At 60.1% G+C, this 41,337-nt stretch carries 33 protein-coding genes; 21 read left to right on the top strand and 12 right to left on the bottom strand.

Annotation, left to right across the window (positions count from 1 at the left end):
- Positions 1-213: 213 nt before the first annotated feature.
- On the bottom strand, positions 214-1,314 hold the full coding sequence (gene gbcB / locus ACW9IR_RS15810; RefSeq protein ID WP_007911227.1) for a glycine-betaine demethylase subunit GbcB: 1,101 nt from the start codon (positions 1,312-1,314) through the stop codon (positions 214-216).
- A 297-nt stretch (positions 1,315-1,611) separates the two neighbouring features.
- Between gbcB and gbcA the strand changes: the two genes are divergently transcribed.
- A complete protein-coding gene (gene gbcA, locus ACW9IR_RS15805) occupies positions 1,612-2,907 on the top strand; it encodes a glycine-betaine demethylase subunit GbcA (RefSeq protein WP_110720768.1) in 1,296 nt (431 codons plus the stop codon).
- 746 nt (positions 2,908-3,653) lie between these two features.
- Here gbcA and ACW9IR_RS15800 read toward each other — a convergent pair.
- From ACW9IR_RS15800 to ACW9IR_RS15770, 7 genes are all read right to left on the bottom strand, one after another.
- Entirely contained in the window at positions 3,654-4,220 is a 567-nt protein-coding gene (locus ACW9IR_RS15800; protein ID WP_457464090.1) for an N-acetyltransferase family protein, read from the bottom strand.
- A 205-nt stretch (positions 4,221-4,425) separates the two neighbouring features.
- A complete protein-coding gene (etfB, locus tag ACW9IR_RS15795) occupies positions 4,426-5,196 on the bottom strand; it encodes an electron transfer flavoprotein subunit beta (protein WP_150708232.1) in 771 nt (256 codons plus the stop codon).
- Between the two features lie 9 nt (positions 5,197-5,205).
- The gene (gene etfA / locus ACW9IR_RS15790) at positions 5,206-6,426 is read right to left on the bottom strand and encodes an electron transfer flavoprotein subunit alpha (RefSeq protein ID WP_457464088.1); all 1,221 of its coding nucleotides are present in this window, start codon (positions 6,424-6,426) and stop codon (positions 5,206-5,208) included.
- Positions 6,426-8,375: a dimethylglycine demethylation protein DgcB gene (gene dgcB / locus ACW9IR_RS15785; RefSeq protein ID WP_457464086.1), complete on the bottom strand. Its 1,950-nt coding sequence runs from the start codon at positions 8,373-8,375 to the stop codon at positions 6,426-6,428. Before dgcB ends, etfA begins: the two co-directional genes overlap by 1 nt.
- 163 nt (positions 8,376-8,538) lie before the next feature.
- The gene (dgcA, locus tag ACW9IR_RS15780; protein WP_038363159.1) at positions 8,539-10,599 is read right to left on the bottom strand and encodes a dimethylglycine demethylation protein DgcA; all 2,061 of its coding nucleotides are present in this window, start codon (positions 10,597-10,599) and stop codon (positions 8,539-8,541) included.
- 15 nt (positions 10,600-10,614) lie between these two features.
- Positions 10,615-11,145, bottom strand: coding sequence for a DUF5943 domain-containing protein (locus ACW9IR_RS15775; RefSeq protein ID WP_005792152.1), 531 nt, complete (start codon positions 11,143-11,145; stop codon positions 10,615-10,617).
- A gap of 106 nt (positions 11,146-11,251) precedes the next feature.
- Positions 11,252-12,229 carry a dipeptidase gene (locus ACW9IR_RS15770; protein WP_007911246.1) on the bottom strand — a complete coding sequence of 326 codons (978 nt, stop codon included), beginning with the start codon at positions 12,227-12,229 and terminating at the stop codon, positions 11,252-11,254.
- Between the two features lie 234 nt (positions 12,230-12,463).
- On the opposite strand from ACW9IR_RS15770, the gene ACW9IR_RS15765 reads away from it, so the two are divergent.
- From ACW9IR_RS15765 to ACW9IR_RS15755, 3 genes are all read left to right on the top strand, one after another.
- Complete coding sequence (locus tag ACW9IR_RS15765) at positions 12,464-12,865, top strand: lysozyme inhibitor LprI family protein (protein ID WP_110721298.1); 402 nt, start codon at positions 12,464-12,466, stop codon at positions 12,863-12,865.
- A gap of 101 nt (positions 12,866-12,966) precedes the next feature.
- Positions 12,967-13,290, top strand: a complete 324-nt coding sequence (locus ACW9IR_RS15760) for a helix-turn-helix domain-containing protein (RefSeq protein WP_034153592.1) — start codon at positions 12,967-12,969, stop codon at positions 13,288-13,290.
- A 29-nt stretch (positions 13,291-13,319) separates the two neighbouring features.
- The gene (locus ACW9IR_RS15755; protein WP_095050256.1) at positions 13,320-13,736 is read left to right on the top strand and encodes a DUF3010 family protein; all 417 of its coding nucleotides are present in this window, start codon (positions 13,320-13,322) and stop codon (positions 13,734-13,736) included.
- A gap of 92 nt (positions 13,737-13,828) precedes the next feature.
- On the opposite strand, the gene ACW9IR_RS15750 is transcribed toward ACW9IR_RS15755, so the two are convergent.
- Positions 13,829-14,773: a GlxA family transcriptional regulator gene (locus tag ACW9IR_RS15750; RefSeq protein ID WP_457464082.1), complete on the bottom strand. Its 945-nt coding sequence runs from the start codon at positions 14,771-14,773 to the stop codon at positions 13,829-13,831.
- Between the two features lie 192 nt (positions 14,774-14,965).
- On the opposite strand from ACW9IR_RS15750, the gene ACW9IR_RS15745 reads away from it, so the two are divergent.
- The 6 genes from ACW9IR_RS15745 (at position 14,966) to ACW9IR_RS15720 (ending at position 20,530) form a co-directional block, all read left to right on the top strand.
- Positions 14,966-15,910, top strand: a complete 945-nt coding sequence (locus tag ACW9IR_RS15745; RefSeq protein ID WP_223027357.1) for a choline ABC transporter substrate-binding protein — start codon at positions 14,966-14,968, stop codon at positions 15,908-15,910.
- A gap of 108 nt (positions 15,911-16,018) precedes the next feature.
- Complete coding sequence (locus ACW9IR_RS15740; RefSeq protein WP_016983621.1) at positions 16,019-16,906, top strand: BKACE family enzyme; 888 nt, start codon at positions 16,019-16,021, stop codon at positions 16,904-16,906.
- A 158-nt stretch (positions 16,907-17,064) separates the two neighbouring features.
- Complete coding sequence (locus ACW9IR_RS15735) at positions 17,065-18,030, top strand: L-carnitine dehydrogenase (RefSeq protein WP_414870659.1); 966 nt, start codon at positions 17,065-17,067, stop codon at positions 18,028-18,030.
- 226 nt (positions 18,031-18,256) lie between these two features.
- Complete coding sequence (locus tag ACW9IR_RS15730) at positions 18,257-18,733, top strand: thioesterase family protein (protein WP_457464079.1); 477 nt, start codon at positions 18,257-18,259, stop codon at positions 18,731-18,733.
- A gap of 24 nt (positions 18,734-18,757) precedes the next feature.
- Positions 18,758-19,921, top strand: a complete 1,164-nt coding sequence (locus tag ACW9IR_RS15725; protein ID WP_110721294.1) for a gamma-butyrobetaine dioxygenase — start codon at positions 18,758-18,760, stop codon at positions 19,919-19,921.
- 345 nt (positions 19,922-20,266) lie between these two features.
- The gene (locus ACW9IR_RS15720) at positions 20,267-20,530 is read left to right on the top strand and encodes a hypothetical protein (protein ID WP_016983943.1); all 264 of its coding nucleotides are present in this window, start codon (positions 20,267-20,269) and stop codon (positions 20,528-20,530) included.
- An 88-nt stretch (positions 20,531-20,618) separates the two neighbouring features.
- Here ACW9IR_RS15720 and gbdR read toward each other — a convergent pair whose 3' ends face one another.
- Both gbdR and ACW9IR_RS15710 read right to left on the bottom strand, forming a co-directional pair.
- Positions 20,619-21,722: a choline metabolism transcriptional regulator GbdR gene (gene gbdR / locus ACW9IR_RS15715; protein ID WP_007949927.1), complete on the bottom strand. Its 1,104-nt coding sequence runs from the start codon at positions 21,720-21,722 to the stop codon at positions 20,619-20,621.
- Positions 21,723-22,260: 538 nt separating this feature from the next.
- Positions 22,261-23,637 carry an L-serine ammonia-lyase gene (locus ACW9IR_RS15710; RefSeq protein ID WP_457464076.1) on the bottom strand — a complete coding sequence of 459 codons (1,377 nt, stop codon included), beginning with the start codon at positions 23,635-23,637 and terminating at the stop codon, positions 22,261-22,263.
- Positions 23,638-24,074: 437 nt separating this feature from the next.
- On the opposite strand from ACW9IR_RS15710, the gene ACW9IR_RS15705 reads away from it, so the two are divergent.
- From ACW9IR_RS15705 to choV, 3 genes are all read left to right on the top strand, one after another.
- Complete coding sequence (locus tag ACW9IR_RS15705) at positions 24,075-25,019, top strand: choline ABC transporter substrate-binding protein (protein ID WP_064119194.1); 945 nt, start codon at positions 24,075-24,077, stop codon at positions 25,017-25,019.
- Between the two features lie 66 nt (positions 25,020-25,085).
- Complete coding sequence (choW, locus tag ACW9IR_RS15700; RefSeq protein ID WP_457464073.1) at positions 25,086-25,931, top strand: choline ABC transporter permease subunit; 846 nt, start codon at positions 25,086-25,088, stop codon at positions 25,929-25,931.
- Positions 25,928-27,106: a choline ABC transporter ATP-binding protein gene (choV, locus tag ACW9IR_RS15695; RefSeq protein ID WP_064119193.1), complete on the top strand. Its 1,179-nt coding sequence runs from the start codon at positions 25,928-25,930 to the stop codon at positions 27,104-27,106. Before choW ends, choV begins: the two co-directional genes overlap by 4 nt.
- Before the next feature lie 286 nt (positions 27,107-27,392).
- Here choV and betT read toward each other — a convergent pair whose 3' ends face one another.
- Positions 27,393-29,390: a choline BCCT transporter BetT gene (betT, locus tag ACW9IR_RS15690; RefSeq protein WP_008085768.1), complete on the bottom strand. Its 1,998-nt coding sequence runs from the start codon at positions 29,388-29,390 to the stop codon at positions 27,393-27,395.
- 429 nt (positions 29,391-29,819) lie between these two features.
- On the opposite strand from betT, the gene betI reads away from it, so the two are divergent.
- From betI to ACW9IR_RS15650, 8 genes are all read left to right on the top strand, one after another.
- Positions 29,820-30,413 carry a transcriptional regulator BetI gene (gene betI, locus ACW9IR_RS15685; protein WP_007918292.1) on the top strand — a complete coding sequence of 198 codons (594 nt, stop codon included), beginning with the start codon at positions 29,820-29,822 and terminating at the stop codon, positions 30,411-30,413.
- A gap of 89 nt (positions 30,414-30,502) precedes the next feature.
- Positions 30,503-31,975, top strand: coding sequence for a betaine-aldehyde dehydrogenase (gene betB / locus ACW9IR_RS15680; RefSeq protein WP_077574839.1), 1,473 nt, complete (start codon positions 30,503-30,505; stop codon positions 31,973-31,975).
- A gap of 153 nt (positions 31,976-32,128) precedes the next feature.
- A complete protein-coding gene (gene betA, locus ACW9IR_RS15675) occupies positions 32,129-33,832 on the top strand; it encodes a choline dehydrogenase (protein ID WP_038363117.1) in 1,704 nt (567 codons plus the stop codon).
- A gap of 281 nt (positions 33,833-34,113) precedes the next feature.
- Entirely contained in the window at positions 34,114-35,556 is a 1,443-nt protein-coding gene (locus ACW9IR_RS15670) for a TldD/PmbA family protein (RefSeq protein ID WP_457464070.1), read from the top strand.
- A complete protein-coding gene (locus tag ACW9IR_RS15665; protein ID WP_457464068.1) occupies positions 35,556-36,893 on the top strand; it encodes a TldD/PmbA family protein in 1,338 nt (445 codons plus the stop codon). Before ACW9IR_RS15670 ends, ACW9IR_RS15665 begins: the two co-directional genes overlap by 1 nt.
- 150 nt (positions 36,894-37,043) lie before the next feature.
- Positions 37,044-38,471: a multidrug transporter subunit MdtD gene (gene mdtD / locus ACW9IR_RS15660; protein ID WP_457464066.1), complete on the top strand. Its 1,428-nt coding sequence runs from the start codon at positions 37,044-37,046 to the stop codon at positions 38,469-38,471.
- 128 nt (positions 38,472-38,599) lie between these two features.
- Entirely contained in the window at positions 38,600-39,937 is a 1,338-nt protein-coding gene (gene dbpA / locus ACW9IR_RS15655) for an ATP-dependent RNA helicase DbpA (protein WP_238704423.1), read from the top strand.
- Between the two features lie 142 nt (positions 39,938-40,079).
- Positions 40,080-41,258, top strand: coding sequence for an NAD(P)/FAD-dependent oxidoreductase (locus ACW9IR_RS15650; RefSeq protein ID WP_457464064.1), 1,179 nt, complete (start codon positions 40,080-40,082; stop codon positions 41,256-41,258).
- Positions 41,259-41,337: the final 79 nt, after the last annotated feature.

Raw genomic sequence — 41,337 nt, 5'->3', positions numbered from 1 at the left:
CGTGAGAACAACTCGGTCAGTCCCTCTCCAAAAGAGAGAAGGGACTGATTGGGGGGATATTTGAGAGTACGCCGACGTGAAACTGCTTTGCCGAATCCATAGTCGACTCGATCTTTCAGGTCGATGGATCCCTCAAGACACCTCGGTCGGCCCCCTCTCCCTCTGGGAGAGGGCTGGGGTGAGGGGCAAGCCGTACGCAAAAATTCGCCCCACTCAAAAATCGATTCGCACATCCCCCTTCGGCACACTGCAGCACGACAAGATAAACCCTTCCGCCTCGTCGTCCTCGGTGATCCCGCCGTTGTGCTCCATCTCCACCTCGCCGCCCAGCTTGAGCACCTTGCACGTCCCGCAAATCCCCATCCCGCACGCCTTCGGAATCATCAAGCCAAGCTTGGCCGCCGCCGCGTGCACGGTCTCGCCCGGTGCCACACGAATGCTTTTGCCGGACGAAGTGAATTCGACCTGATGCAGATCCGCCGCATCGATTTCCGGCGCATCCGCAGCCTGCTCGGCCTGCTCCACCGCATCGGCACGCGCCTCCGGTGGCGTCGCACCAAACGACTCCTCGTGATAACGCGACATGTCGTAACCGGCCACTTCCAGCAGGCGCTTGACCGCGTTCATGTACGGCGTCGGGCCGCAGCAGAACACTTCGCGCTCAAGGAAGTCCGGCACCATCAGCTCAAGCATCTTGTGATTCAGGTAGCCGCGATACCCGGCCCACGGTTCACCCAAGCCATGCTTCTCGCAAATCAGGTGCAGGCTGAAGTTGTCGATCCGCGACGCCATGTGCTCCAGCTCGCGGTGGTAAATGATGTCTTTCGGCGAGCGCGCGCTGTGGATAAAGGTCATGTCGACGTTGGCGTTGGTGTCGTAGAACCAGCGCGCCATCGACATGCACGGCGTGATCCCCACGCCGCCGCTCAGATACAGCACTTTCGGGCTCGGAAAGTCGATGGCATTGAACAGCCCGACCGGCCCGTGCACCGCCAACTCCTGCCCTTCATGCAGCGTGTCGTGCAACCAGTTCGAGACCTTGCCCCCCGGTACGCGTTTGATCGTCACCGAAAAACTGTACGGCACCGACGGCGAGCTGGAGATCGTGTACGAACGCATGATCGGCTGGCCTTCGATTTCCAGCTCCAGGGTGACGAATTGCCCGGGCTTGAAGAAGAACAGGATCGGCTGGTCGGCCATAAAGCAGAAGGTGCGCACGTCCCAGGTTTCCTGGATGACTTTGACGCAACGGACGATGTGTCGGCCATTGGCCCAGGTCTGGGTGGTGACCGGATTCAGGAAGCTGTTGGACATGCTGTTCTCCACGGCCGACTGTCGGCCTCATGTCGGCGATTCTGCGTATAGCGCGAACCGCCCGTTTACCTATCCGCGACATCGGCATACTTATCGCGACCAGCCCCCAACCACCGGGGGTTGCGCGTCGGGAACAGATTGCACCATGTCGCCCATGGATAAGGTTCCGCCCTGCGCCGGCCCCACACTCGCCCCAACACCAAGACAGCTTCTTTACACCTTGCGTAGCAACCGTTAGCAGCACACCTGATCAGCCACTTTTCGCCGGCCACGCAGATGGCCATGAGGATCACATCGATGGACGTCACCGCAAAAATCAGCCTGGGCGATCCGCTGGAACCCGCACGCAAGGCCACCGCACAAATGCTCCAGGAGCGCGAGCGCACCTTTTCGCTACCGCAACCGTTCTATAGCGATGAGCGGCTGTTCGATATCGACATGCAGGAGATCTTCCAGAAAGAGTGGTTGATCGCTGGCATGACCTGCGAGATCCCGGCCAAGGGCAACTACCTGACCCTGCAGATCGGCAAGAACCCGATCATCGTCATCCGTGGCGCCGAGGGCGTAGTGCATGCGTTCCACAACGTCTGCCGCCATCGTGGCTCGCGTCTGTGCACCAGCGAAAAAGGCAAGGTTGCCAAACTGGTCTGCCATTACCACCAGTGGACGTACGAGCTGGACGGGCGTCTGCTGTTCGCCGGCACCGAAATGGGCGCCGACTTCGACATGAAGCAGTACGGCCTGAAACCGGTGAACGTGAAGACCGCCGGCGGCTACATCTTCATCAGCCTGGCCGAGAACCCGCCGGCCATTGATGACTTCCTGGCGACGCTGAACCATTACATGGAACCGTACGACATGGAGAACACCAAGGTGGCGATTACCACCACCTTGATGGAAAAGGCCAACTGGAAACTGGTGCTGGAAAACAACCGCGAGTGCTACCACTGCAACGCGTCGCACCCGGAACTGCTGAAAACCCTGCTGGAATGGGACGACGTGACCGATCCGCGCGCCGATCAGGCGTTCAAGGATCACGTCGCCGCCTCCGCCGCTGCCTGGGAAGCCGAAAAGATCCCCTACGCCCACGCCAGTTTCGGCCTGCGTAACCGCATCGTGCGCATGCCGCTGCTCAAGGGCACCGTGTCGATGACCCTCGACGGCAAACAGGGCTGCGCGAAACTGATGGGCCGGATCAAGAACCCGGACCTCGGCTCGATGCGTATCCTGCACCTGCCGCACTCGTGGAACCACTGCATGGGCGACCACATCATCGTCTTCACCGTGTGGCCGATCAGCGCCCAGGAAACCATGGTCACCACCAAGTGGATCGTGCACAAGGATGCGGTTGAGGGCATCGATTACGATGTTGATCGCATGCGTCAGGTGTGGGATGCGACCAATGATCAGGATCGCCGACTGGCGGAAGAGAATCAGCGCGGGATCAACTCGACGGCATATCAGCCTGGTCCTTACTCGAAGACTTATGAGTTTGGCGTGGTCAACTTTGTCGATTGGTACAGCGAGCGCTTGCTGAACAATCTCGGCGCAGAGCCTGCGCCTTACCTTAAAGGTGTGCCTGTCCAAGGATAAAAAGCATCGCGAGCAGGCTCACTCCTACATTTGGAATGCGTTCCCCTGTAGGAGTGAGCCTGCTCGCGATAGCTATTTCACATTCACCACATCCCTGAACCTTGATTGCACAAATTCTGACCAATCCCCCCACACCCCATACCCACCAAGCCTCCCAGCCTTCCGCAAACAAGTTATCCACACACCCACCCACAGCTAATGGGGACAACTGTGGATGACTCAAAAAATATCTCACTGATTTGCAAAGAAAAACCGTGACTTATCCAGAAGCACGGTTTTCGAAAGGCAATGATCATTTTTTGATCAACAGGCTGAAAGGTACTTAGATCGTGGCCTTCAGCGGATGGCAAACACCTTATCCACAGAAGCGCCAACAGAGATCGGGGGTAACTTTGCATCTGCTGTGGAAAAGTGCTGAAGACTGCGAAAAATCGGGGGTTTCGGAAGATTCATCCGGTTAAAAGTGCAAATTGATCAGTTATTGATCAAACCTTTGAAAGCCACGTTTTGCATGGCTATCAGCGGACAGCGAACATCTTATCCACAGAAGCGCCAACAGAGATCGGGGGTAACTCAGGAAGTTATCCCGCGGGAAAATCCCGTAAAAACCGCAACTTAGGCTGGCTGTTTTTTGATCTGCGGCCTGCAAGCCACGGCTGACGTGACTTGCAGTGAAGGGCAAACACGTTATCCACAGATTGACCAACAGGGATTGTGTGTAACCCCTCGTCAGTGGATAACCGGCTTCATGCTCGGTGCATGAGATAGGCCTCACCCGTCACCCGAATCATCGGATGCGGTACCACCTGACAGGTTTTGACGATGCCAAAGCCATGTCGCTCATAAAATCGCCGTGCACCGGTATTGGCGGCGTAGTCGATCAGGCTCAGCCCTTTGAGTGTGAGTTGATCGGCGCGCGCCTGGGCATGTTGGAGGAACTGCACGCCCAATCCTTGATTGCGCCAGCCTTCGTGCAGCGCCAGGCTGGAGATGTACAGCGTATCCGCCACCTCCATATCGGCGTAAGGCGCCAGCACAGGATCGGTGGGCGGTGCCGGGTCTGGATCTTCGCGCATGACGTAGCTGTGCATCATGCCGACCACGCAGCCTTCGGCCTCAGCGATCAGGCAGTTCTGCCAGGAAAAGTCCACATCATCGCGGGCATATCGCCGCTCACCGACATCAAGCAATGCCTCGCCCGGCTCCGCCAACTGGCTCCAGATGTAATCCGAGGCGCCCTCTGAGGAGATCTGAAACAAACGCGCAATAGCGCGCGCATCCGTGCGCCGGGCAGGTCGAAATTTAACGGTCATTCACTTGACTCCCTGTGTGGTGAGTGGCTTTTCTAACCTGTGCTTGAAAACAGCTGCAAACAGAAGCGCAATGTTTTTCATGTCAACAAATGACAGTTGTCGACCAAATACTTGCTCGCGAAAGCGCCGTATCCGCCAACATCATTGCTGACTGATCCGATGCATTCGCGAGCAAACCCGCTCCCACAGGGGGATTGGTTGGGTGTCAGCGGACCACGCCTTCTTCAATCAGCAACTTGAGGATGGCTTCGGCGCCAGCCTGCGGGGTAACGCCTTTGAGCACTTGTCCACCGCCACCACTGGCTTTGGCGGTAGCCGCTTTCATCCGGTCGGCACCGCTTTTGGCCTTGATCACTTTCAGGCGTTTGGGCCTTGGTTTGGCCGGCTGCAGGGTGGCGACAGCGAGGAGTTCATCGTCGACAACCTCTACGTCATCGGCCTCCAACACCCCGCGTCGCGCCGGGCCATAGGCACTCTGCCGAGGCTTCGGCGCAGCGTTATCCACAGTCGCCAGAAACGGCAGTTTCACCTTCAAGCGCCGACGCTGCCCACGCGGCAAAGCCTGCAGCACCAACGCCGAACCGTCATTGATCGACTCGACCTGCGCCAGCCCGACCACCAACGGCCAACCCAGACCTTCCGCCAACAAGAACGGCAGCATCCCCGAACCTTCGCCGGTTTCTGCCTGGCTGCCAGTCAGCACCACTTGCGCACCGGCATCGCGCAGATACGCGGTCAGCGCTGGTAGCGCATCGGCACCAGCAGGTTGTTCCAGCACGTGCATCTGCTCAAGACCCATACCCAGATAGGCGCGCAACGCCGGTTCCGCAATGTCGCCGGCATGCAGCACTTGCAGGTTATCCCCAGCCAGTTGCAGGCCCAGTTCAACGGCGCGCGCGTCCTGATCAGCACGGCGTGGCCGCCCGGAAGTCGGGTGGGCGCCGATGGAAACCAGACTGATAACTTTCGTGTTCATAGCGTTTCCTTAAGCCGCATCGCGCTTGGCTTCGTTGCGGTAAGCCGCGACCGCCGCGATCAAGGCTTGAAGAATCTCTGCGCTTTCTCCGATCACCGAGAGGTCGGCGCGTTTGATCATGTCGCAACCTGGATCAAGGTTGATCGCCACGACCTTGTCGCAGGCGCCAATGCCTTGCAGATGCTGGATCGCGCCTGAGATACCCACAGCCACATAGACCCGTGCGGTGACCCAGGTACCGGACGCACCAACCTGCCGATCACGGGCCATGAAGCCATCGTCCACCGCCACCCGCGACGCACCTTCAGTAGCACCGAGCGCCGCCGCCGTTTCGTGGAACAGCGCCCAGTCCTTGACGCCATTACCGCCGGAGAAAATGAACTCCGCTTCGGCCATCGGAATCGCTGCCGGGTCGACCGCCACAGCACCGAGATCTTCGATCCGCGACAGGCTGCGCGCGACACTTGTGGATAACTCCACATGCAAGGCTTCATGTCGGGTTTCGCTGACCGGCTCGGCGCATTCGGCCGCAGCCAGAATCAACCGTGCGACGGGACGGGCAAGGTCTTGCAGCCCGGCGCCCGCACGGCCAATGCACTCCTGATCCTTGACCTGCCAGACCCGAGTCGCCGGGCGCTCGCCCAGTGCAGCGGCAAAGCGCCGACCGAGCTCACCACCACCGCTGCGGCTGTCCGGTAGCAGCCAGTGACGCGGGTTGAACTGGTTATCCACAGCGCGCAAACCTTGCACCCGTTGCTCCGGTGCATAACCACTGAATGCTTCACCTTCGAGCACCAGCAAGCGATCGACGCCAGCGGTCGCGAAAGCGTTTTCCTTGTGTTCGCCAAAGACCACCGCCAACACCGCACCGTCCTGACCGGCGAGTTGATGGGCGAGGCCAAGCAAATCACGGTCGTGACTGCTCAAGCGGCCGCCGACCATGTCGGGCACCACTGTGATGTAGAACGCCGGAGCCGGCACTTGATGCAGCGGCAATTGCACTTCCACAGCAGCCGAACGTTTGACCGCGCCGCCCTGTTGCGCGCCGCTGCGGTCGATACGCTTGATGCCGTTCGGGCCGATAAAACCGATGCCGTGCAGATTCTTGCGGATGATGCCGTTGGGGCCCATCCAGCTGTGTTGCGCCGGTTGCATGGCCGCGTGCAGCGGATGCAGGCGGTTACGCGCAATCCATTCGGCGCGTGGGTCGCGGCGGATAATGTCGCTCATCAGTGGGCCTCCGCAGGTTCACGTTTGGCCGGGGTGGCAGGCTTGTTCGGCGCGGCGTCTTCGAGCAGCGCGTCGGCCACCAGTTCGGCGATGTCCTTGATCAGCGGCCGCGGTTCGACCACGCCTTCGAGCATTGCTGTGCACTGTGGACAACCCACCGCCACCAGTTCGGCGCCGGTTTCGCGGATGTCGTCCATGCGCATATCAGGAATCCGCTGCTTACCCGGAATGTCGGTGATCGGCGCCCCGCCACCACCGCCGCAGCAGCGCGAGCGGAAGCCGGAACGTTGCATTTCTTTGACTTCGATGCCGAGCGCACGCAGCACTTCACGCGGCGCTTCATACTCGCCGTTGTAGCGGCCGAGGTAGCACGGATCGTGATAGGTCACGCTGTTGCCTTTGTGCTGGCCGAGATTCAGCGCACCGGCCTGGATGATTTCTGCCATGTAGGTGCTGTGGTGCTGCACCAGATAGTTGCCGTCGAACGCGCCGTACTCGTTTTTCAGCACATGGAAGCTGTGCGGATCGCAGGTGACGATGCGGTTGAAGCTGTATTTGGCCAGGGTCTGGATGTTGCGCTTGGCGAGCAACTGGAAAGTCGCTTCATCGCCGAGACGCCGGGCGACGTCGCCGCTGTCACGCTCTTCGAGGCCGAGCACGGCAAAGTCGATTTTCGCCGCTTTCAGCACTTTGACGAAGGCGCGCAAGGTGCGCTGGTTGCGCATGTCGAAGGCGCCGTCGCCGACCCAGAACAGCACGTCGGTGGATTTCTTTTCGCTGAGCAGATTGAGGTTCAGATCCGCCGCCCAGTTCATCCGCCCGCCCGGGGCGAAACCGCCAGGGTTGTCGGTGGCAATCAGATTTTCGAGGACTTCGGCGCCCTTGTTCGGCGTCGCGCCTTTTTCCAGGGTCAGGTGACGGCGCATGTCGACGATGGCGTCGACGTGCTCGATCATCATCGGGCATTCCTCGACGCAGGCGCGGCAAGTGGTGCACGACCACAGGGTTTCGGCGTCGACCAAGCCGTTGACGATCGGTTGATGTGGATTACCGCTATGTTCGCCTACAGGTTTGCCCGGATACGGGCTGCCGGCGAACTTGGCATCGGTACCGCCAGCGAGGCCGACGACCATGTCCTGAATCAGTTTTTTCGGGTTCAGCGGCTGGCCGGCGGCGAAGGCCGGGCAGGCGGCTTCGCACTTGCCGCACTGCACGCAGGCGTCGAAACCGAGCAACTGGTTCCAAGTGAAATCCTTGGGTTTTTCCACACCTAACGGCGCTGAGGGATCATTGAGATCCAGCGGTTTAAGGCCGGTGGAACGACCGCCGCCAAAACGTTCAGCGCGACGATGCCAAGCCAAGTGCAACGCACCGGCGAAGGCGTGTTTCATCGGCCCGCCCCAGGTCATGCCGAAGAACAGTTCCGACACGCCCCACAGCACACCAATTCCGAGGATGACCGCGAGCACCCAGCCGCCGAAGTTCTCCGGGAGGATTCCGGCCACCGGCAAGGTCAGCAGGAAGAACGACGCCGAGAACGCCAGCAGGCTTTTCGGCAGGCGCATCCACGGGCCTTTCGACAGCCGCGCCGGCGGGTTGCGCCGACGCAGGTAAACGAAGATCGCGCCGACGAACATCACTGCCGTCATCAGCAGCAAGGCGTAACCGAGGATGCGGTTATGCAGGCCGAAACCGTGCACCAGCAGCGCCAGCACAATCGACGCCACTGCACCGCCGGCCGTGGCCACGTGGGTGTTGGCGATGTATTTGTCCCGCGCCACCACATGGTGCAAATCGACCATGTAGCGCTTGGGCATGGCCAACAGGCCGCCGATCAGATCGACCTTCGAGGCCCGGCCCCGACGCCACATCGCTACCCGCCGCAACGCGCCGAGGACACCAAGGCCGATAGCTGCGAACAACAGGATTGGAAGAAGGGTGTTCAACATGGTGAAGCTCCCAAAGACCGCAGGGTCTTGCAGGTCGAGTTGCCTTACTCGGTCACTGTGGGAGCGAACTTGCTCGCGAAGGCGGACTGACATTCAACATCGATGTCGACTGATCCACCGCTTTCGCGAGCAAGCTCGCTCCCACAGGGTTGTGTGCAAACCTTTAAAAGTCTTTACACAGTCTGAGCGCGTCGTAGATGGCGGCGTGGGTGTTGCGCTGCGCCACGCAGTCGCCGATGCGGAACAGCAAGTAGCCGTCGCCCGCCTCGCTCAGCGAAGGTTGCGGCTGGATCGCGAACAACGCTTCGACGTCGATCTGGCCCTTGTTGCGCGAACCCTCTTTGAGCGCGTAGTAGATTTCCTCATCCGGACGCACGCCGTTTTCCACCACCACCTGATCGACCACCCGCTCCTCTTTCGCGCCGGTGTATTCGTTCTCCAGTACCGCGACCAGTTTGTCGCCTTCGCGGTAGACCTTTTCCAGCATCATGTCGCCGGTCATGATCACTTCTTTCGGGTACATGCTGCGGTAGTAGGTCGGGAACGACGTACCGCCGATGGCCACGCCCGGTTTGATGTCGTCGGTGACGATCTCGACCTGGCTGCCCTTGTCGGCGAGGAAGTCGGCGACCGACATCCCGGTGAACTCGCAAATGGTGTCGTAGACCAGCACGTTCTTGCCCGGCGCAACCTTGCCGTCGAGCACGTCCCAACTGCTGACCACCAGCCCTTCGGCAGCGCCCCAGTGCTCGTTCTGCTCCAGATACGGATGCCCGCCGACCGCCAGTACCACCACGTCCGGACGCAAGTCCATGATGGTCTCGGCATCAGCTGCCGTGCCCAGGCGCAAATCGACTTTCAGCCGCGCCAGTTCCAGTTGGAACCAACGGGTAATACCGGCGATCTGGTCACGCTGCGGCGCTTTCGATGCGGTGGTGATCTGGCCGCCGATGAATTCCTTCTTCTCGAACAGGGTCACGTCGTGGCCACGCTCGGCAGCAACCCGTGCCGCTTCCATCCCGGCAGGGCCGGCACCGACGATGACCACCTTGCGTTTCGGCCCGGTGGATTTCTCGATGATGTGCGGCACGCCCATGTATTCACGGGACGTTGCAGCATTCTGGATGCACAACACGTCGAGGCCTTGATACTGGCGGTCGATGCAATAGTTGGCGCCGACGCACTGTTTAATCTGGTCGATCTGGCCCATCTTGATCTTGGCGATCAGGTGCGGGTCGGCAATGTGCGCGCGGGTCATGCCGACCATGTCGACGTAACCGCCTTCAAGGATGCGCGTGGCCTGGTTCGGATCCTTGATGTTCTGTGCGTGCAGCACCGGCACCTTGACCACTTCCTTGATCCCGGCGGCCAGATGCAGGAACGGCTCCGGTGGATAACTCATGTTCGGAATCACGTTGGCCAGGGTGTTGTGGGTGTCACAGCCCGAGCCGACGACGCCGATGAAGTCGAGCATGCCGGTGTCGTCGTAATACTTGGCGATCTGCTTCATGTCTTCGTGGGACAAACCGTCCGGGTGGAACTCGTCACCGCACAGACGCATGCCCACGCAGAAGTCATCACCGACCTCGGCGCGCACGGCTTTCAAGACTTCCAGACCGAACTTCATCCGGCCTTCGAAGCTGCCACCCCATTCGTCGGTACGCTTGTTGACGCGCGGGCTCCAGAACTGGTCGATCATGTGCTGGTGCACCGCCGACAGCTCAACGCCGTCGAGACCACCGGCCTTGGCCCGGCGCGCGGCCTGGGCGTAGTTGCCGATCACCCGCCAGATTTCTTCCGGCTCGATGGTTTTGCAAGTGGCGCGGTGTACCGGTTCACGAATGCCCGACGGCGACATCAGCGTCGGCCAGTTGAAGCCGTCCCAGCGCGAGCGGCGGCCCATGTGGGTAATCTGAATCATGATCTTGGCGCCATGCTTGTGCATGGCGTCGGCCAGATTCTGGAAATGCGGAATGATCCGGTCGGTCGACAGGTTGACCGAGCTCCACCATTCCTGCGGGCTGTCGATGGCGACCACGGAGGAGCCGCCACAGATCGCCAGGCCGATGCCGCCCTTGGCTTTCTCTTCGTAATACTTGACGTAGCGGTCGGTGGTCATGCCACCGTCCGTCGCGTAGACCTCAGCGTGCGCGGTGCTGAGCACGCGGTTGCGGATGGTCAGTTTGCCGATCTGGATCGGCTGGAACATTGCTTCGAAAGCCATGGCGGGTTCCTCGACTTACAACGGCTTGACGGTGAACAGGCCGTCGTCGTGGCCTTCTTCGGAGCCACCGTAGACTTGCTCGGCGACGGTGCGAATCTTGCTGCCGCGTGCTTCAAGAATCTGATCCATGGCCCCGGCAAACCAACCGGTGAACATGTAGTCGACCTTGCGCCCGACCTTGCCGTAGACGTAGACGAATGCCGAGTGTTCGAGCTTGACGCTGGCGGTGCCTTTGTCGAGGTCGATGTCCTGGATCTTGAACAGGCCCCAGCCGCGTTGCGACAGACGCTTCATGTAGTGCTCGAACACCGCGACGCCTTCCAGGCCGTGGCATTCAGCTTCTTTCTCGCACCAGTGCCAAGCAGATTTGTAGCCGGCCTTGTAGAGGATTTCGGCGTAGGCATCAGCGCCCAAAACTTCCTCGATGCCCATGTGGTTGTTGACGAAGAAATGCCGTGGCACGTAGAGCATCGGCAGGGCGTCGGAGGTCCAGACACCGGTCTCGCTGTCGACTTCGATTGGCAATTGCGGGGCGATCTTGGCCATGGAAACTTAACTCCAGAAAAATAGTGGATTCAGTGGTGACCGCTGCCCTCACCCCAGCCCTCTCCCACAGGAGAGGGGGCAGATCGGCGGCGGTCTTGAGTCAGCGTTACTCGCCCCAGACGTCTTTCAGGACGTTGACCCAGTTTTCGCCCATGATCTTGCGCACAACGCGCTCGGAGTGGCCGCGCTTGAGCAGGGTTTCAGTCAGGTTCGGGAACTCGCCGACGGTGCGGATGCCCAGCGGATTGATGATCTTGCCGAAGCTGGTCAGACGGCGGGCGTAGCCCTTGTCGTGGGTCAGGTATTCGAAGAAGTCCTGGCCGTGACCCTGGGTGAAGTCGGTGCCGATGCCGATGGCGTCTTCGCCGACAATGTTCATCACGTATTCGATCGCTTCGGCGTAGTCGTCGATGGTCGAATCGATGCCCTTGGCGAGGAACGGCGCAAACATGGTCACGCCGACAAAACCGCCGTGGTCGGCAATGAACTTCAGCTCTTCATCGGACTTGTTGCGCGGGTGCTCTTTGAGACCCGACGGCAGGCAGTGGGAATAGCAGACCGGTTTTTTCGATTCGAGGATGACTTCTTCCGAGGTCTTGGAACCGACGTGGGACAGGTCGCACATGACGCCGACGCGGTTCATCTCGGCAACGATTTCGCGACCGAAACCCGACAGGCCGCCATCACGCTCGTAGCAACCGGTACCGACCAGATTCTGGGTGTTGTAGCACATCTGCACGATGCCGACGCCGAGCTGCTTGAACACCTCGACATAGCCGATCTGGTCTTCAAACGCGTGAGCATTCTGGAAGCCGAAGAGGATGCCGGTCTTGCCTTGTTCCTTGGCGCGACGGATGTCGGCAGTGGTGCGCACTGGCATCACCAGGTCGCTGTTTTCGCGGATCAGCTTCTGGCTGGCAGCGATGTTGTTCACGGTCGCCTGAAAGCCTTCCCACACCGACACAGTGCAGTTGGCTGCCGTCAGACCGCCCTTGCGCATGTCTTCGAACAGCTCGCGGTTCCATTTGGCAATGATCAGACCGTCGATAACGATGCTGTCGGCGTGTAATTCGGCTGGGCTCATCAGGCGTCCCCTTATTGGCGATTCATGCGCCGAATCGTCTGCCGGCGCTTTGGGGCCAGCATATGCCTCGGTGCAGGGGCGACCGGGTGCAAAAACGACAGGGGAATTGCCGAAAGCGTCAATCCGCGACAAAGGGTCGCCAGACGCCCCGATCAGCTACCTGTTCAAGCCCGCAAGCTTGAGCCAGAATCTCCGGCATCTTGGAAACACCACTGGATTAGAGCGGCGACAACAATGAAATCGATCTTCCTGGCTTTGGCACTGCTTGCGACCGGCGTACACGCCGCCGAAGAGTCCGACAACAACCCGTGCGACGCGGTGGAAAACGACGTCCAGACCCTGGAATGCTCGACCTACAGCCGCACCACCGCCGAAGACCTGCTCAAGGACAACTACGCCAGCCTGACCGAACGCATGCAGACCGCGTACGGCAAAAACGCGACGCAACTGGCGGATATCACCGCCAAACTCAAAACCGCCCAGCAGCAGTGGCTGAAGACGCGGGATGCCGATTGCGCGGTGGAAGCGTTCCCGGCGACGGCGGGGAGCAAGGCGTTCACAATTGCGCAGAATGACTGCATAGCGCGGATGAGTGATGAACGGTCGGAGTTTTTGGAGTCGATTGGGCAGGAGTGATCCTGACCACTCGTAACATGCCGTCAATTCTTGTTGATTGGCCTTGGGAGAAATATAAGCAAAGATTCTGAAATCTTATAAAAGACTTATATTTTTCCAATATGAAGTTACCCACAGATATCCAAATCATCAACGACGCCGAGGGCAACCCCGCCTTCGTCGTCATTCCCTACGCGCAGTACGTTGCGCAAAAAATGCAGCCCGATCTGATTCCCCATGAGGTGGTCAGCCGGATGGTCGATGGGGCAACACCGATCCGTGCCTGGCGCGAACACCTCAACCTGACTCAGGAAGAAGTCGCCAAACGCATGGGTATTTCGCAACCGGCGTTTGCTCAACAGGAAACGGTGTCCAAGCCACGTAAAGCGACACGCGAGAAAATTGCGTCGGCGTTCGGGATCACCGCCAATCAGCTTGAGCTGTAAGCTGCCCTCTTCACTTCAAGGAATTCCCCATGAACATCTGCGGCATCGAAATCAAAGGCAGCGAAGCGATCATCGCCGTGGCCGCTCTCGACGGTTCGACCCTGAGCCACATTCCCCTCGCCACCAAGAAGATCGCCCTCGAAGACGATGACGAAGCGGCCAACGTGAAATTGTTCGCGGCGCAGGTGGCGTCGTTTGTGCGGGAGAATTCGGTTGACCGGATTGCGATCAAGAAGCGCAGCAAGAAGGGTGAGTTTGCCGGTGGGCCGACGACATTCAAGATTGAAGGGATTTTGCAGTTGCTCGATGGGTGTGAGGTGACGTTGTTGTCGCCGCAGACGATCAATGCGCAGGCGAAGAAGCATAATTTCGAGCTGCCGGGGACGCTGAACAAGTATCAGCATGAGGCTTATAAGGCGGCGTGTTCGGCGTTGGTGAAGAAGTAACCAACAGCAAGATCAAAAGATCAGCCTTCGGCAGCTCCTACATTGGAATGCATTTCCCTGTAGGAGCTGCCGAAGGCTGCGATCTTTTGATTTCAGGCCTGCGCGGTACGGCGGTCTTCGCGGGGGCAGCGGGCGAATTTTGCGCGGTAGCTGCGGGTGAAGTACGACGGTGATTCAAACCCGCAGGCGATGCTCACTTCGAGCACGCTCATGTCGGTTTGGCGCAGCAGTTGCCGGGCCTTTTCCAGGCGCAGACGCAGGTAGAAGTTGCTCGGTGTATCGTTCAAGTGCAGCCGAAACAAGCGCTCCAGTTGCCGTCGCGTCACTTTGATCGATTCCGCCAGTTGCAGCGTGGTCAGCGGCGGTTCGCTGTGCTGCTCCATCTCGCCAATCACCTGCACCAGTTTCTTGTTATTGATGCCGTAACGCGTGGCGACTTCCATGCGCTGGTGATCTTTGCGCGGACGAATACGCCCCAGCACAAACTGCTCGCTGACCTGAATCGCCAGTTGCGGTCCATGGGCCTGGGCGATCAGATCGAGCATCAAATCGATGGACGCGGTGCCGCCCGCCGAGGTGATGCGCCGACGGTCGATCTCGAACAGCTCTTGGGTCACGCTGAGCTGTGGATAATATTCCTTGAATGCGTCGATGGCTTCCCAGTGCAGGGTCAGGCGATGGCCATCGAGCAGGCCCGCTTCAGCGAGGACAAAGCTGCCGGTGTCGATGGCACCGAGGGTCACGCCTTCGTTATCCAGCCGCCGCAACCAGTGTTCAAGGGTGGGCGTGGCGAACTTCAGCGGTTCAAACCCGGCCACCACCAGCAGCGTCGCGCCTTTCTTCAACGGCTCCAGTGCCGCGTCGGCGTTGACCGACATGCCGTTGCTCGCCAACACCGCCCCGCCATCAGCGCTCAACACATGCCAGCGGTACAGCTCGCCACGAAAGCGGTTGGCCACGCGTAGCGGTTCGATCGCGGAAATAAAGCCGATGGCGGAGAACCCCGGCATCAGCAAGAAGTAGAAATCCTGGGACATGTGCGCACTCGGTTGGCGGGTAGCGTGGGATGTTGATACGCCAGTTGTCTTCAGCATTCAAGAGCGCAGGTCGCTACAGTGCAAATGCCAGTCGCCGCAGTGCGCTTTCATGGGCGTATAGCTGCGTAACTTGGCATCACCGGCGCGTCAGACGCCGGGAACCACAATAAACGACCTGCCGAGGAACCCGACATGAAACGACTGATCAGCAGCTGTGTTCTTGCACTCAGCGGTACCGCTTTCTTCAGCGCCAGCGTCATGGCGGCCGAACCCGCCTCATGCCAGAACGTGCGCATGGGCGTGGTCAACTGGACCGACGTGATCGCCACCAGTGCCATGACCCAGGTCCTGCTCGACGGCCTCGGCTACAACACCAAACAAACCAGCGCGTCCCAGCAGATTATCTTCGCCGGGATCCGCGATCAGCGCCTGGACCTGTTCCTCGGTTACTGGAACCCGCTGATGACCCAGACCATCACCCCGTTCGTCGACGCCAACCAAGTCAAAGTCCTCGAAGCGCCAAGCCTGAAAGACGCCCGCGCGACCCTCGCGGTGCCGACTTATCTGGCGGACAAGGGCCTGAAAACCTTCGCCGACATCGCCAAGTTTGAAAAAGAGCTGGGCGGCAAGATCTACGGCATCGAGCCAGGCTCGGGCGCCAACACGCAGATCAAGGCGATGATCGCCAAGAACCAGTTCGGCCTCGGCAAGTTCCAACTGGTCGAGTCGAGCGAGGCCGGCATGCTCGCCGCCGTCGACCGCGCTGTGCGCCGCAAAGAGGCCGTGGTGTTCTTCGGCTGGGCACCGCACCCGATGAACGTCAACGTCAAGATGACTTATCTAACCGGCAGCGACGATGCCCTTGGTCCGAACGAAGGCATGGCCACCGTGTGGACCGTCACCGCGCCGAAATACGCTGAGCAGTGCCCGAACATTGGTCGCCTGCTGACCAACCTGACGTTCACCGCCGAGGACGAGAGCCGGATGATGCAGCCGCTGCTCGACCACAAGGACGCCTTCGAATCGGCCAAGCAATGGCTCAAGGATCACCCCGAAGACAAGCAGCGCTGGCTTGAGGGTGTGACCACGTTCGATGGCAAACCGGCCGCTGAAAACCTCCAGCTGACCAGCAAATAACCCTCTATTGAAAAGCCCCTCTCCCGGATGGGAGAGGCGACTGTCCGAAGCTTCGCAGCCCCGAACAGGGCTGCGGACAGACCCATCACGCCTGAAGGAAACCGCACTATGAACCACGACGTCATCATCACCTGCGCACTCACCGGTGCTGGCGACACGACCGCCAAGAGCCCGCACGTGCCGGTCACCCCGAAGCAAATCGCTGCCGCCGCCGTTGAAGCAGCCAAGGCCGGCGCCACCGTTGTGCATTGCCATGTGCGCGATCCGCAGACCGGCAAGTTCAGCCGTGACGTGGCGCTGTACCGCGAAGTGATGGAGCGCATCCGCGAGGCCGACGTCGACATCATCGTCAACCTCACTGCCGGCATGGGCGGCGACCTGGAAATCGGCGCCGGCGAGAACCCGATGGAGTTCGGTCCGAACACCGATCTGGTCGGCCCGCTGACCCGTCTCGCCCACGTCGAAGAGTTGCTGCCAGAAATCTGCACTCTCGATTGCGGCACGCTGAACTTCGGTGATGGCGACACCATTTATGTCTCCACTCCGGCGCAACTGCGGGCCGGCGCTAAGCGCATCACCGAGCTGGGCGTGAAGGCTGAGCTGGAGATTTTCGACACCGGTCATCTGTGGTTTGCCAAGCAGATGATCAAGGAAGGTTTGCTCGACAACCCGTTGTTCCAGCTGTGTCTGGGCATCCCGTGGGGCGCCCCGGCGGATACCACCACCATGAAAGCCATGGTCGACAACCTGCCCGCCGATGCGGTGTGGGCCGGGTTTGGCATTGGCCGGATGCAGATGCCGATGGCGGCGCAAGCGGTGCTGCTCGGCGGCAACGTGCGGGTCGGGCTGGAGGACAACCTGTGGCTGGACAAGGGTGTGCTGGCGACCAACGGCCAATTGGTCGAACGCGCCACCGAAATCCTCAGCCGCCTCGGCGCCCGCGTACTGACCCCGGCCGAGGGCCGCAAGAAAATGGGCCTGACCCAGCGCGGCTAACCCTCAGCTCAAAAAACGGGGCTCTAACTGCCCCCCAAATTTCACCTGTAGGAGCTGCCGAAGGCTGCGATCTTTTGATTTTGTTTTTCAAGGTCAAGATCAAAAGATCGCAGCCTTCGGCAGCTCCTACAGGGATCACCTCACTCGGGAAAATCCCTATGAGCTTTATCACCGAAATCAAAACCTTCGCCGCGCTGGGCAGCGGTGTCATTGGCAGCGGTTGGGTCGCTCGCGCCCTCGCCCATGGCCTCGACGTGGTGGCTTGGGACCCGGCACCGGGCGCCGAAGCGGCGCTGCGCAAACGCGTGGCCAATGCCTGGGGTGCGCTGGAGAAAAACGGTCTGGCGCCGGGTGCTTCACAGGATCGTCTGCGCTTTGTCGCGACCATCGAGGAGTGCGTTCGCGATGCCGATTTCATTCAGGAAAGCGCCCCGGAACGTCTCGAATTGAAGCTCGATCTGCACAGCAAAATCAGCGCCGCGGCCAAGCCCGATGCGTTGATCGGTTCGAGTACATCGGGCTTGCTGCCGAGCGAGTTCTACGAGAGTTCGACGCACCCGGAACGCTGCGTGGTCGGCCACCCGTTCAACCCGGTTTATTTACTGCCGCTGGTGGAAGTTGTGGGTGGCAAGAACACCGCGCCCGAAGCCGTACAAGCAGCGATGAAAGTCTACGAATCCCTCGGCATGCGTCCGTTGCATGTGCGCAAGGAAGTGCCAGGGTTTATCGCCGACCGCTTGCTTGAAGCGCTGTGGCGTGAGGCGCTGCACCTGGTCAATGACGGCGTAGCGACCACTGGCGAGATCGATGATGCGATCCGTTTTGGCGCCGGGTTGCGCTGGTCGTTTATGGGTACGTTCCTGACTTACACCCTGGCCGGCGGTGATGCCGGCATGCGCCACTTCATGTCGCAATTCGGCCCGGCGTTGCAGTTGCCGTGGACGTATCTGCCGGCGCCGGAACTGACTGACAAGTTGATTGATGATGTGGTCGATGGCACCAGTGACCAGCTTGGCCGCCACAGCATTTCGGCGCTGGAGCGCTATCGTGATGATTGCTTGCTGGCGGTGCTGGAGGCGGTGAAGACTACCAAGGAGAAGCATGGGATGAGTTTCAGCGAGTGATGGGGTTGGCATGAAATCGCTGCCCTCACCCTAGCCCTCTCCCGGGGGGAGAGGGAACTGACCGTGGTGTTTTTGCGAGCTACGCCGACTTGCACCATCGAGCCGAACTCAGGACTTGAAACGCTTGAAGATCTGCTCCCTTTCCCCCTCTCCCCCTTGGGGGAGAGGGCTGGGGTGAGGGGTTAGCTCTTGATCTTAACGACCCGCCCACTGCCGGAACCCAATCATGCCCACTCTCACCACCTACCAAACCACAATCATCCCCGACTGGGTCGACTACAACGGCCACCTGCGCGACGCCTTCTACCTGCTGATTTTCAGCTACGCCACCGACGCCCTGATGGACCGCCTCGGCATGGACAGCAACAACCGCGAAGCCAGCGGCAACTCGCTGTTCACCCTCGAACTGCACCTCAATTATCTGCACGAAGTGAAACTCGATACCGAGGTGGAAGTACGCACGCAAATCATCGGTCACGACAGCAAACGCCTGCACCTCTATCACAGCCTGCACAAGGCCGGTGACCTGCAGGAACTGGCCGGCAACGAACAGATGCTGTTGCACGTTGACCTCGCCGGCCCGCGCTCGGCACCGTTCAGCGCGGACACCTTGAGCCGCCTGCAAAGCATCGTCGCCGAACAGAAAGACCTGCCCGCTCCCGCTTACACCGGCCGCGTTATCGCGCTGCCACCTGCAAGGTAAATCCATCGATCACAAGGAACCGCCATGAACACCGCTGCCGCTGTTGCCGACTTCCGTACTTATCCGTTGATCAGCGCGCTCGGTGGCGTGCAGACCTTGGCGGATCGCGTTGCCATTGAATGGGCTGACGGGCGCATCAGCCCGTTTCACCATGTCTGGTTGCGGGACAACTGCCCCTGTCCGCAGTGCGTCTACAACGTCACCCGCGAGCAGGTTTTCGAGAGCGTCGATGCCGCTGAGGACCTCAAGCCTGCCGCCGCCCATATCGATACCGACGGCTGCCTGCGCATTGACTGGCAGGACGGCCACCTCAGCCGATTCGATCCAGGCTGGTTGCGCGCCCATGCCTACGATGAGCAATCCCGCGCCGAACGCTTGGCCGCCAAACCCAAGCCTTATCTGTGGCGCAGCGATATGCAGTTGCCGGTGTTCGAATACGCGGCACTGATGAACGACAACGCCGCGCTGCTGCAATGGCTGATTGCGGTACGCGACATCGGCCTGACGCAAGTGCGCGGTGTGCCCACCGAGCCCGGTTCGCTGAAGCTCATCGCGCAACGCATTTCCTTTATCCGTGAGAGCAATTTCGGCGTGCTGTTCAACGTGCAATCCAAGGCCGACGCCGACAGCAATGCCTACACCGCTTTCAACCTGCCGTTGCACACCGATCTGCCGACCCGTGAGCTGCAACCGGGGCTGCAATTTCTGCATTGCCTGGTGAATGACGCCGAGGGCGGCGAAAGCATTTTTGTCGACGGTTTCGCGATTGCCGATGCGTTGCGCAGTGAAGACCCGGCGTCGTTTCAGGCGCTGTGTGAAATACCCGTGGAGTTTCGCAACAAGGATCGTCATAGCGACTATCGCTGTCTGGCGCCGATCATCGCTCTGGATGCTCTGGGACGCGTGGCGGAAATTCGCATGGCGAACTTTCTGCGCGGCGCGTTCGATACGTCAGTGGAGCAAATGCCACGGTTGTATCGGGCTTATCGACGCTTTATTGCGATGACCCGCGAGCCACGGTTTCGGCTGATGCAACGGCTCAACCCCGGTGAGTTGTGGTGCTTTGATAACCGCCGCACATTGCATGCGCGTAATGCGTTTGACCCGGCTACGGGAGGGCGGCATTTTCAGGGCTGCTATGTCGACCGGGATGAGTTGTTGTCGCGGATTCTCGTGTTGCAACGCTAGACCTTAAAAAGATCGCAGCCTTCGGCAGCTCCTACATTGGAATGCGTTCCCTGTAGGAGCTGCCGAAGGCTGCGATCTTTGCTTTTATAAGCAGGCAAAAAAAGCCCCGATGCAAGCCGTGACAGGATCGGGGCAGAGGCTACTGTTGAGGAGCTGCCGTGCGAGGGTGACCAAACCTTCGTGTTGCAAGCTGAGTTCAGTGTGCCCACTCCCTTGAGCGGCGAGTTAGCCGAAAACGACCTGTTCATAGCCGTCGCAGCCACTGCGACAAAACGCCCTTGCCGTGCCCCGGCGTGGCTACCAGAATCGAGCCACGACCTCCGTTACCGAAGAAGGATGCGCGTCATGATGTATGCCGATTTGATCGATCAGGAAGATTTGTTGGGCCAACTCAAGGCGTTGGGTATTCAAGTGCCCAGTGGCACGACCGCCGATCAGGCTTGCGAGTGCGCGGTGCGCGGTCTGGATAATGTTCGCGCGTTTGAACTGCGCAAGATGGTCAAGGACATGTACACCAGCGGCGCCAGTATCCAGCCGGCGGTGCGGCAGGCGATCGACAAACAATTACTGCCGGCATTGGCGGACTATCAGCAAAGCCATAGCGCCTGACAGCAGATCAAAAGATCGCAGCCTTCGGCAGCTCCTACATTGGAACGCATATCCCTGTAGGAGCTGCCGCAGGCTGCGATCTTTTGCCTTACAGCCTTACGCTGGCAAACGTCGACTCATTGCGCGCCTGACTCAACGCCGACATCGGCCCCGACAGCGGCGACATCACGATTGCCTGCGGCAGCGGCAGCATCGCCACTTGCTGGGTGGTGTTGGAGCCTACGCGCTCGTCACGCGGTGGAATGCCGAAGTACTCGCGGTAGCACTTGGAGAAGTGCGGCGTCGAGACGAAACCACACACCGACGCCACTTCGATGATCGACATCGGCGTTTGCTTGAGCAACTGCCGGGCGCGGATCAGGCGCAGCTTCAAGTAATAACGCGATGGCGAGCAATGCAGGTATTTCTGGAACAACCGCTCCAGCTGTCGACGCGACACAGCGACATACACCGCCAGTTCGTCCAGATCGATCGGCTCTTCCAGATTGGCTTCCATCAGCGCGACGATTTCCTGCAGTTTCGGCTGGTTGGTGCCAAGCATGTGCTTGAGTGGCACGCGCTGATGATCCTGCTCGTTGCGGATGCGTTCGTAGACAAACATCTCCGAGATCGCGGCAGACAGTTCACGACCGTGATCGCGGCTGATCAGGTGCAGCATCATGTCCAGCGGCGCGGTGCCGCCGGAGCTGGTGAAACGGTTACGGTCGAGGGTGAACAAGCGAGTGCTCATGGCCACGCGCGGGAAAGCTTCCTGCATCGCCGCCAGACATTCCCAGTGCACGCTGCAATCGAAACCGTCGAGCAGGCCGGCGCAGGCCAGCGCCCAACTGCCGGTGCACACGGCGCCGAGGCGCTTGGACTGACGCGCCTGGCTTTGCAGCCAGGAGACGTGTTCACGGGTAACGGTGCGTTGAATGCCGATACCGCCGCAGACAATCACGGTGTCCAGCGGTGGCGCTTTGTGCATGGAAGCGTCGGGAGTGATTTGCAGACCGTCACTGGCCCACACCTGGCCGCCATCGACGGTGAGGGTGCTCCAGCGATACAGCTCGCGACCGGACAATTGGTTGGCCATGCGTAGAGGTTCTACTGCGGAGGCCAGAGAAATCAGCGTGAAATTGTCCAGCAGCAGAAAGCCGATGGATTGAGGCGCACGGTTCTGGGGTTGGGCCCCGGAGTTGAACGACGTCATCGCGGTATCTCCTCACACAAAGCGGGTGATGGCCTCAGGCGGAGGCTCTTGTTATTGCCAGCGTTCTCGAGTGGGAGACGGGCTTTGTTATGACAGAGCAATTGCCATGCCTAAAATTGGATGGCCGTTCAATAACTCCTGAAAACGACGTCGCGACGTGTCTATACGAGACGTCCGACGAAAGGTATTTCGAAGTGCCATCAGCGACGGTGAAAGCCCTGCCCCGACGTCTGTGAGCAAATCGGTAGCACTTGTGGGAACTGGCCTGCGCGCAGTTTGTGGGGAGTGTCACCGCAGGCACGGGTGACGGACGGTAGCGGGTGCTGAATGCATGTAACAGGTGGGAAAGACTCTTATCTGTTTGCGACGCGCTAAAAGGTGGCGTGATTGATCGCGCGTGTTCACTTGATGAGCAATTTTGACTGGTCTGGTGTGGCGAGGGGGCTTGCCCCCGTTGAGGTGCGAAGCGGCCCTTAAATCTTACGACTGCTGCGCAGCCGAACGGGGGCAAGCCCCCTCGCCACAGGGCAACTCGGTATCAGCACTCCACCGCGCTGACCGCCAACCCACCGCGCGAAGTCTCTTTATATTTGTCATGCATGTCGGCACCCGTATCACGCATGGTGCGGATCACCCGGTCCAGCGAAATAAAGTGCTGACCATCGCCACGCAGCGCCATCTGCGCCGCGTTGATCGCCTTCACCGCCGCAATCGCGTTGCGCTCGATGCACGGCACTTGCACCAGGCCACCGACCGGATCGCAAGTCAGCCCAAGGTTATGCTCCAGGCCAATTTCCGCCGCGTTGCACAACTGCTCCGGCGTAGCGCCAAGAATCTCCGCCAGCCCCGCCGCTGCCATCGCGCAGGCCGAACCGACCTCGCCCTGACAGCCGACTTCGGCACCGGAGATGGAAGCATTCTTCTTGCACAGAATCCCCACCGCCGCCGCACCGAGGAAATAGTCGACCACGTTGGCGTCTGTCACCGCTTCACTGAACTTCATAAAGTAGTGCAACACCGCCGGGATGATCCCCGCCGCGCCATTGGTCGGCGCCGTGACCATGCGCCCGCCCGCCGCGTTCTCTTCATTAACCGCCAGGGCGAACAGGTTGACCCACTCCATCGCGCTGAGCGTCGAGCCAATCACATTGGGCTTGCCCAATTCCTGAAGACTGCGATGCAACTTCGCTGCACGCCGCCGTACATTCAAACCACCGGGCAGGATGCCTTCGTGTTTCAGCCCCTGTTCGACGCAATCCTGCATCGCCCGCCACAGTTTCATAAGGCCGGCGCGGATCTCTTCTTCACTGCGCCAGACCTTTTCGTTGGCCAGCATCAGTTCGGCGACGCGCAGGTTGTTCTTTTTACAAAGCTCCAGCAGCTCGACCGCGCTGGAAAAATCGTACGGCAGCTCAGTGCGATCCAGATCGACGACACCGCTGGACGCCTGCGCTTCATCCACGACAAAACCGCCACCCACCGAATAGTAGGTGTCGCGATGCAACTCGCCGTGCTCGCCCTCGGCAACAATCGTCATCGCATTGGGATGGAATGGCAGGTTTTCATCGATCAGACGCATGTCCCGTGCCCAGACAAACGGCACCGATAAACGACCGTCCAAAAGAAGGGTGTGCGTTTCGCGCAGCGCCTGAATGCGTGGGCCGATCTGCGCCGGGTCGATTGCGTCCGGCCATTCGCCCATCAGCCCCATGATCACCGCGTTGTCGCTGCCGTGACCAATGCCCGTGGCTGACAGCGAACCGAACAGCTGCACTTCGATTCGCCGCACCTGTTCCAGTTGATGCTGGCTCCTTAACGACTCGACGAACAACGCCGCCGCGCGCATCGGCCCGACGGTGTGGGAACTGGACGGGCCGATGCCGATTTTGAACAGGTCGAAAACGCTGATAGCCATTGCTGCAGAGCTCCTGAGGGTGCCGGTCCGGGACGCAAAAGCGCCCGCTGGCGGAGCTGCTACGCTCAAGCTGCGATCCGCCGGAATGCCCGCATCATCAGGCTTTTGTCGGAGCGCACGGCGTCTGACACCGACGCACTCATGTCCACCAGCGCCGCGCCGTTTTCGCCCCGGTTTTTCGCCGTTTTTATGCGGTTCAGATGGCCATCGGGGGCTGAAAAAAGCTGTAAACGACGTCACCGACACTAGATACGACCATCCCTGTACTGGATACGACCCCCCCTGTAGGCGTCAGATTTTCACTGGTACATGATCGTTGTGACTCGATTGCAAGGCGCCGTGGTAGAGCTGTCTCCAGAACGCCATCCAACCGCAACCTATAAGTGCGGTGGTCCACAGTCGGAACACTGCCAAAAAAAACACCAAGGAGTCCATCCATGAAAGGTTCCCCGTCGTTGTTGTTGGCCGCCATGCTGAGTCTGCCGTTACTGGCGCAAGCTGCAGAACCGGCGCAGTGCAGTACCGTTAACTTCTCCGATGTCGGCTGGACCGACATCACCGCCACCACCGCAACCACCTCCGTCGTCCTCAACGCCCTCGGTTACAAGACCAAGACCACCATGATCTCCGTGCCCGTGACCTACAAGTCGCTGGCCGACGGCAAGAACATGGACGTGTTCCTCGGCAACTGGATGCCGACCATGGAAAACGACATCAAGGCCTACCGCGACGCCGGCACCGTGGAAACCGTGCGCACCAACCTCAAGGGCGCCAAGTACACCCTCGCCGTGCCGCAAGCCCTGTATGACAAAGGTCTGCATGACTTCGCCGACATCGCCAAATTCAAGAAAGAGCTCGACGGCAAGATCTATGGCATCGAGCCTGGCAACGACGGTAACCGTCTGATCCAGAGCATGATCGACAAGGACGCCTTCGGCCTGAAGACCGCCGGTTTCAAAGTCGTCGAATCGTCGGAAGCGGGCATGCTCTCGCAGGTTGATCGCGCGCAAAAACGCGACACCGCGGTGGTCTTCCTCGGCTGGGCGCCGCACCCGATGAACAAGCGCTTCAAGATTCAATACCTGACCGGTGGCGACGATTTCTTCGGCCCCGATTTCGGTGCTGCAACCGTGGCGACCAACACCCGCAAGGGTTACGCCGCGGAGTGCAGCAACGTCGGTCAGTTGCTGAAGAACCTGGAGTTCACCGTCGACATGGAAAGCGAACTGATGGGCAACATCCTCGACGACAAGATGAAGCCTGACGCGGCCGCCAAGGCCTGGCTGAAAAAGAATCCACAAGTGCTCGATACCTGGCTCGCTGGCGTGACCACCATTGACGGTAAACCTGGCCTGGAGGCCGTGAAAGCCAAACTCCAGTAATCGCTTATGCCGAGGGAGCTTGCTCCCTCGGGCTGTTTATTTCCTTGCATGCGGACGTTCACTACCATGCTGATTGATCAGAAAATACCTTTAGGCCAGTACATCGCGGGCTTCGTTGAATGGTTGACGCAACACGGCGCCAACACCTTCGACGCAATCGCCGTGACCCTGGAAACGATGATCCACGGCGTGACGTTTGCGCTGACCTGGTTCAACCCACTGGTCTTGATTGGCCTGATTGCAATCATCGCCCATCTGATTCAACGCAAGTGGGGCCTGACCGCGTTTGTGGTCGCCTCCTTCCTGCTGATCCTCAATCTGGGGTACTGGCAGGAAACCATGGAAACCCTCGCCCAGGTCATGTTCGCGACCCTGGTCTGCGTGGTCATCGGCGTGCCGTTGGGCATCGTCGCCGCGCACAAACCGATGTTCTACACTTTAATGCGTCCGGTACTCGATCTGATGCAGACCGTACCGACCTTCGTTTACCTCATTCCTACCCTGACCCTCTTCGGGCTGGGTGTGGTGCCGGGCCTGATCTCCACGGTGGTGTTCGCCATCGCTGCGCCGATCCGCCTGACCTACCTGGGCATCCGCGATGTCCCGCAAGAACTGATGGACGCCGGCAAGGCCTTCGGCTGCTCGCGTCGCCAATTGCTCTCACGGATCGAACTGCCTCACGCCATGCCGAGCATCGCTGCCGGCATCACCCAGTGCATCATGCTGTCGTTGTCGATGGTGGTGATCGCGGCACTGGTAGGCGCCGACGGACTCGGCAAACCGGTGGTCAACGCACTGAACACTGCTGATATCGCCCTGGGCTTCGAAGCGGGCCTGGCGATCGTACTGCTGGCGATCATGCTCGACCGTATCTGCAAACAACCCGACGCCAAAGTAGGGGGTGACGCATGAGCATAATTCGCTTCGAAGACGTCGACGTAATCTTCTCCAAAGATCCGCGCGAGGCGCTCAAGCTGCTCGATCAGGGCATGACCCGCAACGAGATCCTGAAAAAGACCGGGCAGATTGTCGGCGTGGAAAAAGCCACGCTGGACATCAACAAAGGCGAGATCTGCGTGCTGATGGGCCTGTCCGGTTCCGGCAAGTCGAGCCTGCTGCGCTGTATCAATGGTCTCAACACCGTGAGCCGCGGCAAGCTGTTCGTCGAGCATGAAAACCGCCAGATCGACATCGCCTCCTGCACCCCCGCCGAGCTGAAAATGATGCGCACCAAACGCATCGCCATGGTGTTCCAGAAGTTCGCCCTGATGCCTTGGCTGACGGTGCGCGAGAACATCAGTTTCGGTCTGGAAATGCAGGGTCGCCCGGAGAAGGAACGCAAGAAGCTGGTCGACGAAAAACTCGAACTGGTTGGCCTGACCCAATGGCGCAACAAGAAGCCTGACGAACTCTCCGGCGGCATGCAGCAGCGTGTTGGCTTGGCCCGGGCGCTGGCGATGGACGCCGATATTCTGCTGATGGACGAACCGTTCTCGGCGCTCGACCCGCTGATTCGTCAGGGCTTGCAGGATGAACTGCTGGAACTGCAACGCAAGCTGAACAAGACCATTGTGTTCGTGAGTCACGACCTCGACGAGGCGCTCAAATTGGGTAGCCGCATCGCGATCATGAAGGATGGCCGGATCATCCAGTACAGCGTGCCGGAAGAAATCGTGCTGAACCCGGCGGACGACTATGTTCGTACCTTCGTCGCGCACACCAATCCGCTCAATGTGCTCTGCGGCCGCAGCCTGATGCGCACACTGGACAAATGCAAACGTATCAACGGTTCGGTGTGTCTCGATCCGGGCGGCGATTCGTGGCTGGACCTGGCCGAGGGCAACACCATCAAGGGTGCGCGGCAGAATGGTTCAGTGTTGAACCTGCAGAACTGGGCACCGGGGCAAGCGGTGGAGGGGCTGGAGCGCAAGCCGACGCTGGTGGATTCGAATATCGGCATGCGTGATGCGTTGCAGATTCGTTATCAGACCGGCAACAAGCTGGTGCTGCACGATGACAATCATGTGGTGGGGATCTTGGGTGACAGCGAGTTGTATCACGCGCTGTTGGGCAAGAACCTCGGTTAAGGCGGGATAAAAAAAGGGATCGCGGTGAGCGATCCCTTTTTTATTGGGTCAGGGAAAAAGCCCCTCACCCTAGCCCTCTCCCAGAGGGAGAGGGGACTGACCGAGTTGTATTTTCGAACTACGCCGACCTGAATGACCGAGTGGAACTCAGATTTGGAGAAGCTCGCAACCTGCTGCAGCCAATCCATAATCGACTCGATCTTTCAAGTCGGCGTATAGCGCAAGACACCTCGGTCAGCTCCCTCTCCCTCCGGGAGAGGGTTGGGGTGAGGGCAAGCTTTTGACTTTAGCTGTACACCCGGCCAAGGAGCTGCCGATGGCTTTCAAACTGATCGAGCACATCCCGAGTGATCTGATCCTGCGTGAAGCCCATCAGGTCGTAATCCTGGCTGCCGTTGTGCAGATACACTTCAGCGCGGTAGTAACGCTGGCGCGCTTCATCGGATTGAGCCGATTCGGTCGGAGTCGCCAGATAGCCGTCCAGGCTCACTTCGTAGACAAAAGGGTTGCCCTCTTCCATCTCGACGCGCACGCCCATGCAACGCTTGGATTTACCCAACAGCGTCTGCACTTCCAGCCCCTGCGCACGCATCTGCGCGGTGGCATCTTCCAGCGCCGGGCTGACTTGCTTGTCCATGAAACGCTGCACCACCGACTGGCTCGGTTGCAGATCCAGTTGCGTCAGACGCTCGCTGAAACCACGACGACCGCGCTCGGCCAGTTGCGCCTGCTCCTGTTCGATCTGCACGTCCTGGCGCATCGCCTTGTGCAAGCCGAACATGAAGAACACCAGCACCACCGAGAACGGCAGACCGGCCAGCACCACCATGGTTTGCATGGCTTCGAAGTTACCGGCGAACAGCAGACCGATGGTCACCAGGGTGATCACCACCGACCAGAAGATCCGCAGCCAGTGCGGCGCATCTTCATCGACGTTGCCGCCCTTGCAGGACAGATTCGCCATCATCACCGCGCCGGAGTCGGCCGGGGTCAGGAACAGCACGAAACCGACAAAGATCGACACACCGATAACGACTTTCGACGCCGGGTAATGTTCAAGCAATTGATAGATCGCCATCGACGGCTGTTCCAGCGCCGTTTTGCCGAGCTCCACCGCCCCATGGTTCATCACCAGGTCCAGCGCCGAGTTACCGAAGATCGACAGCCAGGCCAAGGTAAAGCCCAGTGGAATCAGCAGCACGCCAGCCACCAGTTCACGCACGGTACGACCACGGGAAATACGCGCGATGAACATGCCGACGAATGGCGCCCAGGAAATCCACCACGCCCAGTAGAACAGGGTCCAAAGGCCCATCCAGCGCTCGGACTTGGCGTTGTCGCCTTCGTACACATAAAGGTCGAAGGTTTTCAGCACGATGCCATTGAGGTAATCGCCGATGTTCTGCACGAAGCCGTTAAGCAAGTGCAGAGTCGGGCCAAACAGCAATACGAAAATCAGCAGACCGCTGAACAGCACGATGTTCAGGTTGGACAGACGGCGAATGCCGTTTTCCACGCCGGACACGGCAGCGATGGTCGCCACGGTGCTCATCACGATGATCACGATCAGCAGGTTGGTGTTGCTGTGTTCCATGCCGAACAGGTTTTCCAGGCCCGACGACACTTGCAGCGAACCGATCCCCAGGTTCGTCACCAGACCCAGCAGCGTTACGAACATGCCGAAGCCGTCCACCGCGTGACCGGCAGCGCCTTTGACCCAACGCTCGCCGACCAGCGGATACAGCGCCGAACGCAGTGCCAGTGGCTGGTTATGACGGTAAGCAAAGTACGCAACAGCCAAGCCGACCAGTGCGTAAATCGCCCAGCCGTGCAGGCCCCAGTGCAGGAAAGTCAGCTGTACTGCCTGACGCGCGGCCATGTTGCTGGCCGAGGCGCCTTCCGGCGGATTGAAGTAGTGATCCAGTGGCTCGGACGCGCCGAAGTACAGCAGCGAAATACCGATACCCGACGAGAACAGCATCCCCGCCCAGGCGCCGTAACTGAAATCCGGGGTGTCATCCTTGCTGCCCAGTTTGAGTTTGCCGTACGAGGAAAACGCCAGGCCCACCACAAACACCAGGTAGGCGGCGATCACCACCATGTAGTACCAGCCGAAGCTGCGCGACAACCAGGCCTGAGCGATACCCAACAGTCTGCCGGCCTCTTGCGGGGCGATAATCAGAATGGCGGTCAACAACAGAATCAGCGCGGTAGAGGTGTAAAACACCCAACCGTTGACCGTCACCTTCTCGGGCGGGGTCTTTATAAGCGAGGCAGAACTCATGGCACAAATGCTCCAGGCAGTGCGAGAGAAGAACACAAGGCAACACGGAACCCGACCAATCGGTTAGTTGGCAGCCGACCGGCGGGTGATATAAAGACACCCCGAAAAATGCCCGAACCTGCCGAAATGGCGCTGCGAATCGCTTTCGTGGCCGAAGGTGGACGGACGTTCATCCGAAACCTGGCCCTGAGCGTCTTGCCCTTTCAACACGTCCATCGAATCGCGAACCGCGCCATGCCCCACGCAGGTTTCGAGCTGTTTCGGATGTCGGTTTTATCGCCACTTACACGTAGGAAAAATCTGTAGGCAGCGACGATTTGTCGCAGATCTTATTCTTTGTTGATTGAACGTTCAATCAAAACAAAATAGACTGGCCGTCAATCCGATAGGCGTGATTCGCCGCTCGGAAGGCCTAAGGAGATGTGCAAGATGCCCAAGGTCGGTATGCAACCCATCCGCCGCCAACAACTGATCGAAGCCACTTTGCAGGCGGTCGATCAGGTCGGAATGGGGGACGCCAGCATTGCGCTGATCGCCCGTTTGGCCGGTGTCTCGAATGGCATCATCAGTCATTACTTTCAGGACAAGAACGGCCTGATTGCCGCCACGATGCGGTATCTGATGACAGCCCTCAGCGAGAGCGTCACCGCGCGCCGTCAGGCGCTGGCAGATGACAGCCCACGGGCGCATCTGCAGGTGATCATCGAAGGCAACTTCGACGCCAGCCAAGTCAATGGCCCGGCAATGAAAACCTGGCTGGCCTTCTGGGCCACCAGCATGCACCAGCCGTCTTTGCACAGGTTGCAGCGGATCAACGATCACCGTCTGTATTCCAACCTGTGCTGCCAGTTCCGCCGTGTGCTGTCGCTCGAAGATGCGCGCAGCGCAGCGCGGGGGCTGGCAGCGTTGATTGACGGCTTGTGGTTGCGCGGCGCGCTGTCGGGAGACGCTTTCGACACGGCGCAGGCGCAACAGATCGCTTACGAATACATGGATTTCCAATTGGCCAAGAAGGTGAGCTAGAGCACACAGAAAACGCTCGGCCCCTGAACCGCCACCGCAGCCTCACCGCGGTGGTCAACGCCAACCACCAATGCACTTGCGAGGACACTATGGCCCGTTTCGAACTGCAAAAACTTTACATCGATGGCGCGTACTCCGACGCCGGCAGCGATGCCACCTTCGAAGCCATCAACCCGGCTAACGGTGAAGTCCTCGCACTGGTGCAACGTGCGACCAAGGAAGACGTCGAGCGCGCCGTGGTCAGCGCCGAAAAGGGCCAGAAAATCTGGGCCGCGATGACCGCCATGGAGCGTTCGCGCATCCTGCGTCGCGCCGTCGACATCCTGCGCGAGCGCAACGATGAGCTGGCCGCGCTGGAAACCCTGGACACCGGCAAATCCTTCTCCGAAACCAAGTACGTCGACATCGTTACCGGCGCTGACGTGCTGGAATACTACGCAGGCCTGGTGCCGGCGATCGAAGGCGAGCAGATCCCGCTGCGTGACACTTCGTTCGTCTACACCCGTCGCGAGCCGCTGGGCGTTGTCGCCGGTATCGGCGCGTGGAACTACCCGATCCAGATCGCCCTGTGGAAATCCGCACCAGCCCTGGCGGCCGGTAACGCGATGATCTTCAAGCCCAGCGAAGTGACCTCGCTGACCACCCTGAAACTGGCCGAGATCTACACCGAAGCCGGCGTACCCAATGGCGTGTTCAACGTACTGACCGGCAGCGGCCGTGAAGTCGGCACCTGGCTGACCGAACACCCGCGTATCGAAAAAATCTCCTTCACCGGCGGCACCGACACCGGCAAGAAGGTGATGGCCAGCGCTTCGGCTTCGTCGCTGAAAGACGTGACCATGGAACTGGGCGGCAAGTCCCCGCTGATCATCTGCGACGACGCCGATCTCGATCGCGCTGCCGACACCGCGATGATGGCCAACTTCTACAGCTCCGGTCAGGTCTGCACCAACGGCACTCGCGTGTTTGTACCGGCGCACCTGAAAGCCGCTTTCGAAGCCAAGATCGTTGAACGCGTTGCGCGTATCCGCGTTGGCAACCCGGAAGACGAAAACACCAACTTCGGCCCACTGGTCAGCTTCGCGCACATGGAAAGCGTGCTGGGCTACATCGCCAAGGGTAAAGAGCAAGGCGCCCGCGTACTGTGCGGCGGCGATCGTTTGACCGACGGCGAATTCGCCAAAGGCGCATTCGTGGCGCCGACCGTGTTCACCGACTGCACTGACGACATGACCATCGTTCGTGAGGAAATCTTTGGCCCAGTGATGGCGATCCTCTCCTACGAGACCGAAGAAGAAGTGATCCGCCGCGCCAACGACACCGACTTCGGTCTGGCCGCCGGTATCGTCACCAAAGACCTGAACCGCGCACACCGCGTGATTCATCAACTGGAAGCCGGTATCTGCTGGATCAACGCCTGGGGCGAGTCCGACGCAAAAATGCCGGTTGGCGGTTACAAGCAGTCGGGTGTTGGTCGTGAAAACGGCATCAGCTCGCTGAACAACTTCACCCGCATCAAATCGGTACAGGTCGAGCTGGGCGATTACGTCTCGGTGTTCTAAGACCCGAGTCCTGTATTGCTCGTGAGGCCGTCTTCGCGAGCAGGCTCGCTCCCACAGGAGATCCCATTCCAATGTGGGGGCGAACCTCTTCGCGAATCGAGTGCAAAGCACTCGTCAGGCCCGACCTGACCACATCTAAAGAGGGTGCATTCAATGTCCCAAGAATTCGATTACATCATCATCGGTGCCGGCTCGGCCGGTAACACCTTGGCGACCCGTCTGACTGAAGACGCTGGCGTCACCGTTCTGCTGCTCGAAGCAGGCGGCCCTGACTACCGTTTCGACTTCCGCACGCAAATGCCGGCTGCCCTGGCATTCCCGCTGCAAGGTCGTCGCTACAACTGGGCGTACGAAACCGATCCAGAGCCACACATGGACGGTCGCCGGATGGAATGCGGTCGCGGCAAAGGCCTCGGCGGTTCTTCGCTGATCAACGGCATGTGCTACATCCGCGGCAACGCGATGGACTACGACGGCTGGGCGAAACTGCCGGGGCTGGAAAACTGGTCGTACCTCGACTGCCTGCCGTACTTCCGCAAAGCCGAAACCCGCGACATCGGCCCGAACGATTACCACGGTGGCGAAGGCCCGGTCAGCGTGACCACGCCGAAGGCGGGCAACAACCCGCTGTTCCACGCCATGGTTGAAGCCGGCGTGCAGGCCGGCTACCCGCGCACCGAAGACTTGAACGGTTACCAGCAGGAAGGCTTCGGCCCGATGGACCGCACCGTCACGCCGAACGGCCGTCGTGCATCCACCGCCCGTGGCTACCTCGACACCGCTAAAAAGCGTTCGACCCTGACCATCGTCACCCACGCCCTGACCGACAAGATTCTGTTCGAAGGCAAGCGTGCGGTTGGCGTGCGTTATCTGGTCGGCGACGCCGAAGAGCGCGTTGAAGCCAAAGCGCGCAAAGAAGTCCTGCTGTGCTCCGGCGCCATCGCTTCGCCGCAGATTCTGCAACGTTCCGGTGTCGGCCCTGCCGAACTGCTGAAGTCGCTCGACATCCCGGTCGTTCACGACCTGCCGGGCGTCGGTGAAAACCTGCAGGATCACCTTGAGCTGTACCTGCAATACGCGTGCACTCAGCCAGTTTCGCTGTACCCGTCGCTGCTCTGGTACAACCAGCCAGCCATCGGTGCGGAATGGCTGTTCAACGGCACCGGCATCGGCGCCAGCAACCAGTTCGAAGCCGGCGGTTTCATCCGTTCGCGTCCGGAATTCGAATGGCCGAACATTCAGTACCACTTCCTGCCGGTAGCGATTAACTACAACGGCAGCAACGGTGTGAAAGAGCACGGTTTCCAGGCGCACATGGGTTCCATGCGTTCGCCAAGCCGTGGTCGCATCCAGGCCAAGTCGAAAGACCCGCGCCAGCACCCGAGCATCCTGTTCAACTACATGGCCACCGAGCAAGACTGGCAGGAATTCCGCGACGGCATCCGCCTGACCCGTGAAATCATGCAGCAGCCTGCGCTGGACGCTTTCCGTGGCCGCGAAATCAGCCCGGGCATCGAAGTGCAAACCGATGAGCAGTTGGACAAGTTCATCCGTGAGCACGCCGAAACTGCGTTCCACCCGTCCTGCTCGTGCAAGATGGGCACCGACGAGATGGCTGTAGTAGATGGCGAAGGTCGCGTGCACGGCATGCAGAGCCTGCGTGTGGTCGATGCCTCGATCATGCCGATCATCACCACCGGCAACCTCAACGCGCCGACGATCATGATCGCCGAGAAAATCGCCGACAAGATCCGTGGCCGCCAGCCGCTGCCGCGTAGCACCGCTGCTTACTATGTAGCGGGCGATGCGCCGGTGAAGGGCAAGCCGATGCGTGATATCACCCCGGCTGCTCAGTAAGACTTGGTACCGCATCAAGGCTGATCGCGAGCAGGCTCACTCCTACAAGGATCTCCAGTGAACACAAACTCTGTGGACACTGGAGATTAACTGTAGGAGTGAGCCTGCTCGCGAAGGGGCCCTCACATTCAGCACAAATTCCCTCGCTGCACAGTAAATCCCCCTACACCCCCTCTTCACTTGATCCTACCCCCACGCAGGCCTACTCTAGACCTCGCGCAACCGTTTCACCCCCTCCCCGCCGCTGCTCTACCGCTTCCCCCTGACAAGGAGGTTCCCGAATGTTCGATTTCCACCCCCAGCTCAAGCAGCGCTTCGCTGCCTTGCGCACGGGCGCTGAGTTCTTTTCCCTGCGGTATGTACGCGAGTCCGGGCAGTACCTGTCGGTGCGTAAAAACGTCGCCGAACCGCCGAGCCTGAGCCGTGACGAAGGAGCGATGCTTACCGTGCGCGTCAATGGCGTTGAGGCCTACGCGGCGACCAATGACTTGTCGCAACAAGGTCTGCAAGCCGCCCTCGAACGCGCCGAGCGGCAAGCGCGCCGGCTCAAGCCGCACGCACTGCTAGACCTGCGCGATCAGCCAGTGTCCAGCGATCGCGCTGATTACTTTTCGCCCAATCTCGAACAACCCTTCCCGTCCCTGAGCGAATGCTTTGAGCTGCTCGGCGCGGAATCCGCCTCGGTGCCAAAGGATGAGCGCCTGGTGAATTGGCAGGTGAGCATTGGCATTACCCACGTCGAACAGATCTACCTGAGCAGCGCCGGGGCCGAATTGCGCCAGGCCCAGCGCTTCGTCTACCCGGGCCTCGACGTCACCGCTTACGACGGCAATGACAGCCAGACCCGCAGCCTCGGGCGCGAGAACTTCGGCCAACAGGGCGGCGCGGACGTGATCAGCCGCTGCGGTCTGATCGGCGCCGGCCCGCAAGTCGCCGATCAGGCCTTGCAACTGCTGCTCGCGCCGAACACCCCGCAAGGCCCGCGCGATCTGCTGTTGATGCCGGATCAAATGATGCTGCAGATCCACGAATCCATCGGCCACCCGCTGGAACTCGACCGCATCCTCGGCGACGAGCGCAATTACGCCGGCACCAGTTTCGTCAAGACCAGCGACTTCGGCAGCCTGCAATACGGCTCGAAACTACTCAACGTGACCTTCGATCCGGGCATTCCCGAAGAACTGGCCAGCTATGGCCACGATGACGACGGCAGCAAGGCCAGCAAACAATTCCTGATTCGCGATGGCCTGTTGTTGCGTCCGCTGGGCGGTGCGCTGTCGCAGTTCCGCGCCGGTCTCGACGGCGTTGCCAACAGTCGCGCCTGTGGCTGGAACCGGCCGCCGATCGACCGCATGGCCAACCTCAACATCGAGCCGGGCGATCAGCCGCTGAACAAGCTGATCGAAGGCATCGAGCACGGAATTCTGATGAGCACCAACCGCTCGTGGTCGATCGACGATGCGCGCAACAAATTCCAGTTCGGCTGTGAATGGGGCCAGTTGATCGAAAACGGTGAACTCAAAGGCGTGGTGAAAAACCCGAACTACCGGGCGATTTCCGCGCACTTCTGGAAAAGCCTGCGCGCCGTCGGCGACGCCAACACCGTCAAGGTGCTGGGCACGCCGAACTGCGGCAAGGGCGAACCGAACCAGGTGATCCGCGTCGGCCACGCTTCGCCGGCCTGCGTATTCAGCAACGTTGATGTGTTTGGGGGAGACGCCTGATGAGCATTTCGAAGAGTCAGTCCGACGCCTTCAAGGTCATGGTCGAGTGGCTGCGCGACAGCGTGCGCGAGCCGGAACAGTTCACCCTCAGCTTTGCCGCCGAATCCTCGGCGTTCGTGCGTTTCAATCACGCCAAGGTGCGTCAGGCCGGGCAAGTGCAGCAGGCCAATATCGTCCTGAAGCTGATTAACGATGGTCGCCACGCCGACCTGCAAGTCACCCTGTCCGGTGATCAGGAAGGCGATCTGCAACGGCTTGCCGAAGGCCTGCAACAACTGCGCGAAACCCTGCCGTTGCTGCCGCAGGATCCGTATCTGTTGCTCAACCACAACGGCTGGCAGAGCCAGAACGTGCAGGAACATCCGCTACCGGACACTGAACAGGTTGTCGATGAAATCTGTGCTGCCGCTGAGGGTCTGGACCTGGTGGGCTTCTATGCCGCCGGCCCGATCAGCCGGGGTTTCGCCAGTTCAGCGGGGGCGTTTGGCTGGCATCAGGCCAACAGCTTCAACTTCGATTTCAGCCTGTTCCACGACAACGGCGAAGCGGTGAAAGCCAGCTACGCCGGGCATGACTGGAGCAGTGAAGGTTTTGCCAAGCGCTTTGCTCAGGCGCGCGAGCAACTGGAATTTCTCGGTCGTCCGCTGCGCACCTTGGCACCGGGGCAATACCGCGCGTATCTGGCGCCAGCGGCGCTGGAAGAAATCATGGGCATGCTGAGCTGGGGCGGTTTCTCGGCGCAGTCGATTGCCAGCAAAAGCAGCCCGTTGCAGAAGCTGTATGTCGGCGATCAGGCGTTCAGTCCGCTGGTGTCGCTGGACGAGAAAGTCAGCGAATCGTTGAGCCCGGCGTTTTCCGGCGAAGGTTATCCACGCAGTGATTTGCGTCTGATCGTCGAAGGCAAGGCTGGCGATCAACTGGTCGGCTCACGCAGTGCCGCTGAATACGGTCTGGCCGCCAACGGCGCCGGTGGCGGTGAAATGCCAAGTGCGTTGAACATGGCGGCAGGTGATCTGTCGCAAGCAGAGATCCTCAAGCAATTGGGCACCGGGTTGTACATCAGCAACCTGTGGTACCTGAACTACTCGGATCAACCGGCCGCGCGAATGACCGGCATGACCCGCTTCGCGACCTTCTGGGTCGAGAACGGCGAGATTCAGGCGCCGGTGAGCACCATGCGCTTTGACGATAGCGCTTACAGCCTGCTCGGTTCGCAGCTGGAAGCGTTGACCGCCGAGCGCGAGTTGCTGCTGTCGGCGAGTACGTACAGCCAGCGCAATACCTCGTCGGCGTTGCTGCCGGGGGCGTTGGTCAGCCGTTTAACCCTGACCCTGTAAACGCAACACCTGTGGGAGCGAGCTTGCTCGCGAAGAGGCCATGTCATTCAACATTGATGGCACTGACCTACCGCTTTCGCGAGCAAGCTCGCTCCCACACTGACCGTGCTCGACCTTGGATATGCATTAACTCCAACGACAAGAGGTTCCATGCCCAACCGCCCGCCTCTCGACGCCATCACTGCCCGCTGGTTGCCGTGGGTCGTCGCCATCGCTTTCTTCATGCAGTCCCTCGACGGGACCATCCTCAACACCGCCCTGCCGGCCATGGCTCGCGATCTGGCCGAAGATCCGTTGCGCATGCAAGGCGTGATCATCGCCTACATGCTCACCGTGGCCCTGCTGATCCCGGCTTCGGGCTGGATCGCCGATCGTTTCGGCACCAAGAAAATCTTCTTCGGCGCGATTCTGCTGTTCAGTTTCGGCTCACTGCTCTGTGCGCTATCGAGCAGCCTGAGCATGCTGATCGGCGCCCGGGTCATTCAGGGCCTGGGTGGTGCGCTGATGCTGCCGGTCGGGCGACTGGTGGTGCTGCGCGCTTACCCACGATCCGAGCTGGTGCGGATCATGGGTTTCATCACCATCCCCGGCCTGCTCGGCCCGCTGATCGGCCCGACCATGGGCGGCTGGATGGTCGAATACCTGACGTGGCACTGGATCTTCCTGATCAACCTGCCGGTCGGCGTCATCGGTTGCTACGCGGTGTGGAAGTTCATTCCCGACCTGCGCGGCACTGAGCGCACACGCTTCGATAGCCTGGGTTTCCTGCTGTTTGGTGCGGCGATGATTTTGATCACCATCGCGATGGAAGGCCTCGGCGAACTGCACCTGCCGCACCTGCGCGTGATGTTGCTGCTGTTCGGCGGCATGGCTTGTCTGGCGGCGTACTGGTTGCGCGCCGGGCACATTGAAAACCCGCTGTTCGCACCGTCGCTGTTCAAGACCCGCACGTTTGCCGTCGGTATTCTCGGCAACCTGTTCGCCCGTTTGGGCAGTGGTGCTCTGCCGTTTCTGGTGCCGTTGTTGTTGCAAGTGGCGCTGGGCTATTCGCCGTCGCAAGCGGGGATGAGCATGCTGCCGCTGGCGGCGGCGGCGATGTTTGCCAAATGGATGGCGCGACCGCTTATCGAGCGCCTCGGCTATCGAATCGTGCTGACCGGCAACACCCTGGCGCTGGGGATCATGCTGGCGAGCATGGGCCTGGTCAGCGAGCAGACGCCGTACTGGTTGCTGCTGTGCCTGCTGGCAGTGCTAGGCGCGATCAACTCGCTACAGTTCACTGCGATGAACACCGTGACGTTGATTGATCTCGACGATGCCAGCGCCAGCAGTGGCAACAGTTTGCTCTCGGTGGTGGCGCAGTTGTCGTTGAGTCTTGGCGTTGCCTGCGCCGGTGCGTTGCTCGGCGGGTTCACCGCGGAGGTTGGTAACGATGGCGTCGAGACCGTGCTCGGTGCGTTCCAACTGACCTTCGTCACCGTCGGCATCATGGCGATGCTGGCCGCGACGATCTTCTCGCAACTGTCGAAAGAAGACGGCCGCCGCGCGAAACGTCCGGAAGAACACATCGAACATTAACCACTGTTCGTCCAGAACTTTCGAAGAAAGTGGCACGGGGCTGCTACACTGCGCGACATTTTGTTTTGCAGGCCAGTCCCGTGACCACCATCGCCACCGCTTTTAATACTCTGCCGCTGTCCGCCGCCATGCTGGCTAACCTCGAATCCCTCGGTTATGCCCAGATGACGCCGATCCAGGCGCAGAGCTTGCCGGTGATCCTCAAGGGGATGGACCTGATCGCCCAGGCCAAGACCGGCAGCGGCAAGACCGCTGCGTTCGGCATCGGCCTGCTCAATCCGATCAACCCGCGCTACTTCGGTTGCCAAGCGCTGGTGATCTGCCCGACGCGTGAGCTGGCCGACCAGGTCGCCAAGGAAATTCGTCGTCTGGCCCGTGCCGAAGACAACATCAAGGTCCTGACCCTGTGCGGCGGCGTGTCGTTCGGCCCGCAGATCGCTTCGCTGGAACACGGCGCGCACATCATCGTCGGCACCCCGGGCCGCATCCAGCAGCACCTGCGCAAGGGTTCACTGGTCCTCGATGGCCTGAACACGCTGATCCTCGACGAAGCCGACCGCATGCTCGACATGGGTTTCTACGACGCCATCGAAGACATCATCATCAAGACCCCGGAGCGTCGTCAGACCCTGCTGTTCTCCGCGACTTACCCGGTGGGCATCAAGCAACTGGCGTCGAAATTCATGCGCGATCCGCAAACGGTGAAAGCCGAAGCGTTCCACGATGACACGCAGATCGAGCAGCGTTTCTACGAGATCTCCCCGGAAGACCGCATGAGCGCAGTGACCAAAGTCCTGCACCACTTCCGTCCAGCGTCCTGCGTGGCGTTCTGCTTCACCAAGCAGCAAGTGCAGGAAACCGTCGATCACCTGACCGCCAAAGGCATTTCCGCCGTCGGCCTGCACGGCGATCTGGAACAGCGTGACCGCGATCAGGTGCTGGCGATGTTCGCCAACCGCAGTACCTCGGTACTGGTCGCCACCGACGTCGCCGCCCGTGGTCTGGACATCGATGCACTGGACATGGTGATCAACGTCGAACTGGCGCGCGATTCGGAAATCCATATTCACCGCGTCGGCCGTACCGGTCGTGCTGGCGAGAAAGGCATCGCCATCAGCCTGGTTGCTCCGGGTGAAGCGCACCGTGCGCAAGCCATCGAACAGCTGCAGAAATCGCCGCTGAACTGGGATCAGGTCGATAACCTCAAATCCCAGGGCCTCGCCCCGCTGCAGCCGCCGATGACCACGCTGTGCATCGGTGCCGGTCGTAAAGACAAAGTGCGTCCGGGCGACATTCTCGGTGCATTGACTGGCGACGCCGGCATTCCGGGTGCGCAGGTTGGCAAGATCGCGATTTTCGACTTCCAGGCTTATGTAGCCGTGGACCGCACCGTGGCCATGCAGGCCTTGCAGCGTCTGAACGACGGCAAGATCAAGGGCCGTTCGCTGCGCGTACGTATCCTTTAAGAACAACGTAACTCCCCTGTAGGAGTGAGCCTGCTCGCGATAGCTATCTGTCAGCCAACCTCTATGTTGAATGACACACCGCCATCGCGAGCAGGCTCACTCCTACAGTTCGTTTTGTGGTGACATTTCTGAGGACACCGTTTTGCGCTCTACCGAAGTCGTGATCATTGGCGCTGGCGCCGCTGGGTTGATGTGTGCACTGACCGCCGCCGGGCGTGGGCGTCAGGTGCTGCTGCTTGACCACGCGAACAAGGCCGGCAAGAAAATCCTGATGTCGGGCGGTGGCCGCTGCAATTTCACCAACATGTACACCGAGCCGAGCAATTTCCTCTCGCAGAACCCGCATTTCTGCAAATCCGCACTGGCGCGCTACACCCAATGGGATTTCATCGGCATGGTCGGCAAACACGCCGTGCCGTACCACGAGAAAAAACTCGGCCAGTTGTTCTGCGATAACAAGTCCAGCGACATCCTCGAAATGCTCCTGACCGAGTGCGATCAGGCCGGTGTCGAACTGCACCTCGACACGTCGATCCAGACTATCGAGAAGGTCGAAAGCGGTTACTTGCTCGACACCACCCTCGGTCAGGTTCAATGCCAGTCGCTGGTGATCGCAACGGGCGGCTTGTCGATCCCGACGCTGGGCGCCACCGGGTTCGGTTATCAGGTCGCCAAGCAGTTCGGCCACGAGCTGCTGCCGACTCGCGCCGGTCTGGTGCCGTTCACCATCACCGATCAACTCAAGGAACTCTGCACCGAGCTGTCCGGGACCTCAGTGGATTGTCTGGTCAGCTGCAACGATCAGAGCTTTCGCGAGAACATCCTGTTCACTCACCGTGGCCTCAGCGGCCCGGCGATTTTGCAGATTTCTTCGTTCTGGGAATCCGGCGACACGGTGGAGATCAACCTGCTGCCGGATCACGACGCCGCGAGCTGGTTGCAGCAGCAACTGGCCGAGCGCCCGAACAGCGAATTGAAAACCCTGCTGGGTGAGATCTTCACCAAGAAGATGGCCAATCTGCTGGCGGACAACTGGTTTGCGTCCAAGCCGATGAAGCAGTACACCCACGCGGAACTGGCGGAAATTGCCGAGAAGCTGGGCAACTGGAAAGTCGTGCCGGCGGGGACTGAAGGTTATCGCACCGCCGAAGTGACCCTCGGCGGCGTTGATACCCGTGAAGTGTCGTCCAAGACCATGGAATCGCTGAAAAGCCCCGGCCTGTACTTCATCGGTGAAGTGCTCGATGTCACCGGCCACTTGGGCGGTTTCAACTTCCAGTGGGCCTGGGCCTCGGGCTACGCTGCCGCGCAGTACGCCTGACTCAGAGCCAAATACAAAACCCTGTAGGAGTGAGCCTGCTCGCGATAGCGGTGAATCAGTCGATGAATTCATTGGCTGA

This window comes from Pseudomonas sp. SDT291_1_S447 (assembly GCF_054070155.1).
This window is presented reverse-complemented; position numbering and strand designations above follow the sequence as displayed.

What these genes read in the sequence shown, in the direction of transcription:
- betB (WP_077574839.1), top strand. Translation starts at nt 30,503, where the DNA reads ATGGCCCGTTTCGAACTGCAAAAACTTTACATCGATGGCGCGTACTCC.
- ACW9IR_RS15765 (WP_110721298.1), top strand. Translation starts at nt 12,464, where the DNA reads ATGAAATCGATCTTCCTGGCTTTGGCACTGCTTGCGACCGGCGTACAC.
- betI (WP_007918292.1), top strand. Translation starts at nt 29,820, where the DNA reads ATGCCCAAGGTCGGTATGCAACCCATCCGCCGCCAACAACTGATCGAA.
- betA (WP_038363117.1), top strand. Translation starts at nt 32,129, where the DNA reads ATGTCCCAAGAATTCGATTACATCATCATCGGTGCCGGCTCGGCCGGT.
- ACW9IR_RS15670 (WP_457464070.1), top strand. Translation starts at nt 34,114, where the DNA reads ATGTTCGATTTCCACCCCCAGCTCAAGCAGCGCTTCGCTGCCTTGCGC.
- gbdR (WP_007949927.1), bottom strand. Translation starts at nt 21,722, where the DNA reads ATGACGTCGTTCAACTCCGGGGCCCAACCCCAGAACCGTGCGCCTCAA.
- ACW9IR_RS15735 (WP_414870659.1), top strand. Translation starts at nt 17,065, where the DNA reads ATGAGCTTTATCACCGAAATCAAAACCTTCGCCGCGCTGGGCAGCGGT.
- dgcB (WP_457464086.1), bottom strand. Translation starts at nt 8,375, where the DNA reads ATGTTGAACACCCTTCTTCCAATCCTGTTGTTCGCAGCTATCGGCCTT.
- ACW9IR_RS15720 (WP_016983943.1), top strand. Translation starts at nt 20,267, where the DNA reads ATGATGTATGCCGATTTGATCGATCAGGAAGATTTGTTGGGCCAACTC.
- gbcB (WP_007911227.1), bottom strand. Translation starts at nt 1,314, where the DNA reads ATGTCCAACAGCTTCCTGAATCCGGTCACCACCCAGACCTGGGCCAAT.
- ACW9IR_RS15755 (WP_095050256.1), top strand. Translation starts at nt 13,320, where the DNA reads ATGAACATCTGCGGCATCGAAATCAAAGGCAGCGAAGCGATCATCGCC.
- choW (WP_457464073.1), top strand. Translation starts at nt 25,086, where the DNA reads ATGCTGATTGATCAGAAAATACCTTTAGGCCAGTACATCGCGGGCTTC.
- ACW9IR_RS15800 (WP_457464090.1), bottom strand. Translation starts at nt 4,220, where the DNA reads ATGACCGTTAAATTTCGACCTGCCCGGCGCACGGATGCGCGCGCTATT.
- ACW9IR_RS15740 (WP_016983621.1), top strand. Translation starts at nt 16,019, where the DNA reads ATGAACCACGACGTCATCATCACCTGCGCACTCACCGGTGCTGGCGAC.
- ACW9IR_RS15730 (WP_457464079.1), top strand. Translation starts at nt 18,257, where the DNA reads ATGCCCACTCTCACCACCTACCAAACCACAATCATCCCCGACTGGGTC.
- dbpA (WP_238704423.1), top strand. Translation starts at nt 38,600, where the DNA reads ATGCTGGCTAACCTCGAATCCCTCGGTTATGCCCAGATGACGCCGATC.
- etfB (WP_150708232.1), bottom strand. Translation starts at nt 5,196, where the DNA reads ATGAACACGAAAGTTATCAGTCTGGTTTCCATCGGCGCCCACCCGACT.
- choV (WP_064119193.1), top strand. Translation starts at nt 25,928, where the DNA reads ATGAGCATAATTCGCTTCGAAGACGTCGACGTAATCTTCTCCAAAGAT.
- ACW9IR_RS15665 (WP_457464068.1), top strand. Translation starts at nt 35,556, where the DNA reads ATGAGCATTTCGAAGAGTCAGTCCGACGCCTTCAAGGTCATGGTCGAG.
- ACW9IR_RS15725 (WP_110721294.1), top strand. Translation starts at nt 18,758, where the DNA reads ATGAACACCGCTGCCGCTGTTGCCGACTTCCGTACTTATCCGTTGATC.
- ACW9IR_RS15760 (WP_034153592.1), top strand. Translation starts at nt 12,967, where the DNA reads ATGAAGTTACCCACAGATATCCAAATCATCAACGACGCCGAGGGCAAC.
- betT (WP_008085768.1), bottom strand. Translation starts at nt 29,390, where the DNA reads ATGAGTTCTGCCTCGCTTATAAAGACCCCGCCCGAGAAGGTGACGGTC.
- ACW9IR_RS15705 (WP_064119194.1), top strand. Translation starts at nt 24,075, where the DNA reads ATGAAAGGTTCCCCGTCGTTGTTGTTGGCCGCCATGCTGAGTCTGCCG.
- dgcA (WP_038363159.1), bottom strand. Translation starts at nt 10,599, where the DNA reads ATGGCTTTCGAAGCAATGTTCCAGCCGATCCAGATCGGCAAACTGACC.
- ACW9IR_RS15770 (WP_007911246.1), bottom strand. Translation starts at nt 12,229, where the DNA reads ATGAGCCCAGCCGAATTACACGCCGACAGCATCGTTATCGACGGTCTG.
- mdtD (WP_457464066.1), top strand. Translation starts at nt 37,044, where the DNA reads ATGCCCAACCGCCCGCCTCTCGACGCCATCACTGCCCGCTGGTTGCCG.
- etfA (WP_457464088.1), bottom strand. Translation starts at nt 6,426, where the DNA reads ATGAGCGACATTATCCGCCGCGACCCACGCGCCGAATGGATTGCGCGT.
- ACW9IR_RS15775 (WP_005792152.1), bottom strand. Translation starts at nt 11,145, where the DNA reads ATGGCCAAGATCGCCCCGCAATTGCCAATCGAAGTCGACAGCGAGACC.
- ACW9IR_RS15745 (WP_223027357.1), top strand. Translation starts at nt 14,966, where the DNA reads ATGAAACGACTGATCAGCAGCTGTGTTCTTGCACTCAGCGGTACCGCT.
- ACW9IR_RS15710 (WP_457464076.1), bottom strand. Translation starts at nt 23,637, where the DNA reads ATGGCTATCAGCGTTTTCGACCTGTTCAAAATCGGCATCGGCCCGTCC.
- gbcA (WP_110720768.1), top strand. Translation starts at nt 1,612, where the DNA reads ATGGACGTCACCGCAAAAATCAGCCTGGGCGATCCGCTGGAACCCGCA.
- ACW9IR_RS15750 (WP_457464082.1), bottom strand. Translation starts at nt 14,773, where the DNA reads ATGTCCCAGGATTTCTACTTCTTGCTGATGCCGGGGTTCTCCGCCATC.